The sequence below is a fragment of the Psychrobacter sp. 78a-MNA-CIBAN-0178 genome (assembly GCF_040309625.1).
Classification (GTDB): domain Bacteria; phylum Pseudomonadota; class Gammaproteobacteria; order Pseudomonadales; family Moraxellaceae; genus Psychrobacter; species Psychrobacter okhotskensis.
In genome coordinates, this window is sequence record NZ_JBEOOZ010000004.1 from 57,672 (window position 1) to 115,342 (window position 57,671).

Below are 57,671 nucleotides of genomic sequence, written 5' to 3' on the forward strand. Positions count from 1 at the left end.
GTCTGTCAGTCGGTGATGTGCTTAAGCAAGCAACATTGCAAGGCGTCGCCAACGAGCTGCAGCAGCAGTATATTAGCCAAGGGTATTACAACAGCAATATCGAAGTTGATCAGACGCTGCTAGATGGCAACCGCGTCAAGCTTGACGTGCGCTTTATCGAAGGTAAGCCGGCCAAAGTTGTCGATATCAATATCATTGGGAACACGCACTTTAGTGACGAAGAAATTAGAGACGTTTTTGCCGTCAAAGAATCGTCATGGACACGTCTGTTATCGAAGTCTGATCGCTACGCTAAAGAAAAGCTGGCCGCTAGTTTAGAGAATTTAAAAGCGCTTTATCAAAATGATGGTTACGTGCGTTTTAACGTCGATAATGCTGTCCTTAATATTAGTGAAGACAAAAAGAATGTCTTTATTGAGATCAGTTTAAGTGAAGGTGAACAGTATCAGTTTGGGGAAGTGAATTTCTTAGGCAAGCCGACATTTGATACCAATGAGCTGAAAGAGCTGGTTAGCTTTGCGCCTAATGAAAAGTATTCACAAGCTAAGCTTGACGCTACAACTGCTGCTCTGAAGAGTCGTTATGGTAACGAAGGTTACTATTTAGCACAAATTCGACCGGTACCACGTATCAATGACGAGACGAGAATGGTCGATGTCGATTATTATATCGATCCAGCACGCCCTATCTACGTACGCCGTATCAACTTCACGGGTAACACCAAAACTCAGGATGTCGTGCTGCGTCGTGAAATGCGTCAGTTAGAAGGCGCGCTTGCCTCTAGCGAAAAAATTCAGTTGTCACGTACGCGTCTGATGCGTACCGGCTTCTTTAAAGCAGTCAATGTCGATGTCAAGCCAGTACCCAATCAGCCAGATCAAATGGATGTGAATTTTACGGTTGAAGAGCAGCCTTCTGGTAGCTCAACGATTGCCGCCGGTTACTCACAGAGTGGCGGTGTCACGTTCCAGTTAGACTTGACGCAAAATAACTTCATGGGTACAGGTAACCGTGTTAAAGCGGCGCTATCACGCTCAGAAACCCGCGACTCTTACAGCTTAGGTTATACCGATCCGTACTTTACGGAAAACGGTGTTTCGCAGGGTCTGAGCGCCTATTATCGTGAGACCAAATTCGATGATAGAAACGTTAGTAAGTATGTCACCGATTCTTATGGTGCCACGCTTAACTATAGCTATCCTGTCGATGAAACCAAGCGTGTTAGTGCTGGCTTAAACGTTGATAATACCTCAGTACGTGGCGGTCGTTTCCTAGGCGTGTCAAACGTCCAGCAAATCATCGATGATGGCGGCACGTATGAAAACTTCGTCAATAACGAAGGGGCCGACTCGGGTCGTACTGGCTTCAAAAATGACTATCAAACCTATAACTTGCTATTTGGCTGGGATTACAGCACGCTAGATCGTCCAGTATTTCCGACTAAAGGGATGAGTCATACGGTCGATGCAACGATTGGTCTGGGTGATACCAGCTACCAGAAGCTTATCTATCGCGGCAACATATATTATCCTATCTATAAAGATGTAATAGCACGCGGTTATACCAAACTCGGTTATGGTAATGATTTGCCATTCTACGAGAACTTCTATGCTGGTGGTTATGGTTCGGTGCGTGGTTATAAATCATCAAGATTGGGTCCTAAGTCGCAAGGCTATTTTGATGCGATCAATGATGACAGACGCTTTAGAGATGAAGAAATTGGTGGTAATGCTTTAGTCAGCTTCGGTAGTGAATTGATTTTACCAGTACCATTTAAGGGTGACTGGGCAGATCAAGTACGTCCAGTACTGTTCGCCGAAGGTGGTCAGGTATTTGACACTACTGATAAAGAAGATCGTACCTTTATCAACCCTAATAACGGGACTGATACCGGCGTGCCATTATTGACGCAAGATAATAGCTTACGCTTTAGTGCGGGTGCAGGTATAACGTGGTACACACCAATCGGTCCAATTTCACTGAGTTATGCGGTACCGATTGGTGACAAAGAAGGTGATCAGACTGAGAAAGTACAGTTCCAGATTGGTAGTACGTTCTAAAGAGCTTAGTATGCTTTAAGTCATCTAGTACCTCTTAAGTTGCCAGCACTTTTTAGATTGGTTTGATGGCTTATATTAAACCAATACCATCAATCAATAAAAAGCCAGATCTTCACAGGTCGTTGAGTTGATACTTCAATTTGACGACTCTCTTATTCATACTAATGTTAATGCCAACTATGATAACGATTGAGCAACTTATCACGCGGATTGAGCAGCGTCAGCCTATTATTAATAAGGCAGAACTGAGCGATACACAGTTAAAGCTAACACTTAATAGTATTGGTAGTTTAACCACTGCTAACGATGCTCAATTAAGCTTTTTGGCAGATCCTCATTACCTCTCTAGCCTGACCAATAGTCAGGCAGCCGCTGTGTTGGTCACCGCTGAATATCGCGACCAAGTACCAGCAACTTCTATAGCATTGGTAGTGGCATCACCTTACTTGGCTTATGCCAGTGCCAGTCAGGTATTTGCTCGTCAAACTCTAGGTAGTGGCATCCATCCTAGTGCAGTCATTGCTGATAGTGCGCTCCTTGGTGAACAGATCAATATTGGTCCATTTTGTGTTATCGGTGACAATGTAAGTATTGGCGATCGCAGTTGTCTGGATGCTCATGTAGTAATCGAAGCAAATACTAATATCGGGCGTGATTGTGTTATCAAATCACAAGTGGTCATCGGGCATGATTGTGTCATCGGTAATCATGTGAGACTACATGCAGGAGTGAGTGTGGGTGCGGAAGGTTTTGGTTTTGCTCCCACCAACAATCCTAGCATCACGGGCTGGGAACGCATTGCGCAACTCGGTCGCGTCATCATTGGTGATCATGTACGCATTGGTAGCCAAACCTGTATCGATCGCGGTGCCATTGATGATACAGTGATTGGTAATAATGTTATTATTGATAATCTTGTACAAGTCGCTCATAACGTGCACATCGGTGATGGCACGGCAATCGCTGCCCAAACAGCAATCGCAGGTAGCACAAGTATTGGTAAACGCTGTATCATCGGCGGCGCAGTCGGTATCACTGGCCATATCAATATCACCGATGATGTGACATTATCCGGAATGACCATGGTGACCAAATCTATCAAGATCGCTGGGTCATATTCTTCTGGAACAGCGGCAATGCCGACTGCTAAATGGCGCCGTGCCGCTGTGCGCTTTCGTCAGCTTGGTAATGACTAGCGCTCATACAAGTTCAGCAGTAATAAATTTTTAAATATGGCTTTTTAAATATAGCAAGGAAGCGTCATTATGAGCAGCACCCATATCGATATACCAACGGATGAAGACATTAAAAGCTTGGCAGAGCAAGGTCTCACGTTGCCATTAACCTATCACACGCTGAAGCATTATTTGCCGCATCGTTATCCTTTTATGTTGGTAGATAAGATTATTGCCTGCCAGCCTGGCGAATGCATTACCGGTATCAAAAACGTGACCATTAATGAAGAGTTTTTTAATGGTCATTTTCCGGATGAGCCGATTATGCCAGGGGTATTGATGGTAGAATGTATGGCGCAAGTTTCAGGTGTATTGGGCTTTATTAGCGCGGGACTGACCGCCGAAGATGGTTATTTATATCTGTTTGCAGGGGTGGATAAGGTTCGTTTTAAACGCCGCGTCATTCCTGGCGATCAGCTGATTATCCGAGCCAAAACAGTTATGCAAAAGCGTGGTATCTATAAGTTTGATTGTACGGTTCATGTCGAAAATGAGCTTGCAGCGAGTGCTCAGGTGATGATTGCCCGTCAAGAGCAGTAGCTTATCGTTATTATTTCGAGATAACCACTGGCTAAACTGCGTAAAGATTGCCGCCCATATTGTTAATAGCAAAACTCACTTATAATCTGAACGGGTATTGGCTTAATTTATAACGCTACATTAGTGGTATTTGTTTTACTATTTACTTGCATCAGATGATACAAAGGTCCAAATTATGAGTCAGATCCATCCAACAGCACTCATCTCACCGTCCGCTCAGATTGATGAGACTGCTATCATTGGTCCTTATTGTATTGTCGGTGACGAAGTAACGATTGGTGCACATACCACGCTGCATCGCCATGTCGTCGTGGCAAAACTGACGCGTATTGGCAGCCATAATCAATTTTATCAGTTTGCTAGCATTGGTGAGGATCCACAGGATTTAAAGTATGCTGGTGAGCATACTTGGCTTGAAATTGGCGATCATAATACCATTCGTGAGGCTTGTAGTTTGCATCGTGGTACTGCGCAGGATGGTGAGCTTACCAAAATTGGTAGTCACAACTTGCTGATGGTAAATACGCATGTGGCTCACGACTGTGTGATTGGCGATCACAATGTATTGGCCAATAACGTCGGCGTAGCTGGTCATGTAACCATTGGCGATCATACGATAATTGGTGGTAACTCAGGTATTCATCAGTTTTGTACCGTTGATGACTATAGCTTGGTCGGTGGTGCCAGTTTGATTTTGAAGGATGTGGCCGCTTTTACCATGGTATCAGGCAATCCAGCAAAGGCACATGGTCTCAATGTCGAAGGAATGCGCCGAAAAGACTGGTCTAAGCACACGATTGATACCTTGCGCCAAGCGTATCGCACGATTTTTAGATCCGGGTTAACGACCGCTCAAGCGCTTGAAGTCTTAAAGCAAGAGCTATTGCCAAAAGAGCCAAAGATTCAATTGCTCATTGATTCCTTACAAAAAAGCCGTCGCGGCGTCGTTCGCTAACCAAACACGAGCTATTGTAGAAACAGCAATTTGTGGTGTTTCAATCTCGAACAGTCGATATACCAAACTGTTGTTAATTAGCGTCAAACTGTCAAAAAGCCATAACCAATTGTTATGGCTTTTTATATTTATGACTACTTGACTTTTTTGGTCGCTTAGCAGAAACTGAGCGTTTACGATATTGTAAACAATTCTTTCATAATGTTGCTAGGCGCGTCACATTGAGGCGTTAATTAAGTAGCCTGTTATATCAGCAGCTAATTATAATAATCACGGATGATTATAAGCAGCATTAATTGAAGCATGAGGACGGCAAAATGGCTATCAATAAACAAGAACATGCGCAGTGGAGCTCAAGTTTTGGCTTCGTACTGGCGGCAGTAGGCTCGGCAGTTGGTTTAGGAAACATATGGAAGTTCCCATATATGGTTGGTGAAAGCGGTGGTTCAGCTTTCGTTATTGCGTATTTATTCTGTATCGCGCTGGTTGGTTTTCCAATATTAGTCGCAGAATGGTTGGTCGGTCGCCGTGGGCAAAAAAACCCTATTAATACTTTCGCTGATGTCGCCGCAAGCGAAGGCAAGTCACGCAGTTGGGGTATTGTTGGTGCCACTGGTATTTTAGGCGGCTTTTTGATCCTATCTTTTTATAGTGTGATTGGTGGCTGGGCGCTGAATTATATTACTAAAGTCGCAAGCGGTAGCTTCGCTGGTCAAGACAGCGATTCTGTTGCTGCAACCTTTGATGCGATGCTCGCCTCAGCTGGTACGCTGACTGTTTGGCATACCGTATTTATGGCGCTGACTGCTTTAATCGTTGGAATTGGTGTCACCAAAGGTATTGAAGGAACTGCTAAGATTTTGATGCCATTGTTGGGCTTGATTTTGTTCATCATGGTTGGTTATAACGTGATCAATGGTGGCTTTGGTGAGGCAGTGGCTTACTTGTTCACACCAGATCTTAGCAAGCTCACCGCTGACGTTATGCTCGCAGCCTTGGGCCATGCTTTCTTCACCCTGTCCATTGGTATGGGTATTATGGTGGCTTATGGCTCTTATTTGGGCCGCGAAGTAAACTTGCTCAAAACAGCACGAACCGTGGTTATTTTGGATACAGTCATTGCACTAGCTGCAGGTCTGGCTATCTTCCCAATTATCTTTAGTCATGGTCTCGATCCGGCTTCAGGTCCTGGCCTTATTTTTGTCAGTTTACCAATTGCTTTTGGTAGTATGGGCGCAGGCACAATTCTTGGAACCTTATTCTTCTTATTGATTACCTTCGCTGCTATTACTTCATCTGTCTCTTTACTTGAACCGACGGTTGAGTTCTTGGAAGAGCGGACATCGATGAATCGTATGATGGCCACAGTCGTTGCTAGTACGGTGATTTGGCTACTGGGTGTTGCGGCATTGTTATCGTTTAATCTATGGTCTGAATTTACCATTATGGGTAATGGTATCTTTGATGCTTTAGATAAGCTTACCAGTAAATTCCTATTACCGCTGACAGGTCTTGCGGGTATTATTTTCGTTGGCTGGAAAATGGATCAGCGTACGATTCAACAGGAGCTGGGTCTATCTAATGGAATGTGGCAGCTTTGGCAAATCGTTGCTAAGTTCGTCGCGCCAATCGCCGTTATCGTGGTCTTTATTACTACGTTAATGGGCTAGGATTTATACGAATTCAAAGTATTTAAATTACTAGCTTTAAAGATGATAAGCAACAAAAAGGGCTTAAGATAATTCTTAAGCCCTTTTTGTATGTATAGTCAGTGAAAAGTAGTATCGAACCATCACGAATTGCTGATATCCGTTTTTCTTGCTTGCTGTGCTTATGCAGACCCTAGCAATACCATCGCGTTTTTAGGATATTTTGACTATATAACTGTTCCAAAAATACGATTAGCGTAAGTTTAGCTCAGGAACCGTTTGTCCACGCTTGCTATAGAATCCGATGACGAACTCATCGAAGGCGTCTTGTTCGATAGCATCTCTAATACCTTGCATCAGACGTTGGTAATAACGCAAGTTATGAATAGTCGCCAACTGCGCGCCTAGCATCTCTTTACATTTATTAAGATGGTATAAATAAGCACGGCTAAAGTTTTGACAAGTATAGCAGTCGCACTCTGGGTCTAATGTGCCTTCATCATTGCGATATTGGCTGTTACGGATACGGACGACACCTGCATTGTCTAAGTCGCCTGTCACGAAGTAATGACCGTTACGCGCGTTACGAGTCGGCATGACGCAGTCAAACATATCTACGCCGCGACGGACTGCTTCGACGATATCTTCAGGCTTGCCCACGCCCATTAGGTAGCGCGGCTTGTCTGCTGGCATGGCGTCTGGGATATAATCTAAGACATCCATCATCTCGTCCTTTGGCTCACCAACAGACAGACCACCGATGGCATAACCATCAAAGCCGATATCGAGCAAGCCTTCGAGTGATTGCTGACGCAAATCGGCATACATACTGCCTTGGATGATGCCAAATAGGGCATTGGTGCTGCCTAGCCTATTATGTTCATCAACGCAGCGCTGTCCCCAACGTAGTGAGAGCTCTAACGATTTTTTGGCTTCATCATGGGTGGCTGGGTAGGGCGTGCATTCATCGAATTGCATGACGATGTCTGAGTTCAAGCTATATTGAATCTGCATCGACTTTTCTGGTGAGAGAAATACTTTAGCGCCATCGATAGGGGATTTGAAGTCGACCCCTTCTTCGGTGATTTTACGCATCGCACCCAAACTGAATACTTGGAAGCCGCCTGAATCGGTCAAGATAGGCTTATCCCAATGCATAAATTTATGCAAGCCGCCGAACTTATCGATGACTTCAGTGCCCGGGCGTAACCATAAGTGGAAGGTATTGCCTAGCACGATATCAGCGCCAATGGCTTCGATATCACGTGGTAGCATACCTTTGACCGTACCATAAGTACCGACAGGCATAAACGCTGGCGTTTGCACATCGCCATGATTGAGGTGAACCGTACCACGGCGGGCACGCGTTGTGCCGCTGGCTGTTTTATGTAAGACAAATTGCATATGATAACCGCTATTTACACTATGAAAATGGCGCTAATTATAGCATTGTTAGCGATTTTTTTGGACATCGATGTTTGCGGGTCATTAATATATAGTCAGTGAAAAGTAATATCGAGACATCACGCACTGCTGATATCTATTTTTTTTGCTTGCTGTGCCTGCGCAGACAGAGGCGACAAAAAATTAATATCAGCAATAGCGTAGATTTTTTTAGGATATTTTGACTCTATATCCATTGGTACGTGTGTTACGACAACAACCAAAAGACACAGACAGTGTCGTTCAGTGCTTGTTAAAGTAAAGAATAAATATTAAAACCACTAAACATTGCTGATGAATGGCGGATAAAGAACATGATCGAAGCAACTTATTTTTTACCTAATCGCTCGCTATTTAGTAGCTCATTGTTCAGTAGCCTATTACTAATATCAGGAGCAGCTATGGCGACCGAAGAGCCTACCTATACCGTTTTGACAAAAACGAAGAGTTTTGAATTGCGTCATTATGATGCCCAGTTGGTGGCACAGACTTGGGTAATGGGTGATCAAGATGCTGCCAGTCGTGCAGGATTTAAGATTTTAGCAGATTATATTTTTGGCAATAATACTGCCCCAACTGGTGGCAGTCGTAAGATTAGCATGACAGCGCCTGTTACGATGCAGCCTAATAACAAAAAGAGTGATGGTGATTCGCAGAAAATTGCTATGACGGCACCAGTGAGTATGCAACAAGCCGATGGCAAATGGCGCGTACAATTTACGATGCCAAGCCAATATACGCTGCAAACGTTGCCCAAACCCAATAATCCAAATATTGAGATTAAAAAAGTACCGGCACAGACTTATGGCGTTATTAAATTCTCCGGATTGGCAGGCAGCAAAAAAGTAGCAGAAAAAACCGATGAGCTGCAGACGTGGATGCAATCCCAAAATTTAAAAGTTACTGGCGTGCCGGAACTTGCCCGCTATAATCCGCCATGGACGTTACCTTTTATGCGTCGCAATGAAGTGATGATTGCTTATCAGCCAAAATGATCCTTTATCATCAAAAATGACGCCAAAAAAAGACAGCAAGCGCTGTCTTTTTTTGAGCTTAAATTTCAGGAAATAAATTTTAGCTTTTTTGCTCACGAATGATATTTAGCATACGGCGTAATGGTTCGGCCGCACCCCATAACAGTTGGTCACCGACGGTAAACGCACCTAGGTATTCTGGCCCCATATTCAGCTTACGCAAGCGACCCAAAGCTACTGTCAAAGTACCTGTCACTGCCACTGGCGTTAAGCGGTTCATAGCGGCTTCTTTATCGTCTTCAACCAAGTCTAACCACTCATTGCCACTGTTTTTTAGTGCCGCCTCGATTTCCTCTAATGGGATATCTTTCTTAAGCTTAATGGTTAAGCCTTGCGCATGACAGCGCATGGCGCCCACACGGACACACATACCGTCGATAGCAATTTTATCTGCTTCAGAGTTACCAAGGATTTTATTGGTTTCGACGCCGCCTTTCCACTCTTCTTTTGACTGTTTGTTTTCTAGCTGTGCGTCGATATAGGGGATTAGACTACCAGCCAATGGCACACCAAAGTATTGCTTAGGAAAGTCATCTGAGCGTTGAGTTTGGGCGATTTTTTTATCAATCTCAAGGATAGCGCTAGCAGGATCAGCCAACTCATCTTTGACCGCATCGTGTAGTACACCCATGCCGTTGATGAGCTCGCGCATGTTGTTGGCGCCAGAGCCACTCGCTGCTTGATAAGTCATCGCGCTGACCCATTCTACCCAGCCTCTATTAAACAACTCGCCGATGGCCATCAGCATAAGTGATACTGTACAGTTGCCGCCGATAAAGTCTTTTTGACCGTTGGCTAGGGCGCTATCAATAACGCTGCGATTGACCGGATCAAGAACGATGATGCTGTCATCTTCCATACGCAGAGTGCTTGCCGCATCAATCCAATAGCCGCTCCAACTGCTGGCACGCAATGGTTGATGGACTTTTGAAGTGTAGTCGCCACCTTGGCAGGTGATAATCACATCACAAGCAGCGAGTGCATCAATATCATGAGCGTCTTTTAGTTGGCTGGTCTGAATACCATCGAAACTTGGCGCATCACCACCCGCGTTACTGGTTGAAAAAAATACCGGCGTGATACCGTCAAAATCTTTTTCTTCCTGCATACGTTGTATCAACACTGAGCCAACCATACCGCGCCAGCCTACCAAACCTACTGTTAAATCACTCATGAATCTTAATCCTTTTTTACCGTTATTTGTTGCATCGCCAGCCGATAACAATGCCGTGAATAGCCCTAAAAAGCAAGGCGTTTTCGCAGATTTTGACTGTTTTTCATACACTAATAACTATGCCCACTATAACTTTACGTTATTATTATAAAACCGCTATTATATCGGTTGTACTCATGTTGCATACAGGAGCAATAAGAGTGATGAAAAATATAACAAGCTCACTGTTTTATATCAGTTGAAATTGTAACGTTTTATGCTCAGCTGCGCATAATTAAGGCTCAATAGTAGGCGATAGTGTTATGAAATGCTAAAGTAAGCACCTACGATTGACTTAGATAATCATACAAGCGTTAGTCATTAACGAACGATGAGTATAAGAATCATTGGTTTGATCATCCACTTAATAAACGGTTACTACACATTATGGATCTTTCCCTCTTATATTATGGCGCGCAGTGTTTAGCTGGTTTCATCGCGTTTGTGACGATTTGGGGTTTGTTGCCTCTTGATAACTGGTGGGTGCGCGGCGTTGAGTTTCCTCGTATTCAAATAATGGTGCTGGGCGTCGTTGCTTGGGTTGGCATGCTCGCATTTTGGTCACAATGGCAGCTGGGGCAGTGGCTGTTATTTGTCATCTTAAGCCTGACTTTGGCCTTTCAGCTGAGAATGGTACTCCCTTATACCAAATTGTGGAAAAAAGAAGTGCAAAGTGCCAAGGACAAGCCAGATGGCGAAGATCATCAACTCAAAATTATGGTATCAAATGTCTTAACCCCTAATGACGAAACGCAAAAACTGGTCGATTTAGTCAAGCAAAGACAGCCGGATATTTTAATTACCCTAGAAAGTGATAATAAGTGGGAAAAAGCCCTGCAGCAAATTGAGCCAGACTATCCGTATACCGTAAAAGTACCGCTGGATAATCTGTACGGCATGCATCTGTATTCTAAGCTTGAGCTGATAGATCCTAAAGTCAAATATTTAATGATTGATGATATTCCCTCTATCCACACGCAGCTGCGCTTACAAAGCGGACGAGTGATTTGGTTATATTGTTTGCATCCTATGCCGCCAAGCCCGACGGAAGCGGATAAATCAACGACTCGTGATGCAGAGCTGCTTATGGTTGGCAAACATATCAAAGAAAATGAGCAAACGGCGATACTTGCTGGCGATCTTAATGATGTGGCTTGGTCAAAGACAACGCGCCGCTTCCAACGTATCTCAGGTCTACTAGATCCTCGTATTGGTCGTCACTTTATCAATACCTTCCATGTCAATTATCCGTTTTTACGTTGGGCGCTTGATCATATCTTCCATAGTGCTTGCTTTACCGTGGTTGATATCAGACGTTTGCCCTCTATTGGCTCCGATCATTTTCCGGTCATGACGACCTTGCAATATGAGCCAGAAGAAGCCAGCAATCAAGAGCAAAATGCTCCTACTGCTAATGCAGAAGATGTTAAAGAAACAGAAAATAAAATCGAAGCTGGCAAAAAAGAAGGTTGTAAAGTCTCAAAAGAGCATGTAGCAGAGCAGTCGTAGTTAGAGAATGTCCTAGTATTTTCGCTAAACCTTTATAGTCTTAAGGGCTACGCCAATAGGCTTTCTCAAAACGTAAGCAAATGCTTACGTCAAATAAGGTCTTTAGCCTCTAGTGGTCTCTAACCAATTGCCCTACAATACAATCATCAACACAAGGATAGGCAAGGATGCAGTGTTGAGGCAGTGACAATCCAAGCACAGGTCAGCCCGCTGTCTTATAAGTTACTGTTTACGACTTAGGATAAGTCAGAATGGAAGAAATAATAATAACATGAAGCGCCATAGCCCCGAACCAATCGCCCTAGGTTCGGGGCTTTTCTTTGTATATTATTATGAGCTGATAAGTAAAGTAGCAGTTTCTAGCATATCAAATGATATCAGCAGTGCATGATGTATCAATATTACTTTTCACTCACTATATCCAACTTTCTAAGTAATTTACTAAGAACAAAAACAGGCTTTCCTAGGTAAGAAGAAAAAACACCTATGAGTTATTAATACAAAAAGGGGTACATGCATTGGCATATACCCTTTTTATTCAACTATTTTTACTAAGATGCCACTTATTAGCGCATTGCTAAGATATTAACCAAGTACTTGGATGTAAGCACCGGCGCGTAGCTCTTGTAGCCAGTCTTCTTTGGCTTGCGGTGCTAGACGTTGATATAACGCTTGACGTGCCATGCTACGGCGATATTGTTCACTAACATCTTCTTGGCGCTGACCTTCTACTTTTAGGATATGCCAGCCAAACTGGGTTTTAAAAGGCGCAGAATAATCACCGACTGCTGTATTTTTCATCACTGCTTCAAACGGTCCAACCATATCGTCTGCACTTACCCAATTTAGATCGCCACCACGTCCTGCAGAACCTGGGTCGTCTGAATAGGTCGATGCCAGACCAGCAAAGTCAGCACCGCTGCGCAGTTGCTCATACAGATCATTAATCTTTTGCTCAGCAAGCGCATCCGTTTGTAGCTCATCTACTTTGATTAAGATATGACGCGTATGCCACTGCGGCACAAGCATTTTATCACTGTCTTTTTTATCAGCGAGCTTAATGATATCAATGCCTTCTGGCGTCACTAATGGGGCACTTACTGCGCCGACATCAAGCTTGGTAATCTCGCTCGATAGCTCAGTCGGGAGAGCGGCGGCTTTATGAAAGCCCATATCGCCACCTTGTATTGGAATAGGGTAGCTACCTTGGCTGGCAGTAACGGCTGCAGCCACGTCGACATTGGGCTCTAGCAAGCGCGCACGTAGTGCTTGTGCTACTTTGAGTGCTTCTTCACGCTGAGCTTCTGACAGTCGGCTGTAGTCATCCATATAAGGCACGCGTACATGGACGGTCTGGTATTCGCTTTGGTTTAGGCGCTTGGCTTCTGGAGAGGCCAAAAATGCATCGATATCCTGCTCGCTAATACGTACACGATTGCTGATTTGACGTTGTTGTAGAGACTGAATCGCAGCATCTTCAATCAGCTTAGCACGCAGGGTCGCATAGCTTCCGGGCTGCGCGGCATCTAGGCGTTGCTGCAAAGCGGCGATACTACCAAGCCCTTCAGCTTGAGCGATTTGACCAAGACGCTGATTAATCTCAGCTTCATCAGGATTTAGACCGACGCGTTTAACCAATGACAGTTGTAGTTCACGCAAGATGAGAGCATTTAATACTTCAGACTGTAGCTGTGCTGAATTGGCAATCGGCTCACCAGCCGCTTGGGCGCGTGCTTGGGTCTGGGTGATTGCGTCCATCAAGTCGCTTTTTAAGATAGCGTTTTCATTGACTAAAGCAATGATACCATCGGTACTGTTGGCTGGGGTCAAGCGATTGACGTTACTTTGCTCAGCAGCAGCGTTTGCTTTAGGCGTTGGTGCTTTTGCAGCATTAACGGTAGCAGCTTGAGCACTGAAACTAAGTAAAAAGCCTGCACTCATACTCATAGAAAGCAGTACAGCTCGGCTGGTCTGACGTAAAGAAAAAAATCTCATGATGCTCCTCATCAATGTCATCGCATCGGATGGTAGTCGGTCAACGCTATCCAATACTTTTAATAAGCAAATACTGTATAAGGTTGTCCATAATAGGATTACGAACAAGGTTGTGTAAGTAGTAACGAAAACAATGATTTAATATAGCATTATTTACGCTTTTTAGTCTTTCCATGCAGTTTGGACAGGTTCAAAGCCCAAAACTTTATCAGCGAGCAATCGTGTCAAACGGCTGTTATTGCTACCAAGACCGTTCAATCTAATCTCTGCCATAATCGCTTGTGTTGGTTTGTCTCTGACGTTCAAGTCATTATAGTAACGACGACCATAAACGGCAAAACCAAAACAGCAATCCTCATAATCGATGCCGACCAACGAATCGAGCATTTTATTACGATTATAATCATATTGACCTTGAGCCAATACTCGCCAGCTATTGTTGATTGGGAAAACAGCTGAGGCAGTAAAAGCTGATAGCGGCAACTGATTGGTATTTTCATCGCGCTGGCGCTTCACAAATCCGATATTAAACAAGCTGTTATCTGATGGCTGATAACGCAATTCAGTCGTAATATAGTTCAAGTCATAACTGTCAGTGAGCGCGCCGCTAACATCCACCCAAACATTATTATAAGGTTGCGTACTGGTATCCCAGACCATTCCAGAAGAGGAAGATCTAAAAACGGGTTGCTGGTTTTCAAGGGTGACGCGCCCATCATCGATATAAAACTGCTCAGCAATGCTACCATCAAAACGTGTCACACCCGTTGCGTCGATGTAACGATAATTAACCCCAGGGGTAATAGAATGCAAATCTTGCAAGCGATCATGCCCTAAAAACCAACTGTCCGAAAACAACTGCTCGTAGTTAATGGAAGCAATACGAGTGTTAAAGTTAGGGATGTCGTTTTGGTTTTTAAACGGTGAGTAGGTGTATTTCAAGCGCGGACTTAATAGGCGATAGCCACCCAGCGTATCGTCAAAAGCCCCAAAAGGTGAGCCTGCTTGATAGAAGTTTAGACCTGCGTCAATACTGGCTTGCGGCACAAATACCGATTGGCTACCATCTTGATCATTGAGTTGATTGTCCGCTAAGCTGTCCTCATCGTAAGAGGTATACAGGTGTTGTAGGCTGACTTTGGGCTTGATATAACCCCATGACTTTTCCATCGGATAAGCGGCGCTAATTTTATTATAGATTCGCGCACCGCTTTTTTCATTTTCAGAACCATCATCGATAGATTTTTTGAAATAAGCAGAATCATGGACACCCGTAATATCAAAACGCTCTGCCCAAGGCAATCGGTAATCAAGTTTGAGCTGTGGTAAACGTGAATATGGCTTGTCTTTGTCTTGTAATGGCTGACCATTGTCGGTAAAAGCATTGAGCGTTTGGAAGGTTTCGACTTTTAATTCACCGTTCACATAGTCATTATAATAATTAAGTCGAGCACGGCGCGGTAAGTTTAAAGTATTGTCTGATAAGCCTAGGGTGTCAAAGTCGTTAATATAATCTTCATCCGACACATAGCTGTATTTAGCATCGCCACTTAAGCGTGGAATACTATTTGATGACCAGTAATGATCATAAAAAAAACTGGCGCGATCTTCGTCGTTATACTCTTTGTCGTTCGGCAAATACGAGCCGTTAAAAATTCCTTCGCCATAATTTTCAGTCAAATAGCGAAACTCACCTGCGAGCATCGGGTTGCGATCGCTGTAGATATGTGTATTGATCGTCGCATCATAATTAGGTGACAAATTGAGATAGTATGGGATATCAACCTCAAGTCCGCTTTTACTACTGACACTCGCATTCGGTAATAAAAACCCCGTACTGCGCCGACTGTCTATGGGGAAGTTAAAATAAGGCAGATAAAACACCGGAACATCTGCAATACGGAAAGTAGTATTGTAAGCTTTACCGCGACCTGTCTCAGTATCTAAATCAATGCTTTTGGCATCAAATTGCCATTTACGGTCAGTTGGTGGGCAGGTACTGAACATGACTCGATCAAGCTCATACTGGCTGTCGTTAGGTCGGTTGAGGCGTTTGGCATAGCCATGTGCTTGCAGTTCTACGCTAGCAAATGCCACATCATTGGCGGTTGACTGTCCCGTTTCGGTATTGTAAGCCAGACTGTCTGCGACGCCGATGAGACCGCCTTTTGCCGCCTGCTCGGTGATATTGCCTGTAGCAGCATTTTGGGTATTGGTTTGAGGATTGGCACGCGTTACTTGCGCACCAGTCGCTTGATCGGTGAACATTACTTTGCCTTGCGCTGCGGTAACACCACTGCTTAAGTCCAGCACGATTTTATCGGCTTCAATATGCTGAGTTCCTTGATCGACAATCACATTACCAGAGAGCTCGGCATAGTCGACATTGTCATAATATCCATAATCAGACTCTGCAAATAAAGGCGCCTGATTATTAGCCACACCATTTAGATTGGTTGCCGTCTGGCCACTATCCATTGCCGCTTCATTGACGGCGCGCTGATAATTAGCGTTTTGCTGTGGGTAGACCCATTGACCTTCACAGCGTTGCGCACTATCGACAGCATTCGGCAGTAGGCGCAAGTTTTTGCCTACTTTTGGGATGGTTTGCGTGGCAGGTGTTAGGGTGTTCTGGATAGTGTCATCTTCAGACTCTACGGGTTTGTCACTAGCGTTTTGCGTTGATAAGTCAGTATCAGGGGTGAGCTCATAAAATTCTGCCAAACGCCGTAAACTGTCTTGAATACTCTCGTCACTGGTATCGATTGCATCATTGTCGCTGACAGCCGCTAAGGGTTTTTTCTGCGTTTGTGCCTGAGCTTGTGCATCGTCATCACTATTGTTAGCGATTTCAGTGATGTCTAAATTGCCATTATCGAGGGTGCTGCCAGTATCTAAGTCAAGATTACTGCTCTCAGAGGCAGCATTTACAGTCTCTTCGCCTGCTTCATAAACACTACTCTGCGCAGCGGCACGCTGGTAACTAATGTCTTGATTGATGGCGTTGACATTAGCGTTGACATTGGTATTGGCGTCGGTATTGATATCGCCGGTTAGGTCAGAGACATAACTGCTGGTAGTATCAGCGGGCAAAGATGCGGTCGTCTGTGCGTCAGCATTGGTAAGTGCTGCGCTGACGGTCAAACTTGATAAGCCTAAGGCACCAAATAAAACCAAACGGATGCTTTGGTAAAGCGGAGAATATAACAAGGGCACACCTATGATTGCAGAGCCTATTGAATGACGATATTTAGTTTAGTAGCCGTATTTTAGCTATATTTAGCGGCTCATTAATGATTAAAAAATCAGGAACTAATCATATAATCTCAAAAATTTGGGTGTTTTACATATAATGACGACTAATCATAGTCAAAAAAAACCAAATCAGCTACACTATTTACCAAAATTTATAACATCGCCAAGCCGTTTTTTAGATTATTGCTTAGCGCGTTGATAAAACTATGTGTCAATACCTATATTACAACAGATACTGTCAATCAAGCTGCCACTATTTTAGCAAGGTTTTGCCTGACTTATCACTACTTTAATGATTTATGACTTATATTTAACCTGCGATGCCCTCTATGACTGATACCATGCCTTTAAATACCCCTCTGAATGCCACTCTGAACGATAGGAATAACCGCCAACAGCAGCTAGAGAATTGGTTGCAACAAGTGTTCATCGACCGAGAGTTTGTGCTCGACAGTTTGCCTGGTGACGCAAGTGCCCGCCAATATCACCGTATCCAATTGGTTGATAACGATGCTGACACTGCGCGTTATATTGTCATGGATTCTGCTGATGAGCAAGACGCCTTGCAGCAGTTTATTAATGTTGCGAAGCTAATGACACCCGCCATCAATGTGCCAACGCTGGTTGCGCAAGACGTGGCAAAAGGCTTTTTGGTGTTACAAGACTTTGGTACGATTGAGTTTGCCCATTTACTCGTCGAGGCGACGCCTGAACAGATCAACGATTATTATCAATTGGCCATGCAGACCTTGGTTTCCCTACAGACTGTGCCAGTAGAGACTGCCAGAGTGCAGCACCAATTGCCCGATTATGACACAGCATTACTGAACCGCGAGATGGATTTATTTAGCGATTGGTTTATCCCCTATATTGATGTAGAGCTGAATCAGGACTTATGGAATAACGTAAAAACGGTATTGATACAAGAGATTTTACAGCAGCCTGCAGTGATTGTGCATCGTGATTATCACAGCCGCAATCTTATGCAAGACCAAGCCGACCCCACGCGTTTGGGCGTGATAGATTTTCAAGATGCGGTGATCGGCTCTTACACTTATGATTTGGTGTCATTGTTGCGTGATGCTTATGTTGAGTGGTCAGAGCATCAAATATCTGACTGGATTCGTGACTTTTGGCAATTGCAGCAGCAAGCAGCGCTCACCACCGCCGATAGTGTTGAGCAGCTTGAAAATGATATGAATGTGATGGGCGTGCAGCGGCATCTCAAAGTATTAGGGATTTTTATCCGTTTGTCTAAGCGCGATGGTAAAGACCGTTATTTGGCTGATATTCCCAAAGTCATGCGAGATCTAGTACTTGAGCTAAATTGGCTTGCTGAGCATGGTAATGAATCGATGAAGCAAGCGCTACTGCCATTTAATCAATGGCTAAAAGACACGGTATTACCGGCTTATAAAGATAAGTTTGACTCGTTATAAAAAGGGCTAATAAGCTGCGTCTATCACTATCACTATCACTATCACTATCATTATAAATTGAATAAGGAGCGTGCATGTCTACCATTACGCAAGCAATGATTTTAGCTGCTGGCAAGGGAACGCGCTTGCGTCCGTTGACACTTGAGACGCCCAAACCATTAGTCGAGGTAGGCGGTCAGCCGCTGATTGTCTGGCATATTAAGGCACTGCAAGCAGCGGGGATTACTGATATTACGATTAATGCCTCGTGGCTTGCTGACAAGCTTATGGATACCTTGGGTGATGGTAGCGATTACGGGGTCAAGTTGCACTGGTCACGAGAAGATGACGAACCTTTAGAGACCGCTGGTGGAATTTTTCAAGCGTTACAAACAGGTAAGTTACAAGACGAGCCATTTATCTTAGTCAACTCCGATGTCTGGACGACGTATAATTTTGCTCAGTTGCAGGATTATGAGCTGGGTGCTGATCAACGGGCGCATCTATTGTTGATTGACAATCCAGAGCATAATAACGGTGGTGATTTTGCGCTCAATAATGGTCTGGCTAGTGAGCAGCCAATTGGTGATGCAGACAAATATACCTTTGCTGGTATTAGTGTAATGTCGCCACGATTGGTCGATGGGCTGGTAAGCGGGCAACCCGCTGCGCTAGCGCCTCTGCTTAAGCAAGCGATGCTTAAGTTCCAGATTACGGCGGAAGTTATTCGTGATAATTGGATAGACGTGGGTACACCTGAGCGCTTAACGCAGGTCAACGAATTTATTGACAGTCATGGCGTGGCTAACCACCGCGGTGCATAACTTTAGGGGATATTAATATTAATTAATAATTCTTTAATAGATCTTACTTCAATCAATCTTACTTTAACGAAGATCATAAAAAGCGCCGCATTGATTTACAATCAATGCGGCGCTTTTGTTTAGCGAAATAGGGCAGGTTTTACACGCCCATTGCCAACTTTATTAATTGGGCAATGGTAAAAATAACGGCAAATCCTGCTATATATAGACCAATGAACCATGCCCATTGTGATTGTTTTTTGCTGAGTTTTTTCATAATCGTCTCCCAGTGACGTATTAAGGCGCTAATGATCTTAAGCGTTCGCTACCAAGAATAGTAATAGTAGCGAAGGCTGATTCTCCTTAACATATAGCCGTTAATACATATGCTCGTGATCCGTTTTACCCTTAAATGTGTAATAGGCAAAAGCGGTATAACTCAAGATAATCGGCAACATAATACCCGCACCAATGAGCATAAAGGACAGCGATGTATCAGCAGCGGCCGCTTCATAGATAGTCATTTGGTACGGTACTATATAAGGGAACAACGCTGTACAGACGCCAATATAACCCATCAAGAACAGCGCAACGGTCATTAAGAAGGGGCGATATTCACGCTCAGTCCGTAAATCCTTACGCATGAAAAAGAATAGCAGCAGCACGATAACTGGCATTGGCGCTAGATATAACGCACCCGGCAAACTAAACCAACCCTCGAGGGCTTCGATATCTGAAAAATACATAAACACGGTAACGACAATCATCGCCAATACCAATGCCGATAATATCCAACCAGACACTTTACGTGCCCATACTTGCAGCTTGTGTTCGGTTTTAATGATTAACCACGTAGAGCCAAGCAAGGCATAACCGACTATCAGGGCAAAGCCGCAGACGATAGAGAAGGGGGTGAACCAGTCAAATGGACCACCAGTATACAGACGATTGCTCGCCTCTAAGCCTTGCACCAACGCCCCAAGCATAATACCCTGCGAGAATGTCGCCACTACTGAGCCGACGAAAAAGAACGTATCCCATACATGACGACGTGAAGAGGCTTTGAAACGGAACTCAAACGCCACTCCGCGCATAATAAGACCAAATAGCATGGCAGTCACAGGCAGGTATAAACCGGTCATGATGATGCCATAAGCCACTGGGAAAGCAGCGAACAAACCACCACCACCCAATACCAACCAAGTCTCATTACCATCCCAAAAGGGAGCAATAGAGTTCATCATACGGCTACGGTTTTTGTCTGAGCCGGCAAAGGGGAACAAAATACCACAGCCTAAGTCAAAACCATCCAACAGGACATAGATGAAGACGGATAGGGCAATTAATCCGCCCCAAATTAAAGGTAAATCTAATACATCACCGTAGTTAAACATTAGCGTAACCCTCCATCATCGACGTCATCGGCAGGTTTATCCAAATCTTCTACTTTCTCACTGACGTTACTATCACCACTTAACGTGCGACCTTGACCTTCAGTGATAGAATGCTCATAGAAGTTGTCATCTGCTGGATCTTCATAAGGTTGTGGACCTTTAGCAATCAGGCGTAAGATATAAAAACTGCCTGCACCAAATACAAAGACGTACAGCACAATAAATCCTATAAGTGTCGTTGCGACTTGCTGTGCTGCAACCGGTGACATGCTCTCAGCAGTACGAATCACCCCATATACTGTCCATGGCTGACGACCAGTTTCGGTCACAAACCAACCGGCGAGTATCGCGATAAAACCAAGCGGCGTCATCATCATCCACGCACGGTGGAACCATTTGCTTTCAGGATCGAATTGTTGTTTTTTAAAGTATTTATAAAGGCTAAATAGACCAACAAGCAGCATTAATGTACCGATAGCCACCATAACGCGGAATGACCAAAAGACGATAGGAACGTAGGGCCGATCTTCTGGCGCCCAGTTTTTAAGGCCTTTAACTTCGCCGTCTAATGAATGCGTTAAAATTAAGCCCGAGACATAAGGGATTTTAATTTCATAATGGTTTTTTTCTGCTTTTTGATCTGGAATACCGAATAAGACAAGCGGTGCACCGCGCTCATTTTCCCACAGACCTTCCATCGCTGCGACTTTAGCAGGTTGATGTTCTAGAGTATTTAGACCATGCATATCGCCAATAAATATTTGTGCTGGCGCAACAAAGATGGCCATGACCATCGCCATGCCGAGCATGACACGACCATGTTTGCGATGTTCAACATGCTTTTTGGATTGCAGATAATACGCACCGATACCACCGATAACGAAAGCTGTGGTCAAAAATGCCGCAGTCATCATATGCGCGTAACGGTAAGGGAATGAGGGGTTAAAGATAATTTCAAGCCAATTGGTTGGATAGAGCAAACCATCAGCACCGACCATAAAGCCCTGCGGCGTCTGCATAAAGCTGTTGGCAGCCAAAATCCAAAAACCAGATATTAGCGTACCAATAGCGACAATCGCTGTTGAAGCAAGGTGCATGCGTTTACTGACGCGACCCCAACCAAACAGCATAATGCCTAAGAACGACGCTTCTAAGAAAAAGGCGGTCAATACTTCGTAGGCAAGTAGTGGGCCTATGACGTTACCGGCTTTATCAGAAAATACGGCCCAGTTAGTACCGAATTGGTAAGACATTACCACGCCCGATACTACACCCATCCCAAACACTACGGCAAATATCTTGACCCAGTGCTTATAAACTTCGGCATAAATAGGCTCACCAGTTTTGAGCCAGCGGAACTCTAAGACCGTTAGAAAGCTGGCAAGACCGATGGAAAAAGCTGGAAAGACAATATGCCATGAGATAACAAAAGCAAATTGAATTCGCGCGAGCATCAGCGCATCAAGCTGGTCAATCATAAATGTAGCGAACATAAACGGTTACCTTTATCTGTTAGCTGAATAGCGCAGGCTTCCATGACACGCTTAAGTAGCTGTCCGTAAATCAGGATGATAAGTGTTACGGGCAATGGCTCAGTATTAGTTAGCAACCACTATCAATTTATCAAATGCGGCTGAGCTAATACTGTCTAGCTGAATGAAGTAATTTATATCCCTATAAATTAATATATTACTGTCATTTACAATGAATGTAGTATGCGCCACCCTAAGTACACACGCAAGTTACCTATGGGACTGGTCGCACACCTACCAGTCACCAAAACTTACTTGAAGAAATACCCTGTCGATAAATGAACATAGCCCAAAAGCATAGAGGGTGTTTAGTATTTATTATCAATACCATTTTTAAAATGAGGACACGCCCTAGTCAGTATCTTGTCAATTAGACGAGCCTCATTGCTGCAATTGTTGATGCAAAATCCGTCGCAGGGTCAACACGGTCTGCGGATTTTCTTGAATACTATGACCACCTGTGATGATGGTTTCTGAGGTGGCGCCTTCGAGATGGGCGCTGGTGTAAGGAACGATACCATCTGATAAGCGCTCGGTCAGTGCTTGGCTAATATCTTCATCGACAGTCACCGCAGCGACGAGGGGCTTATTGGTTGACTCAGATGCAGGTTTGGGGCCATCATTTGTGCGCGCACTCTCGCTGTTGTCTTCTAATATCTCTTGAGATAAGTCAATTCTTGCACCGCCGGGCTGCATTTGCGCCAAGCCTCTAGTGATGTCGGCATCATTGTTAGCGATGATCGAATGATAAGTAATGTCGTCATTGATCTTGATATCTTTGGTCAGCTGAATAAAAGACGATTTATCGCTTAACTGACTGGCACCGTTCTGTAGGTACAGTGCACCTAAAGGATTTTGTGCCAAATCCCCTTGAATGGCGAGAGTAGCCAAGTTATCAGTGAGGGTCTTTACCAAGCCAACCGGTAAATAAACGATGCGGCGTAGTGCTCGAGTAAACCAGCGATCAGCGTAGTCGGTACCTTGAAAGGGCGAGGATAAAAAGATAGCAGTGTCGACCTGTGGCAGCCTATGTAGCTCAAAACGGTTGCGCAGCTCATCATTAGCAAAGGCTTGTTTTAGCATCTCATCGACTTGGCGTTTACTGCTGTTTTCGAGCAAGTCTTTATCCTCTAAAGCGTCTAAGTTATTGGCAAGATTATCATCAGACAGCATCATGCGAGAGATGATACCGCCCATACTGTGACTGATAATGACGCTGTTTTTGCTAGCACGGTTGCCTCCTTGAGGATCGGTCTGCTGATAAGTGCTCTTGATCAGCTCCTGAATTTGATAGCGGTTCTCTAAAATAGGTAAATTGGTCGGATAAAAAACCTGCCACACTTGATAATTATCGCGCAACTTATCATCATTAAAAATATCGTTGGTCAAATTTACCCACGTGGCGGGGCTAGACGCCAAGCCATGCACCATAATGATGACCCGTTTATCAGGATCGTAAGGCTCTAGCATAAACAGTTTGGGTAAGCTGGCTTCTTTCTGGCGGGTGATTAGATTTAAGTAACCAACGCCATCGAGCTGGTTTTCTGCCAGCCATAGTCCATAACCGGCAGAGAAGTTCGCCGCCAGTGGATAGTTATCACCCAAGATAGTGGCGCTCTCGCTACGATGAGGGTTGTATAAGTGGATATCGAGCTGATGACTGCTGAGCGTATCCAGTATGCTATCGCCAGCGGGCTTAATTAGGCCCGTCATCAATAAATGACCCGTGGGGTAAATGCGTGAGCTGGGCGCACTATCATCCTTTTTGCCATCGACCGTGTCTTTATTCAGTCGTCCCGACAGCGATGAAACCAAGAGCTGACGCACAGTGGTGGTATAGCGATCATTCAGTGACGCGACTAAGCTAATCCCCAGTCCTGGGCGCTTACTGATTGAGTTAAGACCCGAGAGACGTAGATCATAAGTGGACACCAAATCGGCGAGCGCTGAGGTTTGCTTTTGCGCATTTTGAAGGTAGTTACTTTCGTTAGGCAGAAAAATATTGAGATCATAGCGGTCTACTTGTACCTTCATGACCTTGACTTGGTCAGTAGGCTTACCCTTTAAAGGTGCATGGTTTGCAATAGCACCTTGGCTGCCAGTATCGGGCACAGTGGTGCTCATCGGTAGATACTCTACTTTGGTATTGCCCATGAGTTTATTTGCGCCATCTACCGACTGATATAGCTGGGTAATGACGTCATTGCTGGCTGAGTTATAAATGTCTTGGGTTTGGATATCGATGTCAGTTGGAATGCGGTTTTTGGCCTGAGCTTGGCTTTTTGCTTTATCTGCCCCTTCAAAATCATGCGCTAAACTGTCATAAAACAGATAGGTATAGCTGAACTTAATGGCATCGAATAGTCGACCTTGATAACTAATCAAGCAGGCATCTGTATTTTTCTGCTGCTCTTTAGCCTCATCATCGCTCAGAGGTGCATTGGCATAATAAGGATCAAGCGGCGGACGGGCGAGCGTATTCTGACACTCTTTAGACTCGGCAAGCTGGCGAGCTTTGGCGTAATGTAACTCGGCAAAAACGGACAGCGCTGGACGATAATGTTCATTAAGCATACTGTCAGTAAGCTGCGTCAAGCACAAGTCAAACTGCTGAAAACAGGCCTGCTCATTAAGTCCTGCTGACAATAAAGCCGATGCTGTGTCGCTACTGAGCTCATCGTCTGTGACGATATTGCCACGCTGTGCAGAAATGGTCTTTGCTGAGGCTTGTTGTGTCACAGAAACTGTACTACAGGCAGGTAGTAGCGCCACGGCTGTTATTAGCCCTAATAGAATGACAGGCTTTGTTTTTTTAATAGCGTGTGTGGCCGGATTGCTGACAGAGCGAGCGAAAGTCATAGGGGATTCCAGTAAATAATAGTCAAGCCTATAAGATAGATATAGTGAGTGAAACATAATATCGAACCATTATGCACTGTTGATATCCATTTTTCTTGCTTGCTGTGCCTACGCAGACAGAGGCCACCAGACAGAGCCTATAAAAAATTGATATCAGCAATACCGTCGTGCTTTTAGAATATATTGACTATAAGTAGTCAGTATAACAGGATGAGTGTAGCGTAACTTTTTGGATTTCACTAGGGCGTGTTGAACATTCATAAATGAACACTGCTGATCGCTAAAATTGTTCCAGACACGGCGCAAGTCGAAGATTATGTTGATATCTTAGCTAGACTTGCAACACAGTATGGGGCAATTTTAGCATCAGCCTAAAAGGACAGGACTATTTTTTGCTGATTCTTTGATAAAAAGAGGCGCTTAGAATGACTAAACTTACTATTTTTATCTTTGAATCGCCTAAAAAACAGTCTCTGTCAGTGCCATGATCGAATGTTCAACACGCCCTATTATATTTGAAACTTCACAGTCAAATGCCGTCGCTAATGGACAAGATAAAATAAGCGTAATGGGGTATCAAACTTTTAACCTAAAATGAGGACACGCCCTAGATTATCGAACAGATTTGGGGCTAAGGGGATATTGATAGTGAATGGCAGTGATTGATAGGGAGCGACAATCATTGGCAACGACTTTGGCGAAGTTAATTAAATAAGACTGGCTGAACGAGAAATCATCTGCAAAAAAAGCCTTCTTTTCCTATTGATACTAAACCAATATAAAAAGAAGGCACTATATGCTTTACTCTCAAATCATTTTTTAATAAGTCAATAATAACACTATAAGTCACTATTACTAATGAATAATGTTTACAACTGAGTTTATGCCCCTGGTTTTACATCGATGTCAGGTGCTGGGATATCCCAAATATAAAACTTACCATCTTCAACGAGCTTAATTTGTTGACGAATAACGGTATTATTAGGCACTTGTTGCTCAAGACGACGCAAACGTTCTAGAGCGTTGTCGCGGCGATCGCTCAATAAATCTGACTGCGCCAAGCTTTGTTCTGCTTCGGTATAGCCCAATGAGACGGCTCGGTCTAGATATTTTTGACCTTCTTTAAAGCCGCCACCTTCTGACAGCATCATGCCGTATAAGAAGTTGGCTTCACCACTGTCAGGTTTGATTTTGATAGCACGGTCGACATATTTGCCGCCACGTACCGTATAGTCTGAACCTAAATCTAAGTTACGACCCATACCATTGAGCTTAGCCGCTCGAATCAGCACGTCATAAGAGGCGTTTGGCGATTGGGCATAAGGCTCAATCCATTCAGTCAATACTTTGATTTTTTCACGAGTATAGTGACGTTGTGAGCGGTTAGGGAAGTTCGGTGGATAGTGACGGGCGTTAGGAGAGACATCTTCGATAAAGTCATCTAGCAAGCTAACGTCGAGCTTATCAGTACCCAAGCCTTGCTGCTGTGGAACTAAGACCGTCGGTACAAAGCTAACGCTTGAAAGTTGTACTTGCGGTGTTGGGATATTGGGCAACTGACCACCACGAAGATCAATGCCAGTAGCAGTCATTGGACCACGCTCATATACCCTAGTAGTACCTGTTAGCTCTGCGGTGTCAGGTATTTTAGTTGTCGCTTGCACTTGCACTTGCGCGCTCGCAGCATTAACTGCTGCTTGTGCTTGTGCTTGTGCTTGTGCTCGCTCTCGCACAGTATTGGCTTGTGCAGTTGATTGTGCTGGCTCTTGTGCCTGTGTAGTATTAGATGGCATGTTGTTTTGTTGCGAGCTGCTTTGCTGAATGCTGTTTGGCGGAACGCTATTTGTTGTTGCCATATTTGCCGCTGCGTCGGTTTGAGCCGTATTGGCAGTAGCAGTAGCGTTTGGTTTAGCGAGACGAATGACACGTCTGCTTGAATCCATGGCACTAGGGACAGCAGGGTTCGTAGCAGTGGTGCTAGCGTTAGCGCTGCTATCCGCTTCGGCAGCGTTGACAGGGGCAGACAACATCAGTGCACAGGCAGCGGCTAATGCGGTTAGGGTCGCAAATGTAGGCGCTTTGGTAGCATTGCTAGACAAGCTGGATTGGTTGATGGCTTTCATAAAAGTCGTTACCTTGTTTATTAAGTCGTTATTTACAATCGATTGATAGTTGTTTTGTATTATCGACGCTATTTTGTATGCTTAGAAATTTTTTATATTATTGAAGCAAAATCGAACAAATTTTTAATACCCTAGCAAATTAAGCTCAATGCTATCAGTAGTAGGATTGTTAAATTACCTGATTCAATAAACCCGATGAGAGGCGCTACTCGCTATTCATTTATAGATGATAAGCCGTGGCTTTCATCCGATTGGCCATCCAGCGCATGGTCTGACGCACCGGTGGTGAAAGAGCTGCGCCGCCACTTGCTAGCGCCAGCTCGCGATGGTGACATTCTTCAATATCCATTTGTGCCAGTATTTCTCTTGAGCGTTGATCATGCACGGGTAATTGTCCAATGTGATCTTGCAGATGCTCGCTGACTTGTGCTTCGGTTTCAGCGACAAATCCCAAACTAAACTCGTTAGAGATAGCCCCTGCGACCGCGCCAAGACCGAAAGACATGCCATACCACAATGGGGTGAATAGGCTAGCATGACTGCCCAATTCCTTTAACCGTGTTTCGCACCACACCAGATGATCGACTTCTTCTTCGGCTGAATGCTGCATGGCTTGTTTGACGCCAGTGTCTTTAGCGGTAAAGGCTTGACCATGATACAGGCCTTGCGCACATACTTCACCAGTATGATTGATGCGCATCAATCCTGCCACGTGACGCGCTTCGGTAATGGTCAGCTCAGGAATCTCGTCATTACTGACGGGCAATGGGCGAGTACTGGGATTAGAATGCGGAACAACCGCTCGCAGTGCCTTGTCAACCCCAAGTAATAGCTGGTCAATTTTGGATAAAGGACGCAGGGCCATGATTCACTCCTGATGGCTTTAATTGTTATCAAAAAACTTCTTATTAAGATATTGCTGATATTTGCTTTTTAAAGCAGCAATATTCTGTTCATGCACATTACTATAGCAAACAATATAAATTATCGGCACCACTATTATCGGCTGCATGATTTAGTGAACACCAACGCTACTCATAATCGCTAGATCTTCTAGGCATTTAGTCTTGTCGGCTAAGCTCGTCATCATTAGTATGTATGACCGCATGCTGCACGTGTTTATTAAGCTTAATATATAAAAACGCGCCAAAAGCAATGTTTAGCACACCCGTAACCAAAAATAATTGCGGTAGCGTCAATCCTAAGGTGTTGAGCACCACAATCGCAAAAATCGCTGAGCTGACCATAAATATGGCATTAAAAATATTGTTGGCACCGACGATACGCGCGCGATGACTTTTGGGCGCATAAGCCTGCATAGACGCATATAAAGGCACGATATATAAACCGCCACTAAAGCCTAAAAAGAACAAGTCGGCAAATACGCGCCAACTGCCGCTCATACCAAACAAATCACTAATGCCTAATAATGTTTCAGTATTAACGTCTATGTTGAGACCTGACAAGGAAAAATACAAATCAATAGCAAAAATACTTAAACCAGCAATACCAAAGGGCAGTAAGCGTAAACTGACTTGGTTTTTGGTCAAGGTTTTACATAACAAAGACCCAATCGACACGCCAACAGAAAATAGCGTTAATAGGAAAATAACCACCGACTCATCGCCATGCAAAATGACCTTGCTGAATTCTGGTGTTTGTGTCAAAAACGTCGCACCATAAAACCAAAACCAGCTGTTGCCAAGAATGACGAAGAATAAAAACGGCAGCGAGTATAAGTAGCGTACTGTCGACCAACTGGTGGTAAAAATATTCCAATTAATTTTGAGCGTCGGCTGCATGGCTGGCATGGTAGGGATATAACGAGCCGCCAAATAACCCAAGACAGCGACCGCCAATACAGTGGCACTAATCCAATACAGCGACTGTGATAGCTGGGTCAAGACACCGGCGATAATCATACCAAGGAGGATGGCTAGCGACGTGCCCATCTGAAACAGACCGTTGGCACCGACGAGCTCATCTTCCTTCATCGCTTGCGGTAAATAAGCGTATTTAATCGGTCCAAAAAAGGTCGAATGCGTGCCCATCAAAAACAATGCCACAAACAACAAGCCGTACCATTCAAAAACAAAGCCGACGGCGGCAATCGCCATAATCACCAGCTCAAGCACCTTAATAAAGCGCGTGAGCTTTGATTTTTCAAACTTATCGGCAATTTGTCCCGCCAGTGCCGAAAATAGGAAGTAGGGCAATATAAATAGCATTGCCGCTAAGTTATTTAAGATACTGACTTCCATCCCCAACTGACTGGCAGCGGTATAAGTCAGTACTAATATGAGTGCTTGTTTAAAAATATTGTCATTAAACGCCCCCAAAAACTGGGTAAAAAACATGGCGCTAAAACGGCGGCGCTTAAATAACTGAAACTGATTGGCCATGAAAATTCCTACAGATGGATCGCGGCTGATAGATGAGAGGTAAGGGCTGAGCACAGCATTCGGGTGCCATTAATTATCAACAGTATCAAAAACTTATCGAAATATAGCATAGGTTTTATCAATATTAAGCCGTATAATAGCAAGGCTTTGGCAAAAATACATGCGTCCGAAGTTATGATTTCATAATTAACTAAGTTATGATTTGTAAATTTTACATGGTTGTCTTTTGAAAAGTTACTTTTTGAAAATTTGAGCGAGATTAAAGCCTCGGTATCATTCAAAGTTACCTATCTTATGTCAGTAAGTTCAGATGAGATAGGCTCAGCGCTAAAACCAGCACTAAAAAAGTACGGTCGCCATAGAAAATCTCAGTTAACTGCTCTACGTTTATTCACCGGTAAAACCTGGCGACTGCTATCGTCATTCCCTTGTGCCGCGTGAGGTGATAGGAAATAAGTATACATGGAACATCAGCCTTCAACTCTAGCGCGCCACTTGTCGGTTACGCAGCACAAAGCCTCAAACACTCATGCTGGTAATCGTGCCAGCGCTGCTACCAATACTGTTAAATGTGCCGTGATGGATGATTTGCAGCAGACTGCGCCGCGTATTCATTTTACGCGCTCAGCGCTTTTTAGTGCCTTGGCGAGCAGCTTGGTAGGTTTTGGTATCGCACCTGCGGCATTGGCTGACACCACGACCAATGCCAATACGAACAGTCAAATTATTGATAGTCAGAACCTTAATAGTCAGAACCGTGATACGCAAAATACAGCCAACCAACCATTTTTCAATACTGTAACGCCACCGCAACCGCCAACCCCTAAACCCCCTCGCACAGACCCTCAGTTCTCCTCTACTGAGGATACACAGCTTGATATCGCCTTAGATGCCTTGCGCCTAAAGAAAGCAGTGGAACAAGGCATCATCGATAAGTCAGTATTGGATGACTATAGCGAACAAAACCTAGGTATTAAGCAGTCTGGTACTAAAGAAAAAGACCTGCAAAATTCGCCATCTCAAAGAGTAAATGGCAATGCCAACGCTCAGCAAGATGATGATAATGTCGATGATGCCAGTGATTTGGATAACGACCTTTATGATGTAGGCGAGTTGAGTGACGCACAGGCGAATGTGGCAAATAAAGATTTGGAGCAGCAAGCGGCGACAGTGCAACAGCAGGGCTATCAGATGATGACGCCTGATGAGATTGATCGCGAGCTGGCAGCGCTGGATAGACAGAATGCGCAAGACATTGACAGCATTAATAATGGTAACGACGTTAACAACACCAATGTCAGTAACATGAATGGCATCAGTAATAACGACCGCGACTTTGATGCGCCTATCGCGACTTTAAATGATACCACCCCGCCTATTGGCTTAGACGTGAGTCTTGATGCGACCAATTTGCCAGCACCGAGCAATCTCGATACGCTGGGCAAAAGCGAGACAGCGGCTGAACAGGCTGAGACTGCTGAAATCATGGCACGGCCAATTAATGTCAGCGATGCTGTCAGTAGTGGAAGCGCTGATAACGACGATGATAGTATGATCGATGATGAGAGGTCAGTAAGTGCAGGCAATGTGACAGGAGGAGAGGGCACGCAGTCAGATATTATCAATCCAGAAGATTATTTGCCTGATTATCAGTCCGAAACCCAAGCCGTCAATCAAAGTATCGAGCAAGCCAAAAAGCCAAAAACCATGGCTCGTAACAAAACCAATATCGTTAAGCGACTCTACAATCGATTTTTTAATGACGGTGCTCAAGCGTTACCGCACGTCGAGACGACGGTTTACTTGCAGCAAGTTGCCGCTGACGATGCGACTAATACGCCGCAAAAACTCATCGAAGCAGACGAAGACACGCAACCGATTAAAAACATCAAAGCTGCGCTTGATGACACCACTGTCCAATCTGTCGTTGACTTTACCGCAGCCTTACCGCGTCTGCGCCAAACTGCACAAGATGCCGCACAAGCTGTTGGTTATTATGATGTGACCATGCGCTTACGTCAGCCTTATAGTGACGTCATTGAGGTTGTCATTGAAGATCTAGGTGAGCCGGTCATTGTCGACAGTCGTATTATCGAAATTCGCGGTGAAGGTCGCGAGCAAGAAGAATACCAAGCGTTGGAAAAAGAGCTACCACCGCAAGAAGGCGATGTATTCAATCATCGCGTTTACAAAAACAGTAAAGCGGCGCTAGAGTCACTCAGCAACACTTATGGTTATTTTGACCAGTATTGGCTGAACAAATCAGTCGATATCATTTTGCCAGACAATACCGCCGATGTATCGCTGGTTTATAATACTGGTGACCGCTACGAGTACGACGAAGTGGTGTTCTTTACTTATGATGCAGCGACCAATACGTTGACCCGCGACCCTGATAAGCTACCTGTCGAATTGTCATTGTTGCAGCAGTTGTTTGACTTCAAACCCGGCGAGCCGTTCTATCGCCCTGATGTTACTAAGTTTAGTAACGACTTATCAGCGACACGTTATTTTAATACTGTCAATGTCGAGTCTATTTTGCCACCCAATGACAGCAGTGAAAACAGTACCTTAGCGTTCGATAATGCGCCTGGCAATGCGGCTGGTAATACTGGCAACGACGATGTTGACAGTGAGGTCAATGCTTCAGAAATTATTGATGATGTAGCCGCAGCAAATAATGGGGCAGAAAGTAGCAGTAATACGAATGGCACTGTTCAAAATGGTACTGTTCAAAATGGTACTGTTCAAAATGACACTGCGCAAAACAGTGATGCAGCAAATAGTAGCGATGGCGATGCTAATAGTGGCAATAGTGGGGAGAAAGTTAATCCCGCAGATATCGCTGCCATCGAATTTGAAGCAGATGAGCAAACACTGGATAAACTCCAAGCCATCAAACAAAAAGCCAATCGCTTAAGCCGCTTGCCAGATGATCGGGTATTAGACGAAAAAGACCAAGAGACCGACACGATTTTAGGTAAAATCAGTGACTCTATCAGCAACGTGGCACAAAAAATCTTCCCAGATGAAAAGAGTATTCTTGCGGATGAAAACTTTGTACCACCGACGCTGGCAGGACGTAAAACGCCGCAACAAGTGCAAGAGAGTAAAAAAGTCCCACTATATGTCTTTGTCTCTTCCAGTAAGCCACGCGACGCCCAAGTAGGTATTGGTTATGGTACCGATACCGGCGTACGCGCCACAGCTAAGATAGATTACAACCTGCTCAATCGTCAAGGCTATCAAGCTGGCGCAGAAACGGAGGTTTCTAGAATTACTAAGAATGTCTCGGTCTATGGCAGCCGGCCGTGGAAGCATCCGCTTAATGATAAGCTAGATGCGCGCCTCACCTATGAAGAGGAGGTCATCGATCAAGGCAAAGGCAACTTTGATTTGTCTACCCGAACGCTAAAAGCTTCATTGGCACGTAATATTCGCCGTGACAGTGGCTGGAATCGTAGCTACTCTGTACGTTATCGCTTAGACGAGCTAGAGACAGGGGTTGATGAGGCGGACTTAGAAGATCTGCCGATACGCTTTACGTCTTCTAGACCAAAGCAACAAGCGCTGTTATTGGGCTATGGTATCAATAAAACGGACGTGGATAGTGCGACCAATCCGACTCGTGGTATCCGTCAGTATTACTCTGTAGAAGCAGGCGCTGAAAAGGCGTTGAGCGATACAGATTTAGCGATTGTACGGGCGGGTGTCAGCGGTATTTATAGTTTTGGCGACGACAAAAAGCACCAAGTACTTGGTAGTCTCAATGCAGGCTATATTTGGGCCGATGATTTCTATGAAGTGCCTTATAAGCTGCGCTTCTTTGCGGGCGGTGATCAAAGTATTCGTGGTTATGATTATGAGAGCTTATCGCCTATCGACAATGGCTATCTGACTGGTGGGCAAGTGCTCGCCGTCGGTAGTGCGGAATATAACTATGAGTTTAAACCTGGCTTTCGCGCCGCCGTTTTTACCGACGTGGGTAATGCCTATGACAAAAACTTCGAGACTGATACAAAGGTCGGCGTTGGTGTTGGTATTCGCTGGGCATCACCTGTTGGTGTGGTGCGGGTCGATGTTGCCGCTGGTGTCACAGAAGAAAGTGTTCCTGTCAGGTTGAGTTTCTTTATCGGATCGCCTTTATAAGAGCCTCGTCAATCGTTTTTAGCGATTGTTGGCAATCATTTTTTTAACGTAGTTGAGTGTGATGTTGACCAAAAATACCCCGCCTAATAATTCACCGGATGAAGATCCGGCGCAACGTGATGCCCGTGCTGTAAGGCGTTGGTATCCGCTGTCTTTTTTGCTCAAGCTACTGGTACTCATGCTCATCGTACTGGCGATTATGTTCGCCATCTTTTTTTATGCGGCTGGTACTGAATCAGGCACCAAGTTCTTATTAGAAAAGATTAGCGCTGAGACGGGTATTAAGTTTAAATATGGGCGCGGTAATTTGCGTGATGGTCTGTTGGTCACAGATATCGATATCGAGGCGACCGAAGACCTTGAGATCTTGGTAGACCAAGCTTATGTCAAAATAGGCTGGCGTGCGGTATTTGCTAAAGAAGTCCATCTGCGCGATGCCGACATTCAGCGTATTGAGATTATCAATAAAAAACCGCCAACAGGTGAGCCATTTGATTATAAAACGCTCAAGCTACCGGTGAATCTGCGTTTTGATCAAGCCAAAATAAAAACGATTGTCTATAAACAAGTGACCAAAGATCCTATTGTCATTCATGATATCAGCGCTCGTGATTTGACGTGGGTTGGCAGCATGGTCACGGTAGGTCGCGGCAATTTACAGTATGCAGATATCGTCAAGGTTAGTGCTTTGCAAGGTGAGATTGATTTGCAAGGTGACTATCCGTTGGACTTAAGTGCTATTGCTGAGGTCAGTGCCTTAGAAAAAGCCTACATTGATCCCCTTAATATTACCGCTACCGGCAGCTTAAAACGTACCGTTGGTAAGGTGCGTAGCCGCTACAATGATAACGATGTCAGCGGTGATTTTGTAGTGCAAGGACTCGATAAGGATTCACCGTTTCAGGCAAAACTGCAATGGGACGACATTCTGATTCCTTATGCCGAAAGCCAAGCCATTCGCCTAAAAAGCGGCACAGCCACTGCCTCAGGGGTCATCTCTGAGATACGTTTGCGTATCAATACTGAGCTGACTGCCAAAGATATTCCTTCAGGGCATTATCAAGGGCGGGCAGTGATTGCCAATAGTCAACTGCGCATTGATCGTTTGGATGCTCAGGTTCCAGCTGGAAACCTAATATTACAAGGTATTTTAGACTGGAAAAATAGCTTCGATGCAAAGGTGCGCGCGACTGGTAGCAATTTTGACATTCGCCGCGCGATTCCTGACGACTATGCTGATTTTAAAGCCTACGCTCCGCAAAAACTCAACGGTCGATTGTCGCTACATTATCAACAAAAAAACAGTGCAGGTAACTTAGAGATTGACGCGGATCTACGTCAGCGTGATGGCGAACATGTTAATGCCAATATTGCACGTGGTAAAACCTCTGCGAAGGTTAAACAGGTAGCGCCTTGGTATATCGATGCCACTTGGCAAAATCTGATCCGTCGTAATGTCCCGAATATCGGTAATATCGATAGTCCTAGTGGTCAAGCTGATGTCATCGTGCGCGGTTCGACCCTCTCTGTCGATGCCAATGCAGTCATCAATGAGCTTAATGCTGCTCCCAAAGGCAACTATGATGTGCGCGTCCGCAAAGCTGGCAATGTCATTGACATCAATCGTCTCAAATATAATGGTATCGTCGGTGATTTATCAGGTACTGGACAGATTCAACTGGCGACCAAGAAGCGCCCATTAACGTGGCAAATTGATGCCCGTACTAATGGTTTATTACCCAAAAAGTATCGTAGTGATCTACCGCTTGAGCGTCTAACGGGCAGTATTAGTGCCAGTGGCCGCTTAGTGAATATCAGCAAAAGCGGGGTTAAAGGTCAGCGTCATATTATTAATTTAAACAATACCGATTTGCAGGCGCAGCTTGATGCCACGCAAGACGGCCGTGCTATCGGCATCACTGGTGGCGGTGATGCCAAAGTTGACATCGTTGGCGGCGAGCTTTCTATGTTCGATGCGCGTTTTGATGGTCAGGTCGATACGGCGGATGTGCCAAAGGGTCGTCTGTCTATCAATGCGGCTGGCACGCCAAGGCTGATCAGTATTCGTAAGCTCAATTATAAGGGTGAGGCTGGCGCAGTGAATGCGAAGGGTGTCATCGATTTGCGAAAAAATATTGGTTGGACAGTGGATGGTCGCTTTGATGACTTCAACTTGGGTTATTTTTTACCCAACAATCCGGCCATTATTACTGGTGATTTAAAAACCAGTGGCGAGTGGCAAACAGCACCAAAAAACAAAGCGAATGCCAAGGGTAAGCTAAATAGATTTGCAGTAAATTTTGACGGTGTATTAGATGCCGAGCAATTACCAGCAGGCAAACTGACTATCGATGCCAGTGGCGATGCCCAGCTCATCCGTATCAAACGCTTCCGTCATGTCGGCGCTGCAGGTAGTATCGATGCCAGCGGCACCGTCGATGTGCGTCAAGGTATCGCTTGGGATATCAAAGCGGTAATGAATCGCTTTAATTTGGGTTACTTCCTCAAAAGTACGCCAAGCGCTATCACCGGTACTATCGATACTGATGGTCGCTGGAGTGACGCTCAGCAAACCATTAATATCAAGCAGATCAACTTGACTGGCATGTTAAAAGGTCAGCCGCTCAGTGCCAAAGGCAGCTTAGCCGCAAAAATGCGACTGCCAAAAGACTTGGCGAGCTATTTTAAACGTTTACAAAAGCAAGATGCACAGGCGCAATATAAGCAAGTGAACGCCTTAATCGAGAGTTTAAATGCCAATAACCTCGTCTTACGCTGGGGCGATAACTACATCACTGCCAATGGCAATGCCAAGCAATTACAAGCCAAGATTAATATCACCAGTCTCGATCAGCTCTCTAGTAAGCTGACCGGCAAAGTGACTGGCGGTGCGACCTTATCGCAGCCTGCGGGACAAGCGTTACCCACTATCTATATTGATTTGGTCGGTGAGCGACTTGCGCTGCCGGGCTTTATCTTGCGTCAAGGTCGTATTCGCGGCAAAATCGTGAATTTAGCAAACAGCCCAAGTCAGCTTATTATCAGTGCTGAAGGCTTAGATGCTGGCGGGCAAAGCTTCAAAAGCGTTAATGCGTCTTTTAATGGTACTGAGCAGGCACATGTGGTCGATCTCAATGTCGCTAACGAGCAGCTCGATATTGCAGCAAGACTCAAAGGTGGTTTTAATCGTAATACACTCAGTTGGTCTGGGGTGATTGGTAAAGGTCGTGTTAAGTCCAGATATGCCACCTTGAACCAGTTGCAGCCAGCGCAGTTGATTGTCAATTTGCCTAATAAGCAAAACGGCAGTGACCGCGAGCTTAAGGTGCAACTTGCCGCGCATTGCTGGCAGGCGGCCGATCAAACCGGCAAGCTGTGTTTACGTGAAAACCTAATCGCTTCACCGTCTGGTGGTCAGGTCGATTTGGCATTGCAAAAGCTAGACGCCTCGCTATTTTCAGTGTTTTTACCCAAAGATATTGATTGGCAAGGGCAGATTAATGGTAAGGCGATTGTCGGCTGGCAACGTGGTCGTCCACCGACTATCAATACCACTTTATATTCTGATAATGGCAAAATCGGCTTGCTTCAAGATGGTGACAGCGCTCCTGTAAGCTTGTCATACAAGCGTGTGTCACTGATTGCCTTGTCAGTACCTGAAGGTCTTAAATTACGGACAGATATCAATACTGGTCGCGGCGCGCGCGGTTACGCGGAAGTCATCGTCGATCCTTATAAAAACCCCAAACCCATTTCGGGCGCATTAGTGCTCAATGAGCTTAATTTAGCGATTTTTAAACCTTTCTTCCCCGGTATGCGTGTGCTTGAAGGCAATATCACTATGGCGGGCGGACTTGGTGGCACGCTAGAAAAACCACAGTTCTATGGTGATGTGAAATTGGCCAACGGTCGTATCGCGATGCTTGACTTGCCAGTCAATTTAAGAAAAGTTAATGTCGATGCCAAGATTCGTGGCACGCAAGCAACTATCGACGGCACCTTTAATAGTGGTACGGGCAGCGGCACGCTAACGGGAACAGTAAACTGGCAGCAAAAACTACAAGCCAAATTGAGTGTCGTTGGTGAGCGCTTAGTATTGACTCAGCCACCCTTGCTATTGGCTGAGATTAATCCTGATATCGATATTATCGTGCGTCCTGGCGACCGTTACGTCAACATTACAGGAGCCATCAGCGTGCCATCAGCGACCATTCGTCCGCCAGAGGCTAGTGAAGACATCATTACGCAAACAGAAGATGCGGTCGTCCTAGATCGTCGTCTCATTGGTAATATCGACGAAGTCTTAGCTATCTCAAAACCGTGGTCGATCAATGCTGATATCGGTGTTGATTTGGGTGATGACATTAACTTCCGTGGCTTTGGAGCGGTTATTCCGTTGGCAGGTGCGATTAATATCACTCAAAACGGCACGGGCATTATGCGTGCCACAGGGGTGGTGCAAGTATCACGTCGTACCAATATCAATGCTTTCGGTCAGAGTCTAGAGCTTAACTATGGGCAGGTGCGCTTCAATGGGGATGTGATGAAGCCTAACCTGAGTATTGAAGCTGTCAAAGTCATTAGCGGAAAAACAGTCGGCGTGCGCGTCAAAGGCAGTACTGAGAGTCCAAACATTATCGTCTTTAATAATGCTGGTCTGACCCAACAGCAAGCAATGAATGCGTTGGTCACTGGTCGTATCGATAATAAGAGCGCCACGCAAATCAGTGAGCAGGGATTTAAGTCGCAAGTGACGAATAACTTAGCGGCCGCTGGGCTGAGCTTCGGGCTGAGCGGTACACGCAACTTAACCAACCAGATTGGTCAAGCCTTTGGTCTACAAAGCTTGACTGTTGATGCCTCTGGCGGGAGTGAAGACACTAACGTCAATGTCACCGGTTACGTGACCCCTGACTTATACATTCGCTACGGGGTAGGTGTCTTTAATGCGCAGAACAGCCTATCTGTTCGTTACCAGTTGACCCGTCGAATTTATGTCGAGGCAACGTCGGCGGCAGAAAACGCGGTTGATGTGGTTTATAGTTGGCAATTTTAGAAGGCAATTTTGGATAATACTGTTATCAGCTAATGGTTGATTTATTAACTCTAATATTGCCCAAATAGTATTTACTGTACTTTAATCAACTGTACTTTAATCAATAAAAAACGCCTTTCGATAAAGGCGTTTTTTTGTGAGGTGTAATTTTAACTATTTGGTCAAAATTAAGCGGTTATTGCGAGTTAAGCGTAAGCGATATTCCTCACCTTCGTGCTCAATACGTACCTCTTTGGTCAAGGCAAACAGATGCTGTGATTGCAAAGTCGGTAGACGGTTTTCGCGGCAGTTTAAGTAACGAGAGATAACCATGCTCATAGTAAATTCCTTTTGGTAAAACAGTTGAGTAGTCGACATCGAAGAGTAATAGTCATTAACGATAATAATTATCATTTAGATTGGATTGTTTTGCAAGGTAATTGATAAAATAAAATGCAGTCATTATGTAAACTTATATAAACCTAGGATGACAGAGCTAGGTTGGATTAATATTTTATGATTTATATCAATGACTTAACTTAATATCAGTTTATTATCGCAAGTGACTATTCATAACAAACAAAGCAAGCATTCGAGTCATAACAAATAAAACAAGCATTTGAGGACAGTATTATGGCAAACGCCGCAATGATTCAACAAACCCACCATCAAAAGATTGTAAATGTCGCTGTCGCTGTTATTCATTATCAGACGCAGTATTTGCTCGGATTTCGAGATGCGGCTCAACATCAGGGCAACCGTTATGAGTTTGTAGGTGGCAAGATAGAGGCGAATGAAACCGCAAAACAGGCATTAATACGCGAAGTCGCTGAAGAAACTGGAATCGATATTCACGACAATACTGTCGTCAAACTTGGACGACTGCATCATGATTATGGGGATAAGCAAGTGAGCTTGCAGGTCTATAATATTGAGCTGACAGCAGGGCAGTATGAGCAACATCGCCATCTTTGCTATGGCTTAGAAGGGCAAGCGCTAAAATGGGTCAATAAATCTGCGCTATTGGCAGGGAAGTATCATTTGCCTGCTGCCAATAAAACGATTTTAGAATGGTTGCGTCTACCCGCACAGATAGCGATTAGCTATCCTTTGGCGCACTTTAATGATCTGCCCAATCCAGCAACAGAATGGTTGACCTATCACAAGGAAAAAGTAGGGACCCATGCTTGGCTATACATTCGAGTTAAGGACTCAGACTTTGATAATAGCGTAAAGCAATTGATGGCTTTGCGTCCAGACATCCAAGTGATTCTGCCCTTTGAGCGTCGCCTTCATTCATTACAAGCCGATTATCAGATCGTTGCTCATCAAATCTCTCAGACTGCGCTCATGAAATGGTTTGATAATGAGCAAGACAGTTCCGTAGGTGAGCAGGCGTTACCTCTCGATCGACCATTAATAATCAGCTGTCACGATGCAGCCAGTATCCATGCCGCTAATCAGCTTGCTAGTGTTCGTTTACAGCAGCAGCAAGCACCAGTGATCGGTGTGTTTTTATCACCAGTACTAGCGACCCAAACGCATCCCGATACTGCGCCATTAGGTTGGGCAGCGTGGTCAGCTTTGGCACAGTTGGCTGACATGCCAGTCATTGGTTTGGGTGGCTTGTCACCAGCTATGATTGAGCAAGCTGTCCAGTACGGCGGTATCAGCGTGGCCGGTATCCGCCAGTTCGTTTAGGCGTTTTTTTAGCAAGTTTTTATTAATAAATACCAAGTTAACTATGCTCATCAAGTGCTTGTACAAGGCCTATCACGTCAAGCACGGTAGCTACCATTTATCAAAGTAAACTCTTAATAATAATAAGCTTCCCTTATATTTATCCAATCGGTAACTATGTGTTTATTCTCTAATCTAAATACAGAATTACTTACAAACCGTTGCGTTTTCCTACATTGCGACACTGTTTTAATCATAGCACTGCCATTAAGATAGGCTATCAAATTAGAGAGTCTTCAAGCTGTTTTTATAGATGACGTTTTTGGCTTTTAATAAACCAATTGTCTGGTCAAGCGACTCTCACTACTCATAATAATATTTGATTTTTCTCACATTATCTTTATTAGTAACAATATTTTTGTGTAGAAAATCAAATAATATTTATTTGATAATGAATAAGTTTTTAACCATCACCACTAATTAATGGTATCCCTATGAAAGCCAATAAGTTACCTCAGTCATCATGGTCTGATGCACAGGCAGCCGGTTCTCAATCACAGCAAACCAGTCAGTTAAAGAACCATTATCAGGATAATGGGCAACACGTAAATAGTGCCAGCAATGATGCAAGCTATAACCATGCTATCAATGGTAATAAAAGTCTCAATGCTAGTAATGACAGCGACAGTTATAACGGCGAACATTCAAACCATTTGGCAAAAACATCGTCTTTGCAAGACAGCTATTTTGGATACAAAAGCATCGACAAAAGCCTTACACAGGCAAAAGAGTTTGCTATGATTGAAAACGGTAATATCAACAGTAACGATTCAAAAAATAGCGATATAGAGGATTTTGACACGGCTAATGGCTTCAAAAAAGCTAGCGGCTCTCAAAAAATCCGTGGCTACAAAAAAGCGCAGAAGAAGCAAGCACAGGAATCTAACAAAGTAGATGTACTGATGTCAGAGGAACAAGCGAATATTTCAATAGAAAAACCTCAAAACACAGATGATTTATCATTGACGACGACCTCATATAAAGAAATACCGGAGCGCATATTTATGAATGGGCTTATTAAGCATACTGGCATTGCCCTAGCGATTATTATACCGTTGGCGGCGTTTTCGGCTTATGCTGCGCCGTTACCAGCGACTAGCGCGTCCACTAGTAAAACTTCTGCCACGGCGACGACTGATAAAACCACAACGCAAACCTTGTCTGTGAAGCCCAGCGACATCATCCATAAGTCTGCGAACACACCGACCACCGTCGACAGTGTGGATCTCAAAAAGTATGCAGGCACGTGGTATGAGATAGGTCGGTTACCAATGTACTTTCAGCGCAACTGTGCTAGTGATGTAACCGCAAACTATGCCCAAAAAATAGACGGCTCCGGAGTGGTAGTCACCAATAAATGTAAAGCTGAAGACGGTTCAGATATTACCGCTGAGGGATTGGCAAAACCTGCCGACGATACGGGTAGCAAGTTAAAAGTGACGTTCTTGCCTTCATGGATTCGCTGGTTACCAGTCGGTCGTGCCGATTATTGGGTATTGGCGCGCGATGCTGATTATCAGACAGCGCTAGTTGGTACGCCAGACAAAGACTATTTATGGTTACTAGCACGTTCGCCCAATGTCAGTCAAGAAACCTATGCGAAATATCGCCAAATTGCCCAGCAACAAGGCTACGACTTGAAAGAATTTAAACTGACCGCACAAAGCAATCAAACAGTTACTTTAGTACCCTAATTGTTTAGTGTGCTAGTTGTTTATCGATTTAGTTGTTTAACAGCATCGTTGTTTAAGGCGTTCGAATTTAACAAAGGCAGCGTAATAGGCTGCCTTTATTTTTATAATCAAGTCAATATAGCCCCAAAATAGGTTATAAGTGCGCGCTGATATGTTATCACTGGCAAAATTGGCCGTTTTAGGCTAAAATCTAGGCGATCTAAATACACTGATGAAAATGAAAAATGATTGGCATGGATGTTTTGCCCTCATCGTATTTGACCTCACCGTATTTGAATAGTCACTTAGACTAAATACAATCTATCTGTTTGATACTTCTTCATACTTTACTGATCATACATTACTGACCATAAGGATGTTTCTCGTGAGCAACGCTGATACCTTACGCCACCTACATCAAGAGCACTTGAGCAATTATAACAACCAAGAGCAACAAGCGATTGAGCTCATGGGGCTATTGAATAAGCTCTATAACGAGCAAGATGTCCAAGTGACCTTGTTCGGTGAAACGCTAGATACGACCTCAGTCGGTCGCATATTGGCACTACATCAAAAAGTAGCGATGCGTGATCAAGATGCAAAAGCCATCGCTATCGCTGATACGCTAGCGATGGTTAAAGTGCTAGCAGACAATAAGGCTATCCAAGCTGCGCGTATCGATGTCGGTCAATTGATTGCTAATGACAGTGATGTACAAGCGGCTCTGCAATCTATTAGCAGTGACAACAATGCTATCAATGGTGCGACTGATGTCGTGCTATACGGTTTTGGTCGTATTGGTCGTATCTTAACGCGTCTATTGTTATCGCAAGCGTCAAGCGCGAAAGGCGTACAACTCAAAGCCATCGTCGTACGTCCGGCTGCTGCTGGTGATTTGGCCAAGCGTGCATCATTACTAGAGCGTGATTCGATTCATGGTAGCTTCGCTGGTGGCGTGGTGGTTGATGATGAAAATAACGGTCTGATTATCAATGGTCGCTTTGTGCAAGTTATTTATGCTAAAGACCCAAGCGAAATTGATTATACGGCTTATGGTATCAACGATGCATTGGTTATTGATAACACGGGCATTTGGAAAGACGAAGCCGGTCTTGGTAAGCATCTACAGTCTCAAGGCGTTAAAAAAGTATTGCTAACGGCTCCTGCTGGCGGCGAGATTAAAAACGTCGTTTATGGTGTGAATAATGATACGGTCGGTGATGATACGATTGTCAGCGCGGCGAGCTGTACGACCAACGCGATTACACCAACGCTAAAAGTATTGAATGACGAGTATGGTATCGAAAATGGTCACGTGGAAACAATTCATTCGTTCACCAACGACCAAAACCTAATCGATAACTACCACAAGGCCGATCGCCGTGGCCGTAGTGCAGTGTTGAACATGGTTATCACTAGTACTGGTGCGGCAAAAGCAGTTGGTAAGGCACTACCAGAGCTTAGCGGCAAATTAACCGGTAATGCTATTCGTGTTCCCACGCCAAATGTCAGCTTAGCAATTTTAAACTTAAACCTCAAAACTGCACCTGCCAGTGCTGATGCGTTAAATGAGTTTATGCGTAAAGTTTCTAATAGCAGCCAGTGGCAAACACAGATTGCTTATACGGACTCTACCGAAGCGGTCTCGACTGATTTCGTCGGCGATACGCACGTCGGTATCGTTGATGCACAAGCGACAATTCTCACAGACAATCATGCCATCGTTTATATCTGGTATGACAACGAAGTGGGCTATAGTACGCAAGTATTACGTTTGGCGACGCAAATGGCCGGCATCAGCTATACTCAGATTCCAGCGTAAAAATTCTAAGTCTATAGCAGTGATACGCTAATGCATTAAGTTTCGTATAGAAGCCATGTTTTTTAGATGTGATACTCAAGCACCCGATAGTCCGATTGGTTATCGGGTGTTGTTGTCATACTTGTTGCTAAGTATCATGTTTGTTGCTAAGTATTTTGGCACACTAGGGTTATAATTATTTTTAAACCAGTTTTTTACAAGCACTATTTTTTATAAAATTTAAGCTTTCACAAGCACTAAGTTTTTACAACTACACAAACACATAGCTATACCCTAAAATACAGTCGTTGGCTGTAACCAGTTTATAAACTGGATGGTAAATTAAGGAACGTAAGATGCGATTTATTGATGAAGCCGTCGTAACGGTAAAAGCAGGTGACGGTGGTAACGGAATCGCCAGTTTTCGCCGAGAAAAGTATGTCCCACGTGGTGGACCTGATGGTGGCGATGGTGGCAAGGGCGGAGATGTTTATGCCATTGCAGAAGATAATACCAACACTCTAGTTGACTATCGTTATACGCGTCGCTATGACGCCATGAGAGCTGAGAATGGTCACAGTAGAAACTGTTCGGGTAAGGGCTCTGACGATCTATTTTTGCCAGTGCCTATTGGTACTACGATAGTCGATACCGAAACCGATGAAGTATTGGGTGATTTGATTGAAATTGGTCAGACCTTGCTAATTGCCAAAGGCGGTGATGGTGGTTTGGGCAATACTCACTTCAAAAGCTCGACCAATCAAGCACCGCGCAAGGCTACTTCAGGCTTTGAAGGTGAGCTAAAAGTTCTTAAGTTTGAGCTAAAAGTAGTGGCTGATGTTGGCTTGATTGGTTTGCCTAATGCCGGTAAATCGACCTTTATCCGTCAGGTTTCTGCTGCTAGACCAAAAGTTGCTGATTACCCGTTTACCACGTTGGTTCCAAATCTGGGTGTGGTCGATATTGGTCGTCATCGCTCGTTCGTCATGGCGGATATTCCGGGTTTGATCGAAGGTGCCTCAGAAGGTGCAGGACTTGGTATTCGATTTTTAAAGCATGTTGCTCGTACGCGCCGTCTATTACATGTGGTTGATGTAAAGCCAATTGATGGCAGCGATCCGGTAAAAAATGCTCGTGTTATCTTGAATGAACTTGAACGTTTTTCGCCTGAGTTATCCAACTTGCCCCAAATTTTGGTATTAAACAAAATTGATCAGGTGCCTGAAGAAGAGTTAAATGAGCTCTGTACCCATATTGTTGCCGAGCTTGGTTGGACAGGAGATGTATTTCGCACATCAACCCTAATGGGTGAAGGGACTGATGCTGTTAAATATCATTTGATGAATGAGATTGAACTAGAGCGCGAACGCGAAATAGAGGATCCCATCTTCGCTGAAGCACAAAGAACACGTTTTGAGCGCTTAGAAGTAGAAGTGCGTCTGAATACTGAAGCCCAACGTGAGGCTTATCGTGCGGCTCGAAAAGCGGCACGTGAAGGGTTGGACTTAAACGACGATGATGATTTAGATGATGACGATGAAGATGGCGTTGAAGTCGTTTATGTTCCTTAAATGATGGTGCTTAAACTGATATACTTGAATTTTTTAGATCAATCCCCGTAATTAATTGACATAAGACACAGGAGTTTATATGGCAGGTGACATAGAAAACACGACCGAAGAAGCAAGGTTTATTAAGCAAACTCGCAACTTTGATATTCAGCGCGTTATTGTCAAGATTGGCTCATCGTTATTAACCAATAACGGTCGAGGGCTAGATCGAACTGCCATTTACGAATGGGCAAAGCAAATTGCTAAGCTGCACAAGCAAGGCGTGGAAGTACTGCTCGTGTCGTCAGGGGCAGTTGCTGAAGGCGTGGTACGCATGAACCTAGAGGAGCGTCCCAAAAAATTAGCGGCGCTGCAAGCTTGTGCTTCTATTGGTCAAATGGGCTTGATTGAAACCTGGTGGTCAGCGTTGATTCAGCACGGTATTCAAAGCTCTCAGCTACTACTAACCCATGATGACTTGTCCAACCGTAGTCGTTATCTGAATACCACAGGCGCACTGACACAGTTATTAGAATGGAACGTGCTACCGGTCATTAATGAAAACGACACCATCACCATTGATGAGATCAAATTTGGCGACAACGATACGTTAGGTGCGATGGCAGCAGCGATGGTCAATGCTGATTTGTACATTATCTTAACGGATCAAGACGGCGTGTTCACTGATAATCCGCGTGATAACCCTGATGCCAAAATGATTCGTCAAGAGCGTGCCATGGCTGATTACTTGTTTGATATTGCAGGTGATGGTGGCAAACTCGGACGTGGTGGAATGCTAACCAAGATTCGTGCTGGTCGCCTTGCCGCCATGGGTGGTTGTCCTACCGTAATTGTGAGCGGCGCTATCGATGACGTTATTACCCGTGTGGTATCTGGTGAAGCGGTTGGTACGTTGCTAACGACTAATGACGAAGATAAAATCATTGCTCGTAAACAATGGCTAGCAGCGCATCTACGTATGTCAGGCTCTTTGATTGTTGATGCTGGTGCCGCAAAAGCCGTCGTTGAACATCATAAGAGCTTGCTACCAGTCGGCGTAGCAGAAGTACGCGGTGATTTTGATGAAGGTGATGTGGTCGAAATTGTGCACCAAGATACAGGCGAGCGTCTCGCCGTTGGCCAAGTCAACTTCTCCTCTCGTGACGCGCGCCGTGTGGCTCGTGAGCGTACTGAGCAATTCGATAGAATTCTTGGTAATAATGAAGAGCGCGTGGTCATGGTACATCGTGACAACCTAGCATTGACGATGTAGTAGTATCGATTTCCTATGCGCTTGATTCTCTATGTACAGGTATAAAGATGCCTTATTTATAAGTATAAATAAGGCATCAAATGACTTTTGTCAGTAGACTATTTTGGTCATGCCATTACTTATACTCATCAAGGTTGGAAATTTATCCGCGACTAAAAGCTTATCAACACGCCCTAATATTTAAAAGTAATTAGCACTCAAAAACTCGAAAACCAGTATTATTTTGTGATACTAGACGTTTTTGGCTTAAAACGCGATTTTGATTAAAACGCGTCTTTGCACAAAAACCTGATTATTTAATGTGTGACGCGTTCTATATTCTTTATATTCAACTTATTTTATCCAGCACGGTATTCATTGTCATTCTTATCAATGAATACCGTGCTGTTTTGGAGATTTGTACATGAGTGCTTCAGACAATAATAACTCGCTTCAGCATGAGTTTGCCCCTTTAAAAAACGACAGATTGCTACGTGCCCTTCGTTTTGAAACGATCGACACCACGCCCGTGTGGATGATGCGCCAAGCTGGTCGTTATTTACCAGAATATAAAGCCACCCGTGCTGAAGCAGGTGACTTTATGAGCTTGTGCCGCGATACCGCTCGCGCGACAGAAGTCACTTTACAGCCACTACGTCGTTATGATTTGGACGCAGCTATCCTATTTAGTGATATTTTGACCATTCCTGATGCCATGGGCTTGGGTTTGTATTTTGAAGCGGGAGAAGGGCCGAAGTTTAAACACCCTATTCGTACGCAAGCTGATTTAGATAGACTGCCTGTGCTTGATGTCAATGATTCTCTGGATTACGTCATGCGTGCGGTGACCAGCATTCGTAAAGCATTAAATGGGCAAGTGCCCTTATTCGGTTTTTCTGGTAGTCCGTGGACACTAGCGACCTATATGATTGAAGGCGGCAGCTCAAAAGATTATCGTTATACCAAAGGCTTTTTATATAGTAACCCAGCTTTTTTACATCAATTATTAGATAAGCTTGCCACGTCTGTTATTGACTATTTAGATGCGCAAGTCGTTGCTGGTGCTCAAGTATTGCAGATATTTGACAGCTGGGGCGGCGCGCTGGGTCATCGTCAGTTTATCGATTTTTCACATGTTTATAATAAGCGCATCGTCGCTGAGCTAAAAGTGCGTCACCCTGATATACCAGTGGTACTGTTTACCAAGGGCGGCGGACTATGGCTAGATGTCCAAGCGGATAGTGAGGCGGATGCCTTAGGTCTAGATTGGACGATGCCGCTTGATCGGGCGCGTCAAGCATTGACTGAGAGTCAGCGTCAGTTGACCAAACAGCATAAGAAGTTACAGAGTAGCAAAGCGCTTCAAGGTAATTTGGATCCAGCAACCCTTTACGGTTCTCCTGAAACCATCCGCTCAGAAGTAAAGTTAATGCTAGATAGCGCTTATGCTAATGGCGAAAAAACTGGCTACGTGGCGAATTTGGGTCATGGTATTACGCAGTGGGTCAACCCTGACAATGCCAAAGTGTTTATCGATGCCGTGCATGATTACAAAATCTAGCCATTGCTTTATTTAATCACTGTGCTATTTAATCACTGTGCTATTTAATCACTGTGCTATTTAATCATTGTGGTATTTAGCCACTGAGATATTTAAATGCTATGATAAATTGGACTTATAAATTTAAAATCCAGTGGTAGCGATAGCTAGCAATTACATTACTGAGTAAAAGGGGATATCTTATGATTTCAGCAGCAATCGTCGGTGGCACAGGATATACAGGTATTGAGCTGATTCGCTTACTATCCGCTCATCCTGAGGTTTCTATTGATTTGCTAACGTCACGTAGTGAAGCGGGTACACGTGCTGATGAGATATTCCCAAGCTTACGCGGTATCTCGGATATTGTCTTTAGTGACTTGGGTGATGATACGCTTGCCACCTTACAAAAATGTGATGTGGTGTTTTTTGCCACGCCACATGGTGTCGCGATGAAACAAGCACAAGCGTTGACTCAAGCAGGTGTACGAGTCATCGATTTGGCGGCTGATTTTCGTCTCCAGTCATTGACGGAGTTTGAGCATTGGTATAAACAGTCGCATGCCTGTCCTGAGCTGCTGAAAACGGCTGTTTATGGCTTACCTGAAGTCAATCGCGATAAACTTGCAAACGCTTTGGTCGTAGGAAATCCTGGCTGTTATCCAACCACCGCTATTTTGGGTTTAAAACCCATTATTGACGCGCAAAATCAGCAAGCCACCCGATTGATCGATGCTCGTATTGTTATTGATGCGAAGTCTGGCGTTTCAGGGGCGGGACGTCAGGCGAGTCTGGCGCTTAATTATGCGGAAACAACGGACAATTTTAAAGCTTATAGCGTTACAGGTCATCGTCATCTGCCAGAGATTGAGCAGGGGGTGGCGCAGTTATTAGACAGTCAGTTTAGCCATCGTGTTCGCTTTTTACCGCATCTAGTGCCAATGATTCGTGGCATGTTAAGCTCTATCCATATGGAGTTGACCGAAGAAGGCGCTGCCATCGATTGGCAACAAGCATTTGAACAATGCTATGCGTCAGAGTTGTTTATTGATGTCATGCCAAAAGGTATTTATCCTGATACGCGCAGTGTGCGAGCCAGCAACCGTCTGCGGATTTCGGTACATCAGGACAATGAGCGTTCTGAATTGACGGTTATTGTGGTACAAGACAATTTAGTAAAAGGCGCGGCTGGGCAGGCGGTACAGAATATGAATGTGATGTTTGGGTTTGATGAGTCACAGGGGTTGAATTTTGCGCCGATTGTCCCTTAATCTTACTATCCAACATTGTATTTTTACTGTTAAATCATTCATATTGATGGTGCTAGGTATTGATTATAAATTCCGCTATAATAACCTGCCCTTACTGTTAAGAGATACTGTCTAAATGCGTGTTAAGATTGTACTACGCTTTTGCTCACAGCCAGCACGTTTATCGTGCCAAGACTCTGTTCCATATCAAGTGGAGCGTAGACCGCATTCTTTACAAAGCAGTGACCGCTTTATCGACAACCATCACAATCTCATTGCTGGTCAAAAAGGGGCATCGACACTGGTGCTGGCACTCTTTGTTGTGGCCATATTAGTGACCGCTACTGTTGGATTGTTATTTGGTCATAAGCTTGGCTATCAGCGCGGCTTTCATTCGATGCAAACCGAGACCAAGCAAGCAATTATCAATAGCAATGAGGCAACCAAAGAGCTAAAAGACTTGCGGATTAGCAACAAAATAGCCACCAGTGAGGCTGCGACTGCCAAGCAAGAGCTGGCGATTAGTTTGGCAAACTTGAAAGAGTTACGCGAAACGCAAAAATCACTAACTGTTGAAAACAAACAAGTTGCCCAGCTTAATGAGCTCTATACTGAGGTGATTGCTGATAATGGTGGCATGCCACTACAGATAATTGGTGCTAATATTAAGCCGCTACCTGAGAATGCTTTTGAGTATGGTTTTGACATCGGTATGCTCAGTGAAGATGGTAATGCCAAGCGTTTAACACCAACGTTGACATTGCTTGATGATGATGACTTCGTGGAAGTGCCGCTAGATCCTGCCAGTTATTCGATTAAGGGTATTGTGCGTATTCGTGGCCGCTTTATGATGCCATCAGGCTTTAAGCCATTGCAGGCAAAACTGACTTTGAGAGCCGGTGGTCAGCAAAAAGAACAGCTTTATGACTGGAAGCTTGGCGATAGGGTCGACAATATGCCGCTATCGCTTTTAGATTTGCCAGAAGTAGATGAAAGTCCTATTGAGCCTTAATTAGCATTTAAAATCTAATAAGTACTTGAAATTTAGTGGTATGAACCAAAGTTAGTTAAGCACAATGGCTATTTATAACCACTAGCTTATAGCAACGATACTTTGTTATAACCATGGTACTTTATGCTATTTCTGACAGCCTCTCTGTATAATCTCTTTTTATTCTAAACTTACCCTTATATTTTGATTATGATAAAACCTATGACTCTACAAGCTAGGCCAACTGTTTTCGATTGGCATTTTCCTAATACACCTGCACACCGTGCTCAAGATAATGAGCCAGAGGGTGAGACGTCACCACAAGCAGACGTGCTCGTAGCCGAGCCAGAAGTGGCGAAGCCACCGATGTATGCGGTCGTGATGTATAATGATAATTATACGCCGATGGAGTTTGTCGTTTACGTTTTGCAGTCGGAGTTTCGCCACAGTGTTGATTCTGCTGTTGAAGTTATGTTGACGATTCACAACAGTAGTAAAGGTATTGCGGGTATTTATCCTAAAGATATCGCTGAAACCAAAGCCAAAAAGGTAAATAGTCTGGCTCATCGCGAAGGCTATCCTCTATTGACTCAAATAGAACCGCATCAAGGTGAGTAGATGTCATAACTGCTTCATTTTCTTGTGACTTTTCACTTTGTTGGATGCTTTTTAATCGGCAATATAATACTGCCACTTTTGAGCTTATATATTAGTAACACTTTTAAAAGCCTTTTATCAGGCAGCTCTACTATTACTCTCACAGTAAATTCGTTCTAACATCTCTCCTCATCTTAAGAACGCTCCTAAGTAGTCAGTCTTCTTTCTGTTTTGATCTTGATTTTTATCTTAAATAGCCTTATATAACAAATATAGCGTTGTATAGTAAATTGACGTTTTACGCTCAGTTTTTTAGTATTTCGCTATGTTTCTGAGACTATTGCGTAGACAACTATTACTCAATATCCTGATTATTTACGCCCTCACTTTTATATAATCTTTTTTATTCCCAACTTGTCATTCATATAATTCGTTATTTTGGTTTTTTTCTGACTTTCTTATCTCTAATATCACCTCATAGAGCGTACTTAGATACATTTTAGTATGCGTTAATAGATTGACTATGATTGAGTATCATGTTGAGATAAAGAAAAGCGAATATGAATTATCACAATCATTGCTAGATAGGTCGAAACATCGGCTAAATGATACGCGATACGCATCAATCATCATTTAGGCAGGTTTCTTAATAATACTAACATTGCCCTTGAACAATCCATCTATCGCCCTGATTTACTACCTAACTCATTCATAAAGCTATCAATTTATAAGATAGGTACAACCGTAGGAAGTCCTTATGTTAAGTCGTCATCTTGAAGTTTCTTTGCGTTTAGCAATGACACTTGCGCGTCAAAAATCGCATGAGTATCTCACTGTTGAACATTTATTGTTGGCACTGTTAGAAAACACTCATGCTGCCAATACATTAACGGCGTGTAATGCGAATGTTTCTACGCTGCGTACCGAGCTCGAGGCTTATATCAATAAGCATACGCCAACGGTAGACGCAGAAACGGAGCAATCACCACAGCCGACTCAAAGCTTTGATCGCATTCTACAACGCGCCATTTTTCATGTGCAGTCTATCGGTGGCGGTCGTTTGGTCGAAGGCTCAGATATTTTGGTATCTATGTTTTCTGAGCACGATACTTACGCGGTTTATTTGCTTAAAAAACAAGGCATCAGTCGCCTTGAGCTGACCCAGTATCTATCACACGGTCAGGACAAAGACGAGCCATCTGAGCCACGTGCTTCGATGACTGGTGAGCGCCGTAGTGCTTCTGAAAAGACCAGTAAAGATCCCTTGGTTGAGTTCGCTACTAACCTCAATCAGCGTGCCGCAGAAGGCAAAACGGATCCATTAATTGGCCGTGCTTCTGAGATTGAACGAGCGGCACAAGTACTTTGCCGTCGCCGCAAAAACAACCCATTGTTGGTTGGTGAGCCAGGGGTTGGTAAAACCTCTATTGCCGAAGGGCTAGCATGGTTAATTATCAATGATAAAGCACCTAAGCCACTCAATGGCTGTGTGATTTATAGCTTAGATATCGGCTCGCTCATCGCAGGCACTAAGTATCGTGGTGACTTTGAAAAACGTATGAAGTCACTGCTTGATGCCCTAAAGAATAAGCCCAACGCGATCTTGTTTATCGATGAGATTCACATGATTATTGGTGCAGGCTCTTCAATGAGTAGCAATATGGACGTGTCGAATTTAATCAAGCCAGCACTTGCTAACGGTGAGCTGCGTTGCATTGGTTCAACGACCTTTACTGAGTATCGTCAGGTCTTTGAAAAAGACCATGCGCTGTCACGTCGTTTCCAAAAGATCGATGTTAAAGAGCCAAGTGTCGATGACAGTATCGATATCTTACGCGGTCTAAAGCCGCGCTATGAAGAGTTTCATAACGTTGAATATACTGATGAAGCGTTGGTTACCGCTGTACAGTTATCTGCCAAGCACATTCACGAGCGCTTTTTACCTGATAAGGCAATCGACGTCATTGATGAAGCCGGTGCGTATAAGCGCCTAGGTGTGATTCCAGATGCCGACGACATTGAAGCAGAAGAGAGCTTCATTGCGGATTTAGAGCAGGACTTTGATGCTCAGATCGATGCCGATACTGAGGGTTTAGATGGCGACCTGAGCAGTGACGATGATAACGAGATGCAGGATGAAGCCAATACGGCAAAAGCCAATGATCGTGCTAAATCATCTGACGATTCAAAAGCGGTGAAAGCCAAGAAAAAACCACCGATGAAAATCGATGTGGCAGACATTGAAGCTATCGTGGCCAAGCTTGCGCGCATTCCGCCCAAGTCAGTATCAAGCGATGATAAGAGTATTCTTGAGCATTTAGATCGTGATCTTAAGCATTTAGTATTTGGGCAAGACGAAGCGATCGAGACGTTAGCAGATGCGATTAAACTGTCTCGTGCGGGTTTAAAAGCACCAGATAAGCCAATTGGTTCGTTTATGTTCGCCGGTCCTACAGGGGTTGGTAAAACAGAAGTATCGCGTCAGTTGGCAAAATTATTAGGCGTAGAGTTGGTGCGCTTCGATATGTCAGAGTATATGGAAGCCCATACGGCCTCACGTCTGATAGGTGCGCCTCCAGGCTACGTCGGTTTTGATCAGGGTGGATTATTGACTGAAAAGATCAATCAGCATCCGCACTGCGTCTTATTGCTTGATGAGATTGAAAAAGCGCATCCTGATGTCTTTAACTTGCTGTTGCAAGTCATGGATCATGGTACTTTGACAGATAATAATGGTCGTGTTGCTATCTTTAAGCAGGTGATTGTTATTATGACGACCAACGTCGGTGCTGATAGTATTAGCCGCTCTTCGATGGGCTTTACTCAGCAAGATCATAGCCGTGATAATACAGAATCGCTCAAGCGCGTCTTTACCCCAGAGTTCCGCAACCGCTTGGATGCTATCATCCAGTTCAACCCATTAGATACCTCAGTGGTGGTTTCAGTGGTCGATAAGTTCTTGGTTGAGCTACAAGTGCAGCTTGATGATAAGCAAGTCACGCTAGAGATCGATGATGAAGTACGTGATTACTTGGCCAATAAAGGCTATGATCGTTTGATGGGTGCACGTCCGATGCAGCGTTTGATTCAGGACGAGATCAAAAAGCCATTGGCCAGTATGATCTTGTTTGGAGACTTGGTTAACGGTGGGGTTGTCCATCTAACCCTAGAGCCTGAAGCAGGTGATGAGAAAGATGACGCTACTGTGAAACTAGACAAAAATAGTAACAAGTCTTCTGATAAGGGCTCAGCCGATAGTCGTATTATATTGACGGTCGTTGAGACCCATGAGCCGCATCCTGACTCTGAGTCACTAGCCAGCTAAGCGGTTTTACATTAGCTTTATAAAAACGGCTACCATATTTCTGTGGTAGCCGTTTTTTTTATTGCTATAATTTATTAACAAACCTCACAGCATTTTTTGTTACCATCAATCTTTAAACCACGCTATAGTCAGTGAAAAGTAATATCGAACCATCACGCCCTGCTGATATCCATTTTTCTTGCTTGCTGTACCTGCGCAGACAGAGATTAAAAAAATTGATATTAGCAATACCATCGCGTTTCTAGGATATTGTGACTGTAGTTGCGAAGTAATTATTCATAACAAATATAATAAGGATGTATCATGGAATTGTTCGACGAGCAAGCGACGAAAACCCCAGAGCAAAGGCAGGCAATTTTAGATAATGTCCGTCTACCAGCAGATTGGAAAGCGGCCCTAGCAGAGGAATTAACCTCTGACAATATGGACAATCTACGAGCGTTTTTAAAGGAAGCGTATCAATCAGATGAGAGCATTTATCCACCGGCTCCTTTGATGTTTAATGCGTTTAACCTAACCCCTTTATCAAAGGTTAAAGTCGTTATCTTAGGACAAGACCCTTATCATCGTCCAGGGCAGGCAATGGGCTTATCGTTTTCGGTGCCCAAAGCGATTCCCAAGCCACCATCACTCAATAATTTACTCAAAGAGATGGCCGATGACATTGGTACCAGCTATTCTGCACATGGGGATTTGACCTATTGGGCGCAGCAAGGGGTTTTATTATTAAATAGCTCATTAACCGTGCGAGAAGGTGAGCCGAACAGTCATCAAAACAAAGGCTGGGAGCAGTTTACCGATGCAGTGATTGATGTGGTCAATGAACAAACGGAGCACACCGTGTTTATATTGTGGGGCAGTAAGGCACAAAAGAAAGGCAAGTATATCGATACAGAAAAACATCTGATTTTAACGGCGGTGCATCCATCACCACTTGCTGCCAATCGTGGTGGGTTTTTTGGTTCCAAGCCATTTTCTAAAACCAATGATTACTTGGTACAGTATGGACAGACGCCCATTGACTGGCAATTACCACAATAAATGCCAAATAATTCGATGATAAATTTACAACTTCATCCGTTAACAGATAACCAACTCGCCACTATTGAAGTAGACGCTTCATTCGCAAGCAGTACGTTTTGGTCGCTAGAAGACGTGAAATGGATGCAAGAAGCACTGCTGCTGGCTAAACAAGGGGCTGCGCTCGGAGAGGTGCCAGTAGGCGCTATATTGGTTCACAATCAGCAGATTATTGGCCAAGGGTTCAATCAGCCAATTGGGCGCCATGACGCAACTGCTCATGCTGAAATTGTTGCACTAAGGGATGCGTGCGCGCGTTTAGAGAACTACCGTCTGCCATTACAGACAACGCTATACGTGACTTTAGAGCCCTGTACGATGTGTATTGGCGCACTCATTCATGGGCGTGTGGAAAGACTGATCTATGCGGCGAGTGAGCCTAGAGCGGGGATGGTAGGCAGTCAAATGAACTTAGCTGCACAATCTTTTTATAATCATATTATCGAAGTACATAAAGGCTTATGCTGCGAGCATAGCAGTCAAATGTTAAAGCATTTTTTTCGTGAGCGTCGCCAAGCTGCGAAAAAGAACAAGCTCAGCGACCATACCATCATCAGTAACAAATAAAATAGACATTCAACAAGATATCAGTCTTGTGGCTAGTGATAGCGTGGTTTTTTTGCTATAATATCGCCCTATTTGGTTGCTAATAAGTTAGTAGTCTAACAAGCAGTTGATAATTAAGTAAATATTGCGTAGTTACTGTTGCATCAAGTCGCTTTTGTTTGATGAGGTTTTTAGTATAAAAGCCGCCATATACGCAGTGCCTACTATAAAGTGATAAGTGAATCCTATGACCGTCTCTACACCTGCTAATGATAATAGCCAAGCGCAGCCAATGCGTTATCCTGTTATCTGTATTGATGGGCCAAGTGGCGCAGGCAAGGGCACGGTAACTTGGCGTCTGGCACAAGCATTGAATTATCAGCTGTTAGATTCAGGCGCTTTATATCGTATCGTTGGTTTAAAGGCATTTGAAGCAGGATTGATTACTGCCGATGCCAGTCAGTCGATTGATGAGACGGCTGTATTACAGTTAACGCAAAGTTTAGAGATTGCCTTTGTACCTAACAATGAGTCAGGGCGTGTCGATATCATCGTGAATGGTGAGGCAGTGGGTGAGCAGGTGCGTAACGAAACGATTGGTGGTTATGCCTCACAAGTGGCTGTCTATCCGACAGTTCGTCACGCTTTACTAAAGCTACAACAAGATATGGCAACCCGCTCAGGACTGGTAGCTGATGGTCGTGATATGGGTACAGTTGTATTTCCAAATGCTGACGTTAAAGTGTTTTTGACTGCTAGCGCGGCAGCCCGTGCCAAGCGCCGTGTTACACAGCTAACAGAAGCAGGTCAAGCGGCAGATTTTGAGGCAATATTAACGACGATTAAAGCCCGTGATGATCGTGATGAAAATCGTACGACAGCACCGTCAAAGCCCGCAGAAGACGCTTTAGTATTAGACAGCTCAACGCTTGATGCTGATGCGGTTTATGAACAGATAAAAAAACATTGCCAGAATCAGGGTATTTGCTTTAATAGTTAATAGAAACAACATATTAAGCACTAAAAAGTTTCCTATATCTTTGATTTTAGTATAAAATTATAGTATGTCAGGTAAGGAATGACTAGAACGACATTGAAGCTTTATTATGATAAGACAATTGTTGTTAATGAGTTTAGTAAACATTGAGTTTATTAATAGTACGCTTATTAACAACAACCGTTTTTTTTATATGACTATATAGGATATAAAACCAGTATTCCGTTTTATATAGTCATAAATTTGATCCGTACTGTGCTGGACAGGATACGGCTATACAAAGGTAGACATAATGGAATCATTTGCTGAACTATTTGAAGCGAGCATCGAAGAAACAGGTCTGGATATCGAGCGTGGCTCGGTTATCACAGGTACTGTTGTAGCCATCGATAATGATTGGATTACAGTAGATACTGGTCTTAAGTCTGAAGGTATCGTCGCTCGTGAAGAGTTTTTAAGCGAAGAAGGCGAACTTGAAGTTGAAGTTGGCGATAGTGTCGATGTTGTGGTTGAAGCGGTTGATAATGGTATGGGTCAAACCTTACTGTCACGTGAAAAAGCCAAACGCGTTGAGACTTGGAATTTCCTTGAGAAAATCTCTGACAACGATGAGATCGTTAAAGGTATTATTTCTAGCAAAGTTAAAGGCGGCTTTACCGTAGATATCGGTTCAGTACGCGCGTTTTTGCCAGGTTCATTGGTTGACGTTCGCCCTATCCGTGATAC

37 protein-coding genes (2 of these 37 cut by a window edge) are annotated in these 57,671 nt (G+C 44.2%); 25 read left to right on the top strand and 12 right to left on the bottom strand.

Translation table 11 applies throughout. The features are described from left to right. The 5 genes from bamA to AAEY80_RS04330 form a co-directional block, all read left to right on the top strand. Positions 1-2,060: the 3' portion of an outer membrane protein assembly factor BamA gene (gene bamA / locus AAEY80_RS04310; RefSeq protein ID WP_350587936.1), read on the top strand. Its footprint begins 364 nt before the window's first position; only the last 2,060 of its 2,424 coding nucleotides appear in the window; its start codon lies beyond the left edge, outside the window; the stop codon is at positions 2,058-2,060. Positions 2,061-2,239: 179 nt separating this feature from the next. Next, complete coding sequence (gene lpxD / locus AAEY80_RS04315; RefSeq protein WP_101211696.1) at positions 2,240-3,256, top strand: UDP-3-O-(3-hydroxymyristoyl)glucosamine N-acyltransferase; 1,017 nt, start codon at positions 2,240-2,242, stop codon at positions 3,254-3,256. A 69-nt stretch (positions 3,257-3,325) separates the two neighbouring features. After that, entirely contained in the window at positions 3,326-3,835 is a 510-nt protein-coding gene (gene fabZ, locus AAEY80_RS04320; RefSeq protein ID WP_025650524.1) for a 3-hydroxyacyl-ACP dehydratase FabZ, read from the top strand. 175 nt (positions 3,836-4,010) lie between these two features. After that, positions 4,011-4,790: an acyl-ACP--UDP-N-acetylglucosamine O-acyltransferase gene (gene lpxA, locus AAEY80_RS04325; RefSeq protein WP_101211697.1), complete on the top strand. Its 780-nt coding sequence runs from the start codon at positions 4,011-4,013 to the stop codon at positions 4,788-4,790. A 317-nt stretch (positions 4,791-5,107) separates the two neighbouring features. Further along, positions 5,108-6,460 carry a sodium-dependent transporter gene (locus AAEY80_RS04330; protein WP_025650522.1) on the top strand — a complete coding sequence of 451 codons (1,353 nt, stop codon included), beginning with the start codon at positions 5,108-5,110 and terminating at the stop codon, positions 6,458-6,460. 231 nt (positions 6,461-6,691) lie between these two features. On the opposite strand, the gene tgt is transcribed toward AAEY80_RS04330, so the two are convergent. Next, a complete protein-coding gene (tgt, locus tag AAEY80_RS04335; RefSeq protein ID WP_025650521.1) occupies positions 6,692-7,843 on the bottom strand; it encodes a tRNA guanosine(34) transglycosylase Tgt in 1,152 nt (383 codons plus the stop codon). 440 nt (positions 7,844-8,283) lie between these two features. Between tgt and AAEY80_RS04340 the strand changes: the two genes are divergently transcribed. Next, positions 8,284-8,877, top strand: a complete 594-nt coding sequence (locus tag AAEY80_RS04340) for an SOUL family heme-binding protein (protein WP_025650520.1) — start codon at positions 8,284-8,286, stop codon at positions 8,875-8,877. A gap of 79 nt (positions 8,878-8,956) precedes the next feature. On the opposite strand, the gene asd is transcribed toward AAEY80_RS04340, so the two are convergent. Next, positions 8,957-10,090 (bottom strand): aspartate-semialdehyde dehydrogenase, encoded by a 1,134-nt coding sequence (asd, locus tag AAEY80_RS04345; RefSeq protein WP_173238939.1) that lies wholly within the window; start codon positions 10,088-10,090, stop codon positions 8,957-8,959. Positions 10,091-10,516: 426 nt separating this feature from the next. Between asd and AAEY80_RS04350 the strand changes: the two genes are divergently transcribed. Further along, positions 10,517-11,638: an endonuclease/exonuclease/phosphatase family protein gene (locus AAEY80_RS04350; RefSeq protein WP_201565707.1), complete on the top strand. Its 1,122-nt coding sequence runs from the start codon at positions 10,517-10,519 to the stop codon at positions 11,636-11,638. 585 nt (positions 11,639-12,223) lie between these two features. Here AAEY80_RS04350 and AAEY80_RS04355 read toward each other — a convergent pair. Both AAEY80_RS04355 and AAEY80_RS04360 read right to left on the bottom strand, forming a co-directional pair. Next, positions 12,224-13,633: a peptidylprolyl isomerase gene (locus AAEY80_RS04355; protein WP_101211698.1), complete on the bottom strand. Its 1,410-nt coding sequence runs from the start codon at positions 13,631-13,633 to the stop codon at positions 12,224-12,226. Positions 13,634-13,795: 162 nt separating this feature from the next. Next, a complete protein-coding gene (locus AAEY80_RS04360; protein ID WP_350587937.1) occupies positions 13,796-16,843 on the bottom strand; it encodes an LPS-assembly protein LptD in 3,048 nt (1,015 codons plus the stop codon). A 386-nt stretch (positions 16,844-17,229) separates the two neighbouring features. On the opposite strand from AAEY80_RS04360, the gene AAEY80_RS04365 reads away from it, so the two are divergent. Both AAEY80_RS04365 and murU read left to right on the top strand, forming a co-directional pair. Then, complete coding sequence (locus AAEY80_RS04365; RefSeq protein ID WP_227502406.1) at positions 17,230-18,327, top strand: aminoglycoside phosphotransferase family protein; 1,098 nt, start codon at positions 17,230-17,232, stop codon at positions 18,325-18,327. Positions 18,328-18,401: 74 nt separating this feature from the next. Beyond that, positions 18,402-19,130, top strand: coding sequence for an N-acetylmuramate alpha-1-phosphate uridylyltransferase MurU (gene murU, locus AAEY80_RS04370; protein WP_025650514.1), 729 nt, complete (start codon positions 18,402-18,404; stop codon positions 19,128-19,130). A gap of 139 nt (positions 19,131-19,269) precedes the next feature. Here the strand turns inward: murU and AAEY80_RS14980 are convergent, their stop codons facing one another. The 7 genes from AAEY80_RS14980 to AAEY80_RS04400 form a co-directional block, all read right to left on the bottom strand. Then, complete coding sequence (locus tag AAEY80_RS14980) at positions 19,270-19,386, bottom strand: DUF2474 domain-containing protein (RefSeq protein WP_373299586.1); 117 nt, start codon at positions 19,384-19,386, stop codon at positions 19,270-19,272. A 100-nt stretch (positions 19,387-19,486) separates the two neighbouring features. Further along, positions 19,487-20,503 carry a cytochrome d ubiquinol oxidase subunit II gene (gene cydB / locus AAEY80_RS04375; RefSeq protein WP_025650513.1) on the bottom strand — a complete coding sequence of 339 codons (1,017 nt, stop codon included), beginning with the start codon at positions 20,501-20,503 and terminating at the stop codon, positions 19,487-19,489. Further along, positions 20,503-21,996 carry a cytochrome ubiquinol oxidase subunit I gene (locus AAEY80_RS04380; protein WP_025650512.1) on the bottom strand — a complete coding sequence of 498 codons (1,494 nt, stop codon included), beginning with the start codon at positions 21,994-21,996 and terminating at the stop codon, positions 20,503-20,505. The genes cydB and AAEY80_RS04380 overlap by 1 nt, the downstream gene beginning before the upstream one ends. A gap of 420 nt (positions 21,997-22,416) precedes the next feature. Continuing rightward, a complete protein-coding gene (locus AAEY80_RS04385; protein WP_101211700.1) occupies positions 22,417-24,894 on the bottom strand; it encodes an esterase/lipase family protein in 2,478 nt (825 codons plus the stop codon). Positions 24,895-25,775: 881 nt separating this feature from the next. Then, the gene (locus tag AAEY80_RS04390; protein WP_350587938.1) at positions 25,776-27,017 is read right to left on the bottom strand and encodes a tetratricopeptide repeat protein; all 1,242 of its coding nucleotides are present in this window, start codon (positions 27,015-27,017) and stop codon (positions 25,776-25,778) included. Positions 27,018-27,237: 220 nt separating this feature from the next. After that, positions 27,238-27,876 (bottom strand): 2-polyprenyl-3-methyl-6-methoxy-1,4-benzoquinone monooxygenase, encoded by a 639-nt coding sequence (coq7, locus tag AAEY80_RS04395; RefSeq protein ID WP_025650509.1) that lies wholly within the window; start codon positions 27,874-27,876, stop codon positions 27,238-27,240. Positions 27,877-28,078: 202 nt separating this feature from the next. Further along, the gene (locus AAEY80_RS04400; RefSeq protein ID WP_025650508.1) at positions 28,079-29,419 is read right to left on the bottom strand and encodes an MFS transporter; all 1,341 of its coding nucleotides are present in this window, start codon (positions 29,417-29,419) and stop codon (positions 28,079-28,081) included. A gap of 462 nt (positions 29,420-29,881) precedes the next feature. Between AAEY80_RS04400 and AAEY80_RS04405 the strand changes: the two genes are divergently transcribed. Both AAEY80_RS04405 and AAEY80_RS04410 read left to right on the top strand, forming a co-directional pair. Then, a complete protein-coding gene (locus tag AAEY80_RS04405; protein WP_201631971.1) occupies positions 29,882-33,568 on the top strand; it encodes an autotransporter assembly complex protein TamA in 3,687 nt (1,228 codons plus the stop codon). Positions 33,569-33,629: 61 nt separating this feature from the next. After that, complete coding sequence (locus AAEY80_RS04410; protein WP_101211703.1) at positions 33,630-38,624, top strand: translocation/assembly module TamB domain-containing protein; 4,995 nt, start codon at positions 33,630-33,632, stop codon at positions 38,622-38,624. 153 nt (positions 38,625-38,777) lie between these two features. Here AAEY80_RS04410 and hemP read toward each other — a convergent pair whose 3' ends face one another. Then, entirely contained in the window at positions 38,778-38,936 is a 159-nt protein-coding gene (hemP, locus tag AAEY80_RS04415) for a hemin uptake protein HemP (protein WP_227672156.1), read from the bottom strand. A 300-nt stretch (positions 38,937-39,236) separates the two neighbouring features. Here hemP and AAEY80_RS04420 point away from each other — a divergent pair, with 300 nt between their 5' ends. The 14 genes from AAEY80_RS04420 to rpsA form a co-directional block, all read left to right on the top strand. Next, entirely contained in the window at positions 39,237-40,304 is a 1,068-nt protein-coding gene (locus tag AAEY80_RS04420) for an NUDIX domain-containing protein (RefSeq protein WP_350587939.1), read from the top strand. Between the two features lie 473 nt (positions 40,305-40,777). Next, complete coding sequence (locus AAEY80_RS04425) at positions 40,778-42,037, top strand: lipocalin family protein (RefSeq protein ID WP_350587940.1); 1,260 nt, start codon at positions 40,778-40,780, stop codon at positions 42,035-42,037. A gap of 355 nt (positions 42,038-42,392) precedes the next feature. Then, entirely contained in the window at positions 42,393-43,838 is a 1,446-nt protein-coding gene (locus AAEY80_RS04430) for a glyceraldehyde-3-phosphate dehydrogenase (protein WP_350587941.1), read from the top strand. Positions 43,839-44,173: 335 nt separating this feature from the next. Continuing rightward, the gene (gene cgtA, locus AAEY80_RS04435; protein ID WP_201576850.1) at positions 44,174-45,388 is read left to right on the top strand and encodes an Obg family GTPase CgtA; all 1,215 of its coding nucleotides are present in this window, start codon (positions 44,174-44,176) and stop codon (positions 45,386-45,388) included. Positions 45,389-45,467: 79 nt separating this feature from the next. After that, the gene (gene proB, locus AAEY80_RS04440) at positions 45,468-46,640 is read left to right on the top strand and encodes a glutamate 5-kinase (protein WP_025650500.1); all 1,173 of its coding nucleotides are present in this window, start codon (positions 45,468-45,470) and stop codon (positions 46,638-46,640) included. 403 nt (positions 46,641-47,043) lie between these two features. Then, positions 47,044-48,180 carry a uroporphyrinogen decarboxylase gene (gene hemE / locus AAEY80_RS04445; RefSeq protein ID WP_025650499.1) on the top strand — a complete coding sequence of 379 codons (1,137 nt, stop codon included), beginning with the start codon at positions 47,044-47,046 and terminating at the stop codon, positions 48,178-48,180. A 182-nt stretch (positions 48,181-48,362) separates the two neighbouring features. Continuing rightward, positions 48,363-49,430 carry an N-acetyl-gamma-glutamyl-phosphate reductase gene (gene argC, locus AAEY80_RS04450; protein WP_025650498.1) on the top strand — a complete coding sequence of 356 codons (1,068 nt, stop codon included), beginning with the start codon at positions 48,363-48,365 and terminating at the stop codon, positions 49,428-49,430. 115 nt (positions 49,431-49,545) lie between these two features. After that, a complete protein-coding gene (locus AAEY80_RS04455; protein WP_025650497.1) occupies positions 49,546-50,421 on the top strand; it encodes a hypothetical protein in 876 nt (291 codons plus the stop codon). A 201-nt stretch (positions 50,422-50,622) separates the two neighbouring features. Beyond that, positions 50,623-51,018 (top strand): ATP-dependent Clp protease adaptor ClpS, encoded by a 396-nt coding sequence (locus tag AAEY80_RS04460; RefSeq protein ID WP_201565698.1) that lies wholly within the window; start codon positions 50,623-50,625, stop codon positions 51,016-51,018. A 736-nt stretch (positions 51,019-51,754) separates the two neighbouring features. Continuing rightward, complete coding sequence (gene clpA, locus AAEY80_RS04465) at positions 51,755-54,322, top strand: ATP-dependent Clp protease ATP-binding subunit ClpA (protein ID WP_025653010.1); 2,568 nt, start codon at positions 51,755-51,757, stop codon at positions 54,320-54,322. A 303-nt stretch (positions 54,323-54,625) separates the two neighbouring features. Then, positions 54,626-55,363, top strand: coding sequence for a uracil-DNA glycosylase (locus AAEY80_RS04470; RefSeq protein ID WP_025653009.1), 738 nt, complete (start codon positions 54,626-54,628; stop codon positions 55,361-55,363). A 15-nt stretch (positions 55,364-55,378) separates the two neighbouring features. Beyond that, entirely contained in the window at positions 55,379-55,969 is a 591-nt protein-coding gene (gene tadA / locus AAEY80_RS04475) for a tRNA adenosine(34) deaminase TadA (RefSeq protein WP_227502405.1), read from the top strand. Positions 55,970-56,195: 226 nt separating this feature from the next. After that, entirely contained in the window at positions 56,196-56,948 is a 753-nt protein-coding gene (gene cmk, locus AAEY80_RS04480; RefSeq protein ID WP_025653007.1) for a (d)CMP kinase, read from the top strand. Positions 56,949-57,237: 289 nt separating this feature from the next. After that, positions 57,238-57,671 carry the 5' portion of a 30S ribosomal protein S1 gene (gene rpsA / locus AAEY80_RS04485; protein WP_025653006.1) on the top strand. The gene runs 1,255 nt beyond the window's last position, so 434 of the gene's 1,689 nt are visible here — the first part of the coding sequence; its start codon is at positions 57,238-57,240; the stop codon falls past the right edge of the window.

Coding starts and splice junctions, on each gene's coding strand:
- lpxD (WP_101211696.1), top strand. CDS start 2,240: ATGATAACGATTGAGCAACTTATCACGCGGATTGAGCAGCGTCAGCCT.
- fabZ (WP_025650524.1), top strand. CDS start 3,326: ATGAGCAGCACCCATATCGATATACCAACGGATGAAGACATTAAAAGC.
- lpxA (WP_101211697.1), top strand. CDS start 4,011: ATGAGTCAGATCCATCCAACAGCACTCATCTCACCGTCCGCTCAGATT.
- AAEY80_RS04330 (WP_025650522.1), top strand. CDS start 5,108: ATGGCTATCAATAAACAAGAACATGCGCAGTGGAGCTCAAGTTTTGGC.
- tgt (WP_025650521.1), bottom strand. CDS start 7,843: ATGCAATTTGTCTTACATAAAACAGCCAGCGGCACAACGCGTGCCCGC.
- AAEY80_RS04340 (WP_025650520.1), top strand. CDS start 8,284: ATGGCGACCGAAGAGCCTACCTATACCGTTTTGACAAAAACGAAGAGT.
- asd (WP_173238939.1), bottom strand. CDS start 10,090: ATGAGTGATTTAACAGTAGGTTTGGTAGGCTGGCGCGGTATGGTTGGC.
- AAEY80_RS04350 (WP_201565707.1), top strand. CDS start 10,517: ATGGATCTTTCCCTCTTATATTATGGCGCGCAGTGTTTAGCTGGTTTC.
- AAEY80_RS04355 (WP_101211698.1), bottom strand. CDS start 13,633: ATGAGATTTTTTTCTTTACGTCAGACCAGCCGAGCTGTACTGCTTTCT.
- AAEY80_RS04365 (WP_227502406.1), top strand. CDS start 17,230: ATGCCTTTAAATACCCCTCTGAATGCCACTCTGAACGATAGGAATAAC.
- murU (WP_025650514.1), top strand. CDS start 18,402: ATGTCTACCATTACGCAAGCAATGATTTTAGCTGCTGGCAAGGGAACG.
- AAEY80_RS14980 (WP_373299586.1), bottom strand. CDS start 19,386: ATGAAAAAACTCAGCAAAAAACAATCACAATGGGCATGGTTCATTGGT.
- cydB (WP_025650513.1), bottom strand. CDS start 20,503: ATGTTTAACTACGGTGATGTATTAGATTTACCTTTAATTTGGGGCGGA.
- AAEY80_RS04380 (WP_025650512.1), bottom strand. CDS start 21,996: ATGTTCGCTACATTTATGATTGACCAGCTTGATGCGCTGATGCTCGCG.
- AAEY80_RS04385 (WP_101211700.1), bottom strand. CDS start 24,894: ATGACTTTCGCTCGCTCTGTCAGCAATCCGGCCACACACGCTATTAAA.
- AAEY80_RS04390 (WP_350587938.1), bottom strand. CDS start 27,017: ATGAAAGCCATCAACCAATCCAGCTTGTCTAGCAATGCTACCAAAGCG.
- AAEY80_RS04400 (WP_025650508.1), bottom strand. CDS start 29,419: ATGGCCAATCAGTTTCAGTTATTTAAGCGCCGCCGTTTTAGCGCCATG.
- AAEY80_RS04405 (WP_201631971.1), top strand. CDS start 29,882: ATGGAACATCAGCCTTCAACTCTAGCGCGCCACTTGTCGGTTACGCAG.
- AAEY80_RS04410 (WP_101211703.1), top strand. CDS start 33,630: ATGTTGACCAAAAATACCCCGCCTAATAATTCACCGGATGAAGATCCG.
- hemP (WP_227672156.1), bottom strand. CDS start 38,936: ATGGTTATCTCTCGTTACTTAAACTGCCGCGAAAACCGTCTACCGACT.
- AAEY80_RS04420 (WP_350587939.1), top strand. CDS start 39,237: ATGGCAAACGCCGCAATGATTCAACAAACCCACCATCAAAAGATTGTA.
- AAEY80_RS04425 (WP_350587940.1), top strand. CDS start 40,778: ATGAAAGCCAATAAGTTACCTCAGTCATCATGGTCTGATGCACAGGCA.
- AAEY80_RS04430 (WP_350587941.1), top strand. CDS start 42,393: ATGTTTCTCGTGAGCAACGCTGATACCTTACGCCACCTACATCAAGAG.
- cgtA (WP_201576850.1), top strand. CDS start 44,174: ATGCGATTTATTGATGAAGCCGTCGTAACGGTAAAAGCAGGTGACGGT.
- proB (WP_025650500.1), top strand. CDS start 45,468: ATGGCAGGTGACATAGAAAACACGACCGAAGAAGCAAGGTTTATTAAG.
- hemE (WP_025650499.1), top strand. CDS start 47,044: ATGAGTGCTTCAGACAATAATAACTCGCTTCAGCATGAGTTTGCCCCT.
- argC (WP_025650498.1), top strand. CDS start 48,363: ATGATTTCAGCAGCAATCGTCGGTGGCACAGGATATACAGGTATTGAG.
- AAEY80_RS04455 (WP_025650497.1), top strand. CDS start 49,546: ATGCGTGTTAAGATTGTACTACGCTTTTGCTCACAGCCAGCACGTTTA.
- AAEY80_RS04460 (WP_201565698.1), top strand. CDS start 50,623: ATGACTCTACAAGCTAGGCCAACTGTTTTCGATTGGCATTTTCCTAAT.
- clpA (WP_025653010.1), top strand. CDS start 51,755: ATGTTAAGTCGTCATCTTGAAGTTTCTTTGCGTTTAGCAATGACACTT.
- AAEY80_RS04470 (WP_025653009.1), top strand. CDS start 54,626: ATGGAATTGTTCGACGAGCAAGCGACGAAAACCCCAGAGCAAAGGCAG.
- tadA (WP_227502405.1), top strand. CDS start 55,379: ATGATAAATTTACAACTTCATCCGTTAACAGATAACCAACTCGCCACT.
- cmk (WP_025653007.1), top strand. CDS start 56,196: ATGACCGTCTCTACACCTGCTAATGATAATAGCCAAGCGCAGCCAATG.